This is a genomic window from Stenotrophomonas sp. YJH_SMC_16 (genome assembly GCF_059367875.1).
Genome location: NZ_JCAFRH010000001.1, coordinates 736,325 through 793,170 on the forward strand (window position 1 = coordinate 736,325; position 56,846 = coordinate 793,170).

Below are 56,846 nucleotides of genomic sequence, written 5' to 3' on the forward strand. Positions count from 1 at the left end.
AGATCTGCAGCAGCTTGCGCTGGTGGGTTTCCGGATCGGCATCGATGAGGATCTTGTTCTTCGCCAGGCGCGGCACGTCTTCACCGTGGTTCGGCACGCGCTGGTCGATCACATCGAAGTAGGTCTCCGGCGTGTCGAGGAAATCCACGCCCTGCGCGCGCATCGCTTCGACGGTCTCGTAGATGTTCTCGGTGAAGCAGGCGATGTGCTGGATGCCTTCGCCCTTGTACGCGTCCAGGTACTCGTTGATCTGGCTCTTCGGGTCGGACGATTCGTTCAGCGGAATGCGCACGATGCCGTCCGGCGCGGTCATCGCCTTGGACACCAGGCCGGTCTTCAGGCCCTTGATGTCGAAGTAGCGGATCTCGCGGAAGTTGAACAGGCGCTCGTAGTAGTCCGACCACTGCTGCATGTTGCCGAAGTACAGGTTGTGGGTCAGGTGGTCGATGAAGGTCAGGCCGAAGCCCACCGGGTGCAGGTCGGCACCGGCGATCGGCTCGTAGTCGCCGTCGTAGATGCTGCCGGCCGCGCCGTAGCGGTCGACCAGATACAGCATGCAATCGCCGATGCCCTTGATGACCGGGGCGCTGACCGCCTTGCTGTCCGGCTTGAAGGCAATGGCTTCGGCACCGTTGCCCAGTGCGGTCAGGTAGACCTCCTGACCAGGTTTCTTGAAGCGGATGGCGAAGCCGCAGGCGCACGGACCGTGCTTCTCGGCGAAGTCGGCGGCGAACGAATCGGGGTCTTCATTGACCAGGAAGTTGACGTCGCCCTGGCGATAGACGGTAATCGGACGCTGCTTGTGCTTGAGCACCGCGCTGAAGCCCATCTTCCGGAAGTACTCGTGCAGCTCCTGGCCACGGCCGGCCGGGGCGGCGAATTCGACGAACTCGAAGCCGTCGATGCCCATCGGGTTCTCGAAGGTGGTGACCTGCATGCCGGGGTTGGGGTGCGAGGCGGTCGGGACTGCGGTATTCATGGCGTGGCTCCGAATCGGTACCGCATCGGTACAAACCAGGTGCGGGCAGGTAGGGACCCGGCGAGAATGCAGGGTCTGGACCTACCCCTTATAGTTACACTTGAAACCACCAGCAAGGTGCACCGCAACATGAGCCCCGCCGATCCCGCCTCGACCCGCCTGCGTGCCTCGCACGTCCTGCTCGACCTGGAACAGTTCCTGCCGTACCGGCTGAGCGTGCTGTCCAACCGGGTCAGCGGCAACATCGCCAAGCTATACGGCGATCGTTACGGTCTGGCGATTCCCGAATGGCGGGTCATCACCATCCTGGCGTTGTACCCGGGCTCCTCGGCCAGCGAGGTCTCCGACCGCACGGCGATGGACAAGGTGGCGGTCAGCCGCGCTGTGGCCCGCCTGCTGGAACGCGGCTTCATCAAGCGCGAGACCCACGGCGACGACCGCCGCCGCTCGGTGCTGGCGCTGTCGGCAGCCGGCTTCGAGGTCTACGAGACCATCGCGCCGATGGTGATCGAGATCACCCGCAAGCTGATGTCGGTGCTGAGCGAGGAGGAGGAGCAGGTGCTGGAAAAGCTGATCCTTCGCCTGGCCGGTGACGGCCTGGAGCGGATGGGCGAAGGGGTCTGAAAGAAAAAGGGGACGGTGGGGATCAAGCCGTTTTGGGCCCCAAGTCGCGGGAGCCGACCCTGGCCGGTAGCGGAACAGCGGCTGGGCGATTGTCGTCCGCCACCTTTGATCTGACGGGACCCGCTCTTTGGCGGGCTGTGGGCCGGCCACAAACAAGGCCATCGGACACATTCACTTCCCGCAGAACCCGTCCTGAAGTGTCGCCCTCGCCCGGCGGCATTTCCGCATTGGCCTGATACGGCCCGTTTCCGCGAGGCTGGTGTATCGAAACGGGCTGTTCCAGTGAGTTCTCCTATTGGACTGTCCGTGTGTACGGCCTGACGGTAAGCGTTCAACGGGTATCAGCCCGGCCATGGATCCACATCGGACGGGCTCCCTCATGGATGACTCGCGTTCAACGCTGCCGCATGGCCAGGAATTGCTGGCCGATCTCAGAGAGCTGATCTGCGCGGCGCGCAGCAGGATGCACAGGACCATCAACACCGAGCTCACTCTGTTGTACTGGCGAATCGGGCGTCGCATCCATGTGGACCAGATGGCTGGGCGACGTGCGCGCTACGGAGAGGTCCTCTTCCCCCGGATAGCCAAGGCGCTGTCCGCCGAGTTCGGTACCTCCTTCGGTGAGAAAAGCTTGCGCAGGATGGTGCAGTTCTCCACTGCATTTGCAGATGAGCAGATTGTCGTATCGCTGATACGACAATTGAGCTGGACCCACTTCATCGCGCTGATCCCACTGGCGGATCCGCTCAAGCGCGACTTCTATGCGCAGATGGCCGCCACCGAGGGCTGGAGCGTGCGCACATTGCGCCAGCGCATCGATTCGATGCTGTACGAGCGCACGGCGCTTTCCAGTCAACCCGAGCAGACCATCGCCGAAGAGTTGGCAGCACTGCGCGGCAACCAGCAGCTGTCTCCAGGGCTGGTACTGCGTGATCCCTACGTACTGGATTTTCTTGGCCTGAAGGACAGCTGGGATGAGCAGGACCTTGAAAGCGCGATCCTTCGCGAGATGCAGGGCTTCCTGCTCGAACTTGGCACGGGTTTCAGTTTCGTCGCCCGCCAGAAACGCATCCAGATCGACGGTGATGACTTCCACCTGGACCTGCTGTTCTACAACCGCCGCCTGCGCAGGCTGATCGCCATCGAACTGAAGATCGGCGAGTTCAAGCCCGCCTACAAAGGGCAGATGGAACTCTATCTGCGATGGCTGGACCGCTACGAACGTGAGGACGGCGAGCAGGCGCCGTTGGGCATCATCCTCTGCACAGGGAAGAAGGCCGGCCAGATCGAATTGCTGGAGCTGGACCGCTCAGGCATCCATGTTGCGGAATACCTGACCACCTTGCCCTCTCGTGAGGTCCTCAAGCAAAGATTGCAGACCGCCATGGAGCGGGCCAGGCAACAGCTGCAGACCGCGGCACCCAGCTCCCTGTAGATCCACGCCGTGCGTGGATGGCGCCCACGCCTCAGCTCAGATGCTTGCGGCGCGCATGGATCCACGGCACCGCCAGCGCGGCAATGGCACCACCGGCGAAGCCGAGCGAGGCGGAAACCGTGGCCGCTTCGACTGCCCCCGGCAACGCCAGCGCGGCAGCTACGAGCAACAGCGACGGCAGGCCGACGAAGGTGCCCAGGAAGAAATGCCAGCGCGGCGACCAGGTGTTGAGCTGCAGCAGGCTGACCGGCTGCCAAGCATCGGATGCGGCATCTTCGGCGATCTTCGCCACCGCCTTGGCCAGGTCCACTTCCGGCAGCGCGCGCCCCTGCCGTGCGATCGCCAGCAGCTCGGCCACGGCCTCCACCGGCGGGAAACTGGACGGCCACGCAACCGGCGCCGGCACGCCGTAGGCGGTCAGCACCGGCACGCTCAGCCACGGCGCTACCAACGGACGCATGCGACGGCGACCGTGCACGCACCAGATCTGCGACTGGCCGTGCGCGGTGACGCTGTACAGCGCCAGTTCGTTGGCCGGCGGATAGCCGAGCATGGTCACACGTGCCGCCAGGCTGTCCTGGCCCATCGCGCGCAGGAAACCGGGGCGGCTGCGCCCTTCCTGCATCCACGCCAGGCCGAGTGCACCCACCAGATAGGCCTCGGCCACGTCCTTGCTGCCGGCGGCGGCGCGTTCGTCGCTGGCCAGGTACCAGGCCAGCGATTTCGGTTCGGACACATCGTCCAGGCCCCAACGGCTGTCGTCCCCCAGCACATGGCGCACTGGCAGGCGCGCGGGCGCGGTTTCGCCACGCTCGCCTGGCTGCAGGAACGGCAGCACGCCCTGGATGAAGGTGGACAGTTCGATCGCACGCACGCCATGGCCCTGCCATTCCGGCGGCAGCAACCCGGCCAGCTGGCCGTCGGCGGCCAATGCATCGAGCCGTGATTTCTGCTCGACCAGTTTCTGCACCGCCCCCTTCAGCACCACGTTGTCGGGCAGCGCGATCTGCGGCAGGCGATGGCGCGGCGGGGCCAGTTCAATACTGTCCTCGCCGGTACCGGCGTCATCCAGCAGCGCCTCCTGCGGCGGCAGGGTCACACCCTCGCCTGCTTCGCCTTCGGCCAGAGTACTGGCAGGTTCGGGCAGTCGTTCGGCGTGGTCGCTGTGCATGGGCGTTCCGGTAGGTTGCATCGACGGGGCGTCGACTGAGGTCCTTGCCGGTAACGGCGAGGGCGTTGCGATATTGAGATGCCGATTTCGGGAATGTGACCGCAACCACAGTAGATCCACGCCATGCGTGGATGCGACCCGACATCAGTGCCGGCCAACGGTCGGCACCTGCCGAGCATGCCGGCCAGCAACCGGCACTACCCTATTCCGGTTTGTCGGGTGCCCACTGCTTGAGGAACGCGGTCACGCGCGCGGGCTGGAAGGCTTCGCCCTTGCGCAGCTCGCCGGTGGCCTGCGACACCAGCAGTCCGCCATCGGCATCGAGCACCAGCAGGTACGGGTAGTCGCGCTCCATCATCGGGAACTGGGCGAAGAAAGCGGTATTGGGTTGTTCGTCGCTGGCGTTGACCTTTACCCACACGTAGTGGGCATCGCGGAAGCGGCGCAGATCACCGTTGCCTTCCACCAGCTCGTCCAGCGCCCGGCAGCGATCGCAGGCGGCATTGCCGACCTCGAGCAGGATGCGCTTCTTGCCGCGCTGGGCTTCCACCTTGGCGGTGGCCAGATCGTCGGCGGGGTTGCGGGCCGGGTCGAACTGCGCGCCGAGCCCGGCGATGGCGGCAATATCCGCCGCCACCGGGGTGTTGCCCGAGGCCACCGGTTCGCTGGGGTCAGCGACCGGTGGCTCGGTGGGTCGGGTATCCAGCGGCTGCGTAGGCTCGGCGGCGGCAGGCGGTTGCGGTTGGGAACAGGCGCCGATCAGCGCCGCACAGACCACCACTACCGCAGTACCGAGCTTGCTACGCATGCCTTCTACCCTCTCATCGTTACTTGACGCCGTGCATCAGCTTGTTGATCAGCGGGGCGATCAGGAACAGCACCACGCCGGAGCCGATCAGGGCCCAGAACCCGAAGGTATACCCCTTCAGGGCCGACTCGACCGTCATGCCGCCTTCACCACTGACCACGCCGGCGAAGATGCCGGACAGGTTGTTGCCGATGCCGGTGGACAGGAACCAGCCACCCATGCCGAAGCCGACCAGGCGCACCGGGGCCAGCTTGGTCACCATCGACAGGCCGATTGGTGACAGGCACAGCTCACCCACGGACTGGATGACGTAGACCATGAACAGGGTCCAGAACGGGATCTTGCCGTCCACGACCATCTGCGACAGCGCGTACATCAGCAGGGCGAAGGCGGCGCCATTGAACAGCAGGCCCAGGCCGAACTTGCGCGGGATGGACGGATTGGCGCGGCCCATGGCCACCCAGATCCAGGCGATGATCGGGGCCAGGGTGATGATGGCCACCGAGTTGACCGACTGGAACCATGCGGTCGGGAAGGTCCAGTCGCCCATCTGGCGGTTGACGATGTTCTCGGCCAGGAAGGTGAAGGAGCTGCCGGCCTGTTCGAAGAACATCCAGAACATGACGTTGAAGGCGAAGATGATCAGCATGGCGATCACGCGGTCGCGCTGCACCTTGCCCTCGCGGATGCCCTCGACCAGCAGCAGGATGGCCAGCGCGGTGAACATCGCACCCAGGATCCAGGCCAGCGCGGTGGCGCCGGTGGCCAGCAGGAAGTACGCGACCGGGATGGCGACCACGGCACCGGCCAGCACCATGATGATGCGGCCGAAGCCTTCAGCGCCGGCCGGCGGTGCACCGATGCCCTTCAGGCCGGCGCGACCGATGTAGAACCACACCAGCGAGATCAGCATGCCCACGCCCGAAGCGATGAACACGACCTTGTAGGACGGCATGGCATCGGTACCGAAGACCTTGCGGGCCAGGTACTCGGTCAGCACCGGGGCGATCATCGCGCCAATGTTGATGCCCATGTAGAAGATGGTGAAGCCCGAATCGCGGCGCTCGTCCTTCAGGCCGTACAGCTTGCCGACCATGGTCGAGATGTTCGGCTTGAACAGGCCATTGCCGACGATGATCGTGGCCAGGCCGAGCTTGAAGATGTGCTCCTGCGGCAGCGAGATCATGAACAGGCCGGCGGCCATGATGATCGCGCCGGTCAGGATCGATCGCTGATAGCCCAGTACCCGGTCAGCCACGTAGCCACCGAAGATGGCTGCGGCATACACCAGGGCCAGGTAGGCGCCGTAGATGCGGCTGGCGTCGCCTTCACCGGCAGCGCTGCCGTTGTAGAACTGGGCAACGATGTACAGCACCAAGGCCCAGCGGATGCCATAGAACGCAAAGCGCTCCCAGAACTCGGTCATGAACAGCATCCACAACGGGCGCGGGTGGCCCAGCGTGGTCTTGAAGTCCGGCAGCGCCGGCTCTGGGGTGTTCGCAGTGGCGTTTACGCTCATGCGGGTTTCCTGGTTCGGTGGATGACGAGCACGTCCGCTGTGCAGTTGGAGCAACGCGCGAGGATCACCGACTTCTGGCGTTCACGTCAAATACACGCCGTTTGAGGCAGGTGCCAGCCTGCTCGCTGAACTTGCATCTGAAACGATCCAGCCAGTGGCCGGGATCCAAGCTGAATACGGATCAGCCCTGCGCTGACGGGGGCCCGGCCTGCAGGCTGGTACGCACCTGGAACAGCTCGGGGAAGAAGGTCAGTTCCAGCGCCTTGGCCAGGAAGCCCACCCCGGACGAGCCGCCGGTGCCGCGCTTGAAGCCGATCACCCGCATCACGGTGCGCATGTGTCGGAATCGCCATAGCTGGAAGGCGGTCTCCAGGTCCACCAGGTCCTCGCACAGCGCGTACTCGCGCCAGTAGCGGTCGGTGTCCTGGTAGATGCGTTCGAAGACCGGCTGCAGTGCGTCGTCGGCCACATGCGGCTGGGTCCAGTCGTGGTTTTCATACACGGCCGGTACGGCGTGGCCGAAGCGGGCCAGGTACTTCAGGAACTCCTCGTACAGGCTGGGCGCCTCCAACACGGTGCGCAGCTGCGCCTGTCCGGCCGCATCGTGCTCGAACACCTGCAGCATCTGCGCGTTCTTGTTGCCCAGCAGGAACTCGATGTAGCGGTACTGCAGCGACTGGAAACCCGAGGACGGGCCCAGCACGTCGCGGAAGCCCATGTACTCGGACGGAGTGAGCGTTTCCAGCACCGACCACTGCTCGGTCAGCTGGCGCAGCACCTGCTTGCTGCGCGCCAGTACCTTGCGGCACTGCCAGACTTCATCGCGCTGCAGGAAGCCGATTGCGGCGCGCAGCTCATGGCCCAGCAGCTTCAGCCACAGCTCCGAGGTCTGGTGCTGGATGATGAAGAGCATCTCGTCATGGTGCGGCGGGTTGGACAGCGGCTGCTGCGCGCTGAGCAGCTGGTCCAGCCGCAGGTAGCCGCCGTAGGTCAGGCGCCCCTGCAGGTCGGTGTGGATGCCGGCTTCGAGATCGCGTTGGTTGTTGTCGACGGACATGGGTGCGGCCAGATCGGGGGCGGCAAGGGTAGCGCGTTGCCAGCCGCGCGGGCAGCCGCGCCGTCCATACCGGGGCGTGCGGTGCCCCGTGGAGCATTGGCCGATGCGGGGCCTGCGCGTGGAACCGATCGGGTCGTTGCGCCAGCAGTCAGCCAGAGGCGTATTCTGATGCTTTGCAGCAACGACTGAATACGTTGTTGTTATTGGCCCCCCACCCGCCGGCAGGGGTAAAACAGGGCGTTGCCGTGTTGCGGCGCAGGAAGGCTATTCCGTACGCGTTCCTTAACATGGCGATTCATATCATTTGTAACTTCTCTGTCGAAGGTGCAGTACGCAATGACGGTTGCCGCTGAATTCAAGATCGAATACCTGCAGTACCTGGACGCGGACGGCAAGCTCGTCCGCGATGACCTGCCCGCGTCGCTGCGCGACCCCAAGGTCCTGGTACCGCTGTTCAAGCAGATGCTGTTCGTACGTACGTTCGACAGCAAATCCATCGCGCTGCAGCGCACCGGCAAGCTGGGCACCTATGCCGCCTGCCTGGGCCACGAAGCGGCGCACGTGGGCATCGGCGCAGCGATGCAGAAGGACGACGTATTCGCGCCTTCGTACCGCGAGTATGGCGCGATGTTCATGCGTGGCGTGCGCCCGCACGACGTGCTGATGTACTGGGGCGGCGACGAACGCGGCAACGATTACGGCGGCAACGCGGCCAAGGACTTCCCGTTCTGCGTGCCGATCTCCACCCAGTGCCTGCATGCCGCGGGCGCCGCGCTGAAGTTCAAGCTCAACAAGGAACCGCAGATCGCGGTGGCCGTGTGCGGCGACGGCGGCAGCTCCAAGACCGACTTCTACGCGGCACTGAATTCGGCCGGCGCCTACAAGCTGCCGCTGATCCTGTGCATCGTCAACAACGGCTGGGCCATCTCGGTCCCGCGCTCGGCCCAGACCGGTGCCGAAACGCTGGCGCAGAAGGGCCTGGCCGGCGGCCTGCACTGCCTGCAGGTGGACGGCAACGACCTGATCGCCGTGCTGGCGGCGATGGAGCAGGCACGCGAGCGTGCGCTGGCCGGCGACGGTGGCACCGTGCTGGAACTGATGACCTACCGCCTGTCCGACCACACCACCGCCGATGACGCGCGCCGCTACCGTGACGACGCCGAGGTGAAGGATGCCTGGCAGCGCGAGCCGATGCTGCGCCTGCGCAAGTACCTGATCAACGCCGGTGTGTGGAGCGAAGAAGAGGAAACCGCCTGGGTTGCCGAGTGCGGCACGCGCGTGGACGAGGAAGTGAACCTGTACCTCAACACGCCGGTGCAGCCGGTCGAGGCGATGTTCGACTTCCTGTATGCCGATCCGCCGCCGGACCTGCTGGCCCAGCGTGCCCAGGCGATCGCCCTGGAGAAGCGCCATGGATGAGATCAAGAACGGCGCGCCCGGCGCGCACACCAACGCCGCCGACAGCGCTGCTGTCGCGCGCGGAGAAGAGAGCATGACCACCACGCCGATCACCCTCATCGAAGCCATCACTCAGGCGCTGGCCTGGGAGCTGGAGCACGACCCGTCGGTGCTGGTGCTGGGCGAGGACGTGGGCGTCAACGGCGGCGTGTTCCGCGCCACCGCCGGCCTGCAGCAGCGCTTCGGTTCCGAACGCATCCTCGACACCCCGCTGGATGAAACCACCATCGCCGGCCTGACCATTGGCCTGGCCGCGCAGGGCATGAAGCCGGTGGCCGAAGCCCAGTTCGACGGCTTCATGTATCCGATGGTCGACCACATCGTCTGTCACGCTGCACGCCTGCGTTACCGCACCCGTGGTCGCCTGCACTGCCCGATGGTGCTGCGCGTGCCGTGGGGCGGTGGCATCCGCGCGCCGGAACACCACAGCGAAGCCAACGAGGCGATCTTCACCAACGTGCCGGGCCTGCGCGTGGTGCTGCCGTCGTCGCCGCAGCGTGCGTACGGCCTGCTGCTGGCCGCGATCCGCGAACCGGATCCGGTGATCTACATGGAGCCCAAGCGCATCTACCGCCAGTACAAGGAAGTGGTCGTCAACGACGGCGAAGCCTTGCCGCTGGACGTCTGCTTCGTGCTGCGCGATGGCACCGACGTGACCCTGGTGACCTGGGGCGCGCAGGTGAAGGAAGCACTGGAAGCGGCTGACAAGCTGGCCGGCGAAGGCATCAGTGCCGAAGTCATCGACGTGGCCACGCTGCGCCCGCTGGACTTCGCCACCATCGCCGAATCGGTGGCCAAGACCGGCCGCTGCGTGATCGTGCAGGAGGCCCCGAAGACCGCGGGCTTCGGCGCCGAGATCGCCGCGCGCCTTGCCGAGGAATCGATCTACGACCTGCTGGCGCCGGTCGAACGCGTCACTGGCTACGACACCCACATTCCGCTGTTCCGCCTGGAAATGAAGTACCTGCCGAGCGTTGAGCGGATCGTGGCTGCAGCCAAGCGCGCGGTGGCGGCCGGCTGACGTGCGGGCCCGCCTTCTGGGGGCTTACCGCAGCCAGTATCCCAACCCGCTCCGGTTCCACACCGGCCAGATCGTCGAAGTAGGTGTCCGTGACGAGGAATGGCCGGCGTTTGCCTGGGTACGCACCAACGATGGGCGCGCTGGATGGGCGCCCATCGCCTGGTTGCAGCTGCTGGACGAGGGTCGCGCCGAAGCCCTGTGCGACTACGACGCCCGCGAGCTGGATGTGGAAAGTGGCGAGATGGTGAAGCTTCATCACGAACACGGTGGGTGGTGGTGGTCCGAGCGCGCCAATGGCGCGACGGGCTGGCTGCCGGCCCGCGAACTGGAACTGCTGGAAGAGAACTGCAAATGAGCCAGACCAAGAACTTCAACCTGCCCGACCTGGGCGAAGGCCTGCCGGACGCGACCATCGTCGAGTGGTTCGTCAAGGAAGGCGATGTGATCAAGCTGGACGAGCCGCTGGTGTCGATGGAGACCGCCAAGGCCGTGGTGGAAGTGCCCTCGCCGTTCTCCGGCAAGGTGCTGAAGCTGTCCGGCGGCGCCGGCGACATCATCCCGACCGGCTCGGTGCTGGCCAGCTTCGAACTGGACCCGAACCTGCCGCAGCGTGCCGATGGCCAGGACACCGGCCACAGTCATGGTCACGCCGCACCGGCGGCGCCGGCTGCCGCACCGACCCCGCCGCCGCTGCCGGCTGCGCCGGTCGCTGCGGAAGAAGCCAAGCCCGCCGCGGCCGAGCGTGATGACGCCGGTACCGTGGTCGGCGCGATGCAGAGCTCCAACACCGTGCATGCCGAACAGGCGCTGGCCGTCGGTGGCGTCAAGGCCGTGCCGGCCGTGCGTGCGATGGCGCGCAAGCTGGGCGTGGACCTGAGCCGCGTGCCGGCCACCGGCACCGATGGCGCGGTGACGATGGCCGACGTCAAGCAGGCCGCCGCCAACGGCACCGCCAAACTCGGCGCCGCCCCGGCACCGGTTGCCGCCGCGTATGCCGCGCCGGCCCCGGCGCAGATACCTGCCCCGGTGCAGAGCGAAGCCCGCACTCCGCTGTCCGCCGCCGGCAAGCCGATGCGCACCCAGCCGCCGGGCGTGGTCGCCAAGGGCCAGCCGGAACCGCTGAAGGGCGTGCGCCGCAACATGGCCCGCGTGATGGCCGACGCGCACAGCAAGGTCGTGCCGACCACGCTGAACGACGACGCCGACATCCACGCCTGGCTGCCGGGCAACGACGTCACCGCCCGCCTGGTTCGCGCCATCGTCGTTGCCGCACAGAAGGTGCCGGCGATGAACGCCTGGTTCGACGGTGAAGCGCTGACCCGCACCCTGCACGCGCAGGTCGACATCGGCATCGCCGTGGACACCGACGACGGCCTGTTCGTGCCGGCCCTGCGCAATGCCGACATGCTCGATGCGCGCGGCATTCGCGAAGGCGTCAACCGCCTGCGCGAGCAGGTGGAATCGCGTTCGATCGCCGCCTCGGAACTGAGCGGCTACACCATCTCGCTGTCCAACTTCGGCATGTTCGCCGGCCGCTACGCGACCCCGGTCGTGGTGCCGCCGTGCGTGGCCATCGTCGGTGCCGGCCGCGCCCGCCACCAGATGACCCCGGTGATGGGCGGCGTGGAAGCACACAAGGTGATCCCGTTGTCTGTCACCTTCGACCACCGCGCGGCCACGGGGGGTGAAGCCGCCCGCTTCCTGCGCGCGATGATGGACGACCTGGCGCTGGCCAGCTGATCCAGCTGATCGGTGGGTGCCAACCTTGGTTGGCACATGAACGGGAAAAACGCCGGGCACTGCCCGGCGTTTTTTTGTGCCCGCATCCACGCATGGCGTGGATCCACAAAATGCCCGCGATCAATCGCGAGCGACCATACCCTCGGCGCGGCTGTAGACACGCAGGCGGTGCCCGTCAGGATCCGCTCCGACGAAGGTGTGGCCGAACTCCAGCGTCACCGGCGCCTGCAGGATCTCCACACCGAGCGCGCGCCACGCATCGTGCGTCTGCTGCACGGCGACGGGGTTGGCGACCACCATCGCCAGTTCCGCCGCGCCGGCCTGCGCCGACACCGGCGGTTGCACATCGTCGCGCTGCCACAGGCCCAGTGCGGCGCCATCGCCGAGCAGGAACAGCGCAAACCCGGGCGACTGTTCGACCGGCGGCTTGCCGAGGATGCCGCTGTAGAAGGTGGCGCTGGTGGCGACGTCGCGCACGTACTGCAGCAGGGTGCTGGGCGTGAACATGGGGAGGCTCCGTTGTGGGGAGCGATCATGGTGGAACACGTCTGCTGACAGATTCTGTCAGTAGATCAAGCAGATGAAGTCGACCGGGTAGAGTCGATCGTCGTTCGAACATCTCGCGTATTGCGGGCATTTCCGCCATCGGATGGAAAAACAGGCGACCCACTGTGATCTCGCGACATATCGCAAAGCCAAGTCATGATGGGAGCTGTCGTCGGCGATGAACCTTCGCTCTTTTTGAGCCCCCCGGACCAATCAAAGGGAGACGCAGTTACCAGTTGCAACAGACAGAAGTGATTTAGAGTCAAATGCAGACGGAACGCAATTTCACATAATACACATGAAAAGGAAAGTTCATGACCACAATACGCAGATATCTCCCGTTATTGGCAGCCATCATCACCGCTTCTCCCGCCTTTGCGGACGACGCCCCCAAGGATGTGGCAATACAGCACTACGCGGAAACCATGCACATAGGCACGTTCGAAGCCGCGCAACGAATGGATGCGGAACGGGCCGCCGGTAAACTCAGCGCACGGCTTCAGAGGGAGAAGCCTGAGACGTTCGCCGGCCTTTACATCGAGCACTCCCCTGAATTCAGGATCGTCGTGAAGTTCACTGGCGATGCCTCGGGCCAGCTATCTGCCTATACCAAAGATCGCCTCTACGTCGCGGAAAATTCGCCACGCTCTCTCGAGCTTCTCCGCGCCACCCAGGCGGAAGTGTCCGAGCAGCTCGTCAAGGCGGGCATCGAATTTGCGGCCACGGTAGACATAAAGAATTCCATCGTCGAGGTATATGTACGCGATCCCGATGCCGTACGCGCCAGACTTTCCAATCTTCTCTCCGTCGTCGACTTCATCCGCGTAAAAGAGACCACAGGTTTCATAGAGCCAACAAACACTGTGGCGGGCGGGCGGCGACTGGAGGGCTACCAGCAGCAACTCTGCACAGCAGGCTTCAACGTGGTCGAAACTGCAACTCGCGAACTAGGCTTGGCCACTGCCGGTCACTGTGACAACGACAATTATCAACGCAACCCAACCGCTCGCATTCTGTTCAAGAGTGAACGCAACAAAGGATCTTACGACGTTCAGTGGGGTGCACAGCAGCGTGGCGGCGTCATCTTCTCCCAGTCGAACGAAATCATTGTCGATGGGGAAAAGCTGGCGATAACCGATGAGGCATCACTTGCCGACATGACACCAGGCACAACGGTCTGCAAGTTCGGCGTAACGACCGGTCGCACATGCGGATCCATCAAAGACGCAGAGTTCGCAGCCAACTGGAAGGGGGAAGCCGGCACCTACGTCCAAGTCGTCAGCCTTGATGGAACCGTGATGAACAAAGGCGGCGATAGTGGTGGTCCCGTCTATGCCGGCAACTCCGCCTACGGCCTTGTTCATGGCAGGGGAAACGATGGCTCTCCTTGGGAGAATGACCTTTTCTTCATGCCCATAGAGAGAATGTCCACCCTGGGCGTCGCTACCCTGACGAAGCCATTTCAGCTGGACAGCGTTCCAAACGTGTCTGGAACAGGCGCCAGCGTTACTGCCACGATGAACTTCAGTGGGTATCCGAGGTTTCCGGTATACATCAACCTCGAGGTCGTGACGTGTCCCGCCGGATGGATCTGCATCGGGGGGCGCGCCAAAGTCGACAAGAACATTCCATCTCCCATCACCTTCACCTGGGGTTGTACACCCAGTAAACCTGGTGAACCCCAAGTTTCGAGAGTCAGGACATTCTTGGAAGATGCGTCGGGCCTCGTAACCCAGGCCATAGAGTCGACGATTACCTGTACCACCCCGACCTCCCCGGCACATAGCCAACCAGCTGTGTAAGCCCACCACGTTGATGCACAGCGCCATTCCTCATTGTGGCTACGAACGATCCAGCCAGTCCGGTGCGATGCCCTGTGCTTTCTGCCAGCGCCGCAGCAGGGTGGCGCGTGGCACGCGGTAGTGATCCTCCAGCACACGCACCTGGCGGATGCGATCCAGCCGGAAATGACGGAAATCCTCGCGGCGCTCGCACCACGCCGCCAGCATCGGCACTTCATCGAAGTAGCCCAGCGCGAACGGCCAGACGGTGCGCTCGGTACGCTGGCCCTGCGCGTCCTCGTAGCCGAACTTCAATCGCTGCTGCGAACCCACAGCTTCACGCACGGCCTGCAGGCGCGCGGGGGGAACCTTGCTCCCAGCGCGCGAAGGGCCCACGCGCAGGCCACTGTCACGCAAGGCTTCCCGGCGCGCGGCTGGCAGCACATGCGCGATACGCGCCAGGGCGTCACGTGCTGCCTCGGCCAGCGCAGGCTCGGTGCGGGCCGCGACCCAGCGCAGGCCCAGCACCAGCGCATCGATCTCGGCCGGTGGCAGGGTCATCGGCGGCAGGGTATCGCTCGGCGCCAGCTGGTAGCCGACGCCGGCCTCGCCACGCAGGTCGGCGCCCTGCTCGCGCAGGGTCTCGATATCGCGGTACAGCGTGCGCAGGCTGATACCCAGCGCATCGGCCAGCACCTGCCCCGCGACCGGCCGTCGATGGCGGCGCAGCAGCTGCAGCAGCTGGGTCAGGCGCAGCGCACGCGACATCAGCCGACCAGCGCGCGCGATGCCACCACGTGCTCGCCCGGTTGCGGGGCCAGCGCGGCCTCGACCAGTGCCTTGGCGATCTCGCTGGCCGGGTTGATCCGCCACGCACGCGGCAACACCGGCCCCAAAGCACCCAGCACCGTCAGCGCCAGGCGCTCGCCACGACGCACCTCGTTGCGCTCGCCCCCGATCAGGCCGGGACGGACCAGGGTCAACGAGTTGAAGCCCAGCGCGCGCAGGTCACGCTCCAGCTCGCCCTTCACCCGGCTGTAGAAGATCGACGACTGCGGGTTGGCGCCGGCCGCGGAATTCAGCACATAGGTACTGGCCCCCTGTGCCTGTGCGAGCCGTGCGAACGCCAGCGGATAGTCGTGGTCGATGCGATGGAAGGCCTCGCGGCTGCCGGCCTGGGCAATGGTGCTGCCCAGCGCGCAGATGACCGCGTCTACGCGCGCCCATTCGGGCGAGGTGGGCAACGCGTCGAAGGCCAGCACCGGGTTCTCCAGCTTCCCGTGGGTTACGCCCAACGGGCGGCGGGTGGGCGCCACCACGGCGCTGCAGCGCGGGTCGTCCAGCAGCCTGGGAAGGGTCAGCCCGCCGACCAGGCCGGTCGCCCCCAGCAACATCACGCGCATCACCACCTCCACTGCGGCATCCTGTCGCCCATCCTAGCCGTTCAAGCCGTCGGCGGCCGCGCCGATATGCTGGAACCAGTCCCTGCCAGCCCCCCAGGATTCGCTCCATGACGGACCAGCCCGACCACCGCCCTGCCCCCGGCACCGCCCTTGGGCCGCCGGCACGCGTGCGCGCGGTGGTGGACGATGGGCTGGGTGACCGCGTGGTGCTGCAGGGCGGCGGTGGCGTGGCCCTGCAGCAGCTGTTCGCAGGCGCCGACGCGCCGGAACCGCTGCTGGCGGCGTTCGCCAACGGCATGGCCACCCTGCCGGGCGAGCTGGGCGACATGGGCGACCGCCTGCAGTCGGCGCAGGCCAGCGCCGATTGGCCGCGCTACGGCCGCGCGATGCGGCAGCTGATCGACAAGTACATCCGCACCATCGAGCAGCATTCGCCGGACGGGCAGCCGGAAAGCCTGCGCTTGTCCGAGCAGCTGCGGTTGCTGCTGGGCGGTGCGGTGGTGGCCCTGCTGCAGCACGACCCGGACCTGCGCGAGCAAGCGCAGGCCCTGGCCACGCGCCTCCGCCAGTGGCAACCGGGTACCGCACTGGAGCCGATCGAACAGGGCGTGCGCGAACTCGGCCACCAGGTCGGCGTGCGCGCCGAGAGCTGGCAGGAGCAACAGGCGCTGCTGCTGGAGCTGTTCGCCCTGTTGCTGGAGAACGTGAGCGAGCTGCTGGATGACCGCAGCTGGCTGCAGGGCCAGATCGCGGCGGTGCGCCAGCTGCTGGATGGTCCGCTGGAAGCCGAAGCAGTCGAGCGCACCCGCGCCGAACTGCGCGAAGTGATCTACAAGCAGGGACTGCTGCGCCAGGGCATCGACGATTCAAAAGCGGCGATGCGCGGATTGATGGGCGAGTTCATCGAGCGCATGGATGGCATGGCCACCAGCACCGGTGAGTACCATGACCGCATCGGCAGCTACGCGCTGCAGCTGCGTGAGGCGCGCAGCATCGCCGACCTCAACCAGCTGCTGCAGGAGGTGATGCGCGATACCGGCAAGGTGCAGCAGCAGGCTGCGCAGGCCCGCGATCACCTGGCCAGCGCGCGGCAGGAAGTGGAACGCGCAGAGCAGCGCATTGCCGAGCTGGAGCAGGAACTGCGTGCTGCTGGTGACCTGGCGCGTATCGATCCGCTGACCCAGGCACTGAACCGCCGCGGCCTGGACGAACTGCTGCAGCGTGAGCTGGCGCGTGCCATGCGCAACAACTCGCCGCTGGGCGTGGCGGTGATCGATCTGGATGATTTCCACCTGACCAACGAGGCGCACGGTCACGCGGGTGGCGATGCTTTGCTGCAGCACCTGGTGGCCGTGTGCAAGCTGCTGCTGCGCGCCACCGACGGCATCGCACGGTTGGGCGGCGACGAGTTCGTTCTGATACTGCCGGAAACCCAGGGCGCCGACAGCATGGCCACCGTGCAGCGCCTGCAACGTTCACTGGCGCACCGCGTGCTGACCGTGCAGGACCGGCGCGTGCCGGTGCATTTCAGCGCCGGGCTGGCGCAATGGCAGCCCGGTGACGATACCGAGACCCTACTGCGCCGCGCCGATGACGCGCTGTATGCGGCCAAGCGGCAAGGCAAGAACCGGGTGCAGGCGGGCTGATGATCCAGCGTGCAGACGCTGTAGCGCCCGAGCCCATGCTCGGGCGGCGGCGCGCAGCGCCGTAGAGCAGCCGAGCGTGGGCTCGGCTCTACAGATCATTTCCCGCGCAGCTTCTGGAACCCGGTCACCGCCGCCAGCACGATGGCGCCGGCGATGATGCCGACCACCATGTTGGCCGCAGCACTGATCAGCCAGCCCCACTGCCCTTCACCGCCCAGCGCCTGCACCGCGTGGTGCAGCGCCGGCACGTTGTGCACCAGGATGCCGCCGCCGACCAGGAACATGGCGATGGTGCCAGCCACCGACAGGAACTTCATCAGCCACGGCGCCGACGCCACCAGACCGCGACCGAAAGCGGCAATGGCGCCGCCCTTGCGCGACAGGTACAGGCCGACGTCATCAAGCTTCACGATGCCCGCGACCAGCCCATAGACGAACACCGTCATCGCCAATGCAACCACGGCCAGCGTGACCACCTGGTTGGTGAACGGCGCAGTGGCCACCACGCCCAGGGTCAGCACGATGATCTCGGCCGAGAGGATGAAGTCGGTGCGGATCGCGCCCTTCACCTTGTCCTTCTCCCACGCCACCATGTCCACCTGCGTATCGGCCAGCGCCTTGCGCCGTTCGGCCTGATGCTCGGCGTCGTCCTCGGCTGAGTGCAGGAAGCGGTGCGCCAGCTTCTCCACGCCTTCGAAACAGAGGAAGGCACCACCGATCATCATCAGCGGCACGATCAGCGGCACGTTCCAGCCGCGGCTGTGCAGCCAGGCCTCCAGGGCGCTGACCGCCAGTGCTGCCGGTACCAGGATCACCTTGTTGACCAGCGAGCCCTTGGCCACCGCCCACACCACCGGCAGCTCGCGGTTGGCGTTGACCCCGGTCACCTGCTGCGCGTTCAGCGCCAGGTCGTCGCCCAGCACACCGGCGGTTTTCTTCGCCGCGACCTTGGTCAGGACCGAGACATCGTCGAGGAGGGTGGCGATATCGTCGAGCAGGGCGAACAGGCTGGCACCGGCCATGGGAAGTCCAGAGAGGGAATGAGCGGATTCTGACCGATACCGGGGCGGCTGCGGAAGCGGTCGGATTCACCGCGTGCCTACCGCCCCCCGGCGACACTGCGGAATCCGGACATTGCTGGCCAGCGGCCGGCACGACCGTCTTTGCCGCATGGGAGTTCCGCTTGAGCAATCCGCCCACCGCCAATGGCAATCCCCCGCTGGTCAAAGGCATGAACCGGCGCAGCCAGATCCTGCGCCTGTTGATGCGCTACCGCCATTCAGGCGTATTTTCCGGCATGAACCTGGATGCCGCGGGCAATCCGGCCGACGTACCGGCAGATGGCAACCCGGAACAGTTCGTCAGTGACCTGGAAGCCTTGGGGCCCACCTTCGTCAAGCTGGGCCAGATGCTCTCTACCCGCCCGGACATGGTGCCGGTGGAGTTCGCCACGGCGCTGGAGCGCATGCAGGAGAAGGTGGCCGAGATTCCGGTCGAGCGCATCCATGCCATCGTCGAGCAGGAGCTGGGCGCCCCGGTGAACAAGCTGTTCGCTGCGTTCGATCCCGAGCCACTGGGCTGCGCGTCGATCGCGCAGGTGCACCGCGCGGTGCTGCACGATGGCCGCCAGGTAGCAGTGAAGGTGCAGAAGCCTGAAGTCGCCGCGCAGCTGCGTTCGGACCTGGAGGCGCTGCGCAGCTTCGCGCTGGCCGCCGACCACCTGACCCAGGTCGGCCGCCGCGTGCGCCTGCGCGACTGGCTCAACGAGTTCGCCAAGACCCTGATGCAGGAGCTGGACTACCACGCCGAGGCCGAGAACCTGGCCCGTTTCGGCCGGCACCTGAAGCCGTTCCGCCGCCTGTGGATACCGCAGCCGCTGTGGGACTACAGCAGCCAGCGCGTGCTGACCATGGAACTGGCCACCGGCGTGCGCGTGGATGCGATTCCCGATGTGCGCCGCACCGAGCAATCGATGGATCCACTGGCCGCCGCGCTGATCCGCGGCTACCTGGACCAGATCTTCGTGCATGGCGAGATCCACGCCGATCCGCATCCGGGAAACCTGCGGGTGATGCCCGATGGCCGGCTGGCGATCTTCGACCTGGGCATGGTCGCGCACATGCCGCCGCGCCTGCGCGAGCGCCTGCTGAAGATCCTGTTCGCAGCGGTCGATGGCCGTGGCGAGGAAGTGGCCGACGACCTGATCAACATCAGCACGCGGCTGGAGGCGTTCGACGAGGAACGTTATCTGCGCGAGACCGGCCAGTTGATCGCGCGTTACGCCGCCAGCGGCACGTTCTCCGAAGGCCGCGTGGTGCTGGACATGGTGCGCATCGCCACCGCCTGCGGGCTGCGCACGCCGCCGGAACTGAGCCTGCTGGGCAAGGCACTGCTCAACCTGGAAACCGTGTGCCGGCTGCTGGCACCAGAGCTGGAAACACGTCGCATCGTCGAGCGCCAGCTGCAGCACGTGATGCGCGCACGCCTGAAGAAATCGCTGTCTGCCGCCAACCTCGCCAGCGAGGCGATGGAGCTGCAGCAGCTGCTGCGCGATGGGCCGCGCAAGCTGTCGGACATCATGGCCCTGCTGGCCGAAAACCGCCTGCAGATGAAGGTGACCGGCCTGGAAGAATCGCGGTTGATGGAGAACCTGCAGAAGATCGCCAACCGCGTCGCGGCCGGCATCATCAGCGCCGCGTTGATCATGGCCGCCGCGATGATGATGAAGATCGACACCGGCTGGCATCTGTTCGGCTACCCGCTGATTGCGCTGATTCTGTTGTTCATCGGCGTGGTGCTCGGCCTTGGCATCGTGACCAGTGCATTGCTGTTCGACCGTCGCGCACGGGCACGCGAAGAACGCGGGCATCGCTAGCACATCAACGAAAACGCCGTATTCATGCGGTTTTTAATGCAATCCAACGTAGCCTTTCACGCTCGTTTTACCTTCTGAGCGCGATTTCGCGCGCGTCATTCCAACAAACATTTCAGTCAGGTTCGTGCATGCACTATCGGGTCATCGGCCTGTCATGTGCATGTGCTTGCGACAGCGCCGGTCGGATGGACACGCGTCGGTACGACGTCCATCAACATCCCGTCACTGCCGAAGCTGCCTATGCTCTGGATACTGTTGTTGTCGTTGTTGCTGCTGTGCTGGCTGTTCCTCGCGTCCGACAAGTGGGTGTGGTGGAAGGCCAGCGCATTCTCGCTGCTGCTGCTCATGCTCAGCGCATGGTGGCTGATCGACAAGCTGTCCGGTGATGGATTCAACGCTGCAACCCTGTACCACCTCGGCGCCGACATGGAAGGCGCCGGTGTCTCCGACTTCAAGGGCTACATCGCCGGCTTCATCGTGCTGGCGCTGGTCTCGCTGCTGCCGCTGTTCGCCACGCGGGTGAAGCGCTGGCGCCGGCCCGGCCACGGTGGCGCGTTGTTCGCCGGTTTCGCGGCCGTGTGGGTGGCCACGATCATGATCAGCCCACTGGCCCGCGACGGCCAGCGCCTCTACCAGCAGCTGCGCCCGGTCGACTTCGCGCGCATCGCCCCCGAGTACCAGGTGCCGACGCAGCCGCTGCAGCGCCCGCGCAACATCGTCTGGATCTACGGCGAAAGCCTGGAGCGCACCTACCTGGATGAGAACGTGTTCCCGGGCCTGATGCCCAATCTCAACCGGCTGGCCACAAAGTCGCTGGACGTGCGCGGGCTGGCCTCGGCCGAAGGCAGCGGCTGGACCATCGCCGGCCTGGTGTCGTCGATGTGCGGCGTGCCGTTGACCACCTCGCAGGGCGATGAGAACAGCATGGACCGCATGGGCAGCTTCCTGCCCAAGGCGGTATGCCTGGGCGACTACCTGAAGCAGCAGGGCTACACCAACCACTATCTGGGCGGTGCCAACGGCCAGTTCGCCGGCAAGGGCCAGTTCCTGGCCAGCCACGGTTTCGATGAAGTGCATGACCTGGCCTGGTTCAAGCAGCAGAAGAAGATCGGCCGCATCCACTACTCGGCCTGGGGCGTGCACGACGACGTGCTGCTGGACACCGCCTACCAGCGCTTCGAGCAGCTCTCGCGCGCCGGCTCGCCGTTCATGCTGACCACGCTGACCATGGATACCCATCACCCAGCCGGCCATCTGCCGGTGTCGTGCAAGGGCGAGCGCTACCAGAGCCAGTACGGCAACATCAACATGCTCAACGCGCTCAAGTGCAGTGACCGGCTGATCTCGCAGCTGGTGCAGCGCATCCAGGCCAGCCCCTACGGCAAGGACACGTTGATCGTGATCGCCTCCGATCACCTGGCGATGCCCAACGATCTGACCCACATTCTGACCCGGCAGAAACGCGAGAACCTGCTGCTGTTTCTGGGCGATGGCATTGCCCCGCAGCAGCTCAGCGCCGACGCCGGCACCACCCTGGATTCGGGTGCGACCCTGCTCAGCCTGCTGGACCCGAACCTGAAGACGATGGGCTTTGGCCGTTCGCTGATCGATACCCAGCGCGCGCCGAGCGCCAGCGTCGCCGCACGCCGCGACGGTGGCCGCGACTACCCGCAGTATCTGGCCTTCGCCCGTTCACTGTGGCTGGGTGAACCGACCCGCGAGCTGAAGATCGACGGCGACGACCAGGTGGTGGTCGGCCTGCAGCACGTGCAGCCACCGGTGCTGCTCGAGTACGACAAGGACTGGGGTTTGAAGTCCGTGTATCTGGAAAACACCTCGCGCCAGTTCGATGATGCCAACCCGGACAACACCCTGGCCTATGTCGACCGTTGCACCGCGTTCGAGGACGGCTCGGCCGACGGTGACTGGTGCGCCCTGCTGGTCAACCGCGACAACGGCATCAAGCTGTACCGCGACAACGACCTGCGTGGCGGCATTGCCGTGGATGCGCCGCTGGACGCCTTCCAGGGCCCACGCCCGAGCGTGCGCCAGGCACACATGATCACCCAGAAGGGCCGCCGTACCCGCGCCGGCCAGTACATGCTGCAGCTGGTGGCGAGTACGCGCCCGGATCGTGGTTTCTGGATCGAAGCGGTGTCGTCGCAGCGCAAGGTGGTGCTGGCCCAGCAGTGGGTGCAGCCCGATGCTGACGGCAAGATCAACGTGTCGTTCGGGCTGGATCACGAAGTGGACGATCTGGAGATCCGCGCGTGGTTGAACCACGCCGAGAAGCTGGCGGTGGATACGTTCGCACTGGTGCCCTCGCGCAGCCGACCGCGGGGGTAGGGTTCTTTGCAGGGCTGCGCCCTGCACCCGCTACAAGCCGGGGCAACAGCAACGGCAACAGCGTGCATTCCGTGGGATGGCGGGACGGTGTGGGTTGGCAGGACACGCCGTAAACCCGTCCCTGGGGGCTCGATGGCGCCATCCATGGCGCCAACGGTCCTGCCAACCCACACCGCCCCACCTCTGACAGATTCCGTGTGCTGTTGGTGGGTGTCGACCTTGGTCGACACAATCTGTCAGATATCGAAAATCAAAATGGGGTCAGATCCGTTTTCCGGAGGAAAACGGATCTGACCCCAATAGTATTTCCAACAGATCGCGGAAAACTGTCGAAGGCGGGGTGGGTCCGGTTGCGGGAGTGTCCGCGGCATGGATGCCGCGGCCAAGCCCCCATGGATGGGTTTACGGCGTCTCCCGCAACCGGACCCACCTCGCCATCCCACGGAATGCACGCTGTTGCCGTTGCTGTTGCTTCGGCTGTTGCTTCGGCCGTTGCTTCGGCGGGTGCAGGGCGCAGCCCTGCAGAACACCCCCTACTCCTGCGGATCGCGGGTGATGTGGATATCGGTCGGGGTCGACAGCGGAATGTTCCGCTCTGCCAGGATCTGCAGCAGGCTGAAGTACAGATCGCTGCGGGTCGCATACACCTGCCGCGGGCTGGCTACGTACGCGAAGCTGTTGATGGTGATCTGGCCACCGGCAATGCTGTCGATGTAGACCGTCGGTGCCGGCTGATTCAGCACGTTGGTGTGCGCGGTGTACGCATCCAGCAGCGCCTGCCGCAGGTTGCCGACATCGGTGCTGGGCGGCACCGCGAACTGGATCTGGATGCGGCCCTGGTTGTTGCCCATCGTCATGTTGCGCACGGTCTTGGTGACCAGCTCGGAGTTGGGCACGATCAGGGTCGATTTGTCCCCCACCTGGATCTCGGTCGAACGCAGGCTGATGCGGCGGATGTCGCCTTCCTGATCACCCAGCTTCACCCAGTCACCGATCTTCACCGGGCGCTCGGCCAGCAGGATCAGGCCGGAGACGAAGTTCTGGGTGATCACCTGCAGGCCGAAACCAATACCCACCGACAGCGCGCTGACCAGCAGTGCCAGCTTGCTCAGCTGCAGTCCCATCGCGCTCAGGGCCCAGATCACCGCGATGATGATGCCGACGTAACGGGCGACGGTGCTGACCGAATTGCGTGCGCCCAGATCCAGTTCGGTCTTGGGCAGGTAGGTGTCGGTCAGCCAGCGCTGCACCAGCTGGGTGATCGCCAGGCCGGCCAGCAGCGCCAGTACCGCCATCACGATCCCTGCCGGTGCCAGCCTGGTACCACCGATATCGAAGCCGGTCGTGAACAGAGAAGTGAATCGGTCCACTACTGCGCCGATGTTGCCGAACGGCGCCACCAGGGCAAGCAGCGTGAGCAGCACAACCACGGTACGCAGCGCCGCCGACAGCAGCACGCCGGCCTGCTCCAGGCGCGACACGCTCAGGCCGGTGCTGAGCAGGATGGTCTGGCCCACCTTGCTGTCCGCGTTGAGCATCCACGTGCTCAGGTCATCAACGAACTTGAACAGCAGGGTCGCTGCCAGCACCACGATGCTGCCGCCGATCAGCTGCTGGTTCACGAACTTGGCGAAGTTCAGGTAGCCCAGCAACGTCGCGACGATGGCGGCCACCACCGCGACGTTGCCCGCCACGCGTGCCAATACCAGCCAGCTGCTGCGGCGCACCGGCGTGGCCGCGCCCACGCCATCGGCCTGTGCCTCCAGCTTGGCCTCGGCCTCGGCGGTCTGCCGGCGATGCAGGCGTGCCAGGGTCACCAGCATGGCCATGATCAGGCCCAGGTAGGTCAGGGCAATCAGGCCATCCAGCGCCACCGTGGTGACATCGCTGGTGCGCGTGGCCTGGTCGAGGGCCATCAGCACCGTGCTCAGCCAGGCCAGCGCCGCCGCGCCCCACGCGTACTTGCGCAGCTTCAGCGCGGCGGTGTCGTCCAGGTTCAACAGCCGCCATGACGGGCGCTTGGGCACCAGCATGCAGGCGCTGAGTGCAGCGATGAAGGCGGCGCGGAAGGTGGCCGTCTCCAGGCCGTCGGCCACCACCTGCAGGCGCGGCGCGATGGCATCGATGGCGTCCAGCGCCGCCATCAGCACCACCACGGCATAGCCGGGCAGCAACGTGCCGACCAGCAACAACCACATGGCCAGGCCGGAACGGCGCAGGCGTCCATCAGGCGCACGATCGGACGCGGCGAACTGCCGCCCCAAGCGGCGCAGCCACAGCCGCAGCGGGAACATCATCACCAGCGCGGCGATCAGGCCCAGCAACGGCGTGCCCCAGCCATTGGCCCGGACGCCGGCAACGAACGTATCGCGCCCCTGCTCGGCCAACGGCGCGACGCGTGCGATATCGATGGGCAGGCGCTCGGCCACCTTGCTCCACAGTGCCGGAGACAACGGCGAGGCGACCTTCTTCCCCATGTCTTCGGCGCGCTGCGCAGTGCGCTGCTGGTCGATGTCGGCTGCCAGCTGCTGGGCACGCACGGCACTGGTCTTGGCCTGCGCCACCGATGCGGCCAGGCCGTCGCGCTGCTTGTTGATCGTGCGCCGTTGCGCCGCCAGTTCGGGCGGCTCGGTGGTGCCCTCGGCAGGCGTGCCCAGCTGCGCTAGCTGTTCGTCGAGACGGTCCAGCTGCGGCTGCAGCGACTTCTCCAGCGCCTCGGCGTCACGCCGGGCCTTCGAAGCGTCCTCGGACAGCATGGCCAATGTTTCGATGGCCGCGGCATCACCACGCTTGCGGTCGACTTCCTTCAGCTTCGCATCGATATCCGCCAGCTGCTGCTTCGGCGTGGGGTCTTCATCCTGTGCCAGCACCGGCGCGGACAGCAGGAGGGCGGTGCACAGCATCAGGACCCACCAGGGGCCCCGTGCACGGATCGATCGCAGGAAAGAAGACACGCCAGCCACACCGGTTCGCGCGGACCACCGCGCCTGCGCGCGACTATACGGCACAGGCGGTAAAGGGCGGATGGGCGACGCGCAGCAATATCAGTACTTCAGGCGCAGCTCTTCCACGGTCGGCTGCTGCAGCGCGTACCAGTCCTGGAACTCTTCCTCGGTGATCTCATCGGGCGCGTACACCGCCACCGGATGCCAGTCGTGGTCGGTCGGCAGCGGCTGGCGCGGCCCGGCACGCAGGCTGTAGGACACGCCTTCGTAGTCGACCAGATCATCGACCTGCGGCCACTGTTCGCGTGCGAACGCGGATTCACTCTTCAACAGGATCACCTGGTACATCGGCACCTCCACTTCGGTTGGATCAGGAAAACACGGCGCTGGCGGCAGCATACCGCCGCACCGGTGACAACGGGCACGCCGCAGCAGCGACGGAACGTTCTGGACACGGCCATCGCCCCGGCTTCACCCGCCCATGGCAAGGCCATCGGCATCGTGGAGGCCCCCCCCCTGCCACGACCGCCGATGACCGAGCACCCGCCGCTGAAGACCGTTGCCGACCTCAAGCTGCCCCGCTACCTGGGCACCTGGTACGAGATCGCACGCCTGCCAATGCGCCATGAACCGGAAGGCTGCACCGACGTGTCGGCGCACTACACCCTGCTCGACAACGGCAACGTCGGTGTCACCAACCGCTGCCGCATGGACGGCGAGATCGAAGAGGCCACCGGCGAGGCCTGCGCGATCGACAACGACAGCGCGCGCCTGGAGGTCAGTTTCCTGCCCAAGGGCCTGCGCTGGCTGCCGTTCGCCAAGGGCGACTACTGGGTGATCCAGGTCGCCCCGGACTACAGCGTCGCGCTGGTCGGCAGCCCGGACCGCAAGTACCTGTGGCTGCTGGCCCGCGAACCGCAGCTGGACGCCACCGTGCAGGACCATTATCTGGCGTCCGCGCGCCTGCAGGGCTTCGATCTGTCCGAACTGATCCAGACCCCGCATACCGGCCAGCCCACGGCCTGATCTACGGGCAATGGTGGACGCCAACCGACTCCGCCCATGACGTTATCCCCCATCGCGACATTCATCAGCAGCAGGCAAACTTCTGGTTTAACCAGTCCCCGAGAGACATGGAAGAGCAGTCATGGAATATCACCTGACAGAGGGACAGCTCAATGGCCCGGCTGAAATGTCGGCCATTGCTGATCTGTCAGCCCGCGTGGGAGTGGCACTTCCCGAGAGTTACCTTGAATTCCTTAGGGCGCACAACGGTGGCGAAGGATTTATTGGCGACAACTACATTGTCTTCTGGAAAGCGGAAGAGGTGGTCGACTTCAATCGTGAGTATGAAGTTGAATCATACGCGCCGGGCATATTCCTGTTCGCGTCGGACGGCGGCGGGGAGGGATTTGGATTCGACACACTGGACGCAGCAATGCCGGTAGTGCGGATTCCATTCATTGGCATGGAACGTCAGTACGCCCTCCCGGTAGCGCGCGACCTCCCCGACCTGTTTGCTCGACTGCTTGCAGATCAGCCTGAGGACGAGCATGAAATCAATCCGGCAGGCTGACCCATGGACCTGAAGAGTGGCTACCCGTGGTGGGCGGTTCGCAATGGCCTGATCCACGCCTTCCCGCCGCTGCAGCAGGACCTGCGCTGCGACGTGCTGGTGGTCGGCGGCGGCATCACCGGCGCGCTGATTGCCGACGAACTGTCCCGGCATGGCCACGACGTGGCGGTGATCGAGCAGCGCGACATCGGCTGGGGCAGCACGGCCGCGAGCACCGCGCTGCTGCAGTACGAGATCGATACCCATCTGCTGGAACTGGCCCAGCGCTACGGCCAGGACGCCGCCGCGCTTGCCTACCGTGCGTGTGCCGAGGCCATTCCGGCCCTGGGCGACGTGGCGCGCGGGTTGAAGGATGTGGATTTCCAGCGCATGGACAGCCTGTACCTGGCCAGCCGCCATCGCGACGTGCCGCGCCTGATGGCCGAGGGCGATGCCCGTCGCGGCATCGGCCTGGATGCCCGCTGGCTGGGCCCGGAGGCACTGCGGGAACGTTTCGACGTTGAGGCCGGCGGCGCCCTGCTGACCCGGCAGGCGGCCCGGGTTGATCCGTATCGGCTGACCTATGCGCTACTGCAGCGCCTGCGTCGGCGCGGCGGCCATGTGCATGACCGCACCGTACTGCACAGCCTCGATGCTACCGCGCGCGGGGTGGCCGCCCGTACCGAAGCCGGTGCCACCATCCGCGCACGCCACGTGGTGCTGGCCATGGGCTATGCCAACCAACGCTGGCTCAAGCAACGGGTCGCACGCAACCGCAGCAGCTACGCCTTCATCACCGATCCCATCGATGCGGACGTGCTCGGCCGGCTGCGCACCACGATGGTCTGGGAGAGCGCCCGCCCCTACCTGTACCTGCGCGCCACCGGCGACTGTCGCCTGCTGGTCGGCGGGCTGGACGACGCCATCGACATCCCCGCCCGCCGCGACCGGCGCGTTCAGAGCAAGGCCGACCAGCTGATGAAGCAGCTGCTGCGCTGGTTCCCACGGCTGGACCCGGTGCCGGCGTTCTCCTGGGGCGGCACCTTCGCCGAGACCGCTGATGGCCTGCCGTTCTTCGGCCCGCACGAACAATGGGGCCCGCGGGTGCACTTCGCCATGGCCTACGGTGGCAACGGCATCACCTATTCGATGATCGGCGCGCAGCTGCTGCGGGCCCGGATCGAGCGGCGCACGCATGCGCTGGAGGGGCTGTTCGGGTTCGGCCGGTTGTAGCCTGCAGCCAGGCATGGCCTGGCTCTACCGTAAGCGGGCGCCGACAGGCATCATTCAAGCAACCCCTGCTAGCGTCGGCCTGTACCGCCGCGTGTTGCGTGGCCACCTGTCCGCTGGAGCGCCGTCATGATCCGCCCCCTGACCCTGCTGCTGTGCCTGGCCCTGCCGGGAACCGTGCTGGCCCAGTCCGCCGCAGGCGCCACCGCGCCGCAGGCGGCCGGCCTGGACCTGACGCTGCCGCAGGCGCCGATGCGCTACCTCAACGACCCGGCCCTGCAGCAGGACCCCCCGGGCACGTACTACGGCGACAAGAGCGGCCCGCGCGTGCACGACGACGCGAAGATCGCCGACGTCACCGACGACAAGGTCAAGGTATCCGGCAGCTTCACCACCGGCATCGGCTATTCCAAGAACGGTGGCAACAGCCACTACAACGCCGCCACGCTGAACCTGAGCAAGAACTACACCACCGATGAGGGCAAGACCCACGGGGTCAACGTCAACATCCACGTGAGCGAAGGCAAGGGACCGGGCTTCTTCGGTCCGTATGGCGGGTATTACGGCCGCGGGCCGGGCTATTGGGATTACCCGCCGCCGTTTGGCTGGTAAGCCCCGACCCATCGATTAGGACATCCCTCGGCTGGTAGGTGTCGAACTTGGTCGACACGCTCTGTGTTGCACGCAATCCAGGCCGTCATCACCCGCACCTGTGAATCTAAATGCGCAGTGAGCGATAAGGGCAAGGCAGACCACCAACGCCATTAATTTGACGGCGATGGATTTGCTCTGGGTTGTATTGCAAATCTGCGCGGCTCAGGTCATCGTCACCATCAGGGGCTCGCCAGAAACTGGGCGAGGTTGGACGAAGTACCGTACAAGGAAGCACGGCTCAATGAGCATTGGACTCGGCATCGCGAGGCCGCATGTCACACGCTGGTTGTTGCGTCAGCGGCAGAAGAGCCATTCGCGCAAGAAGCATTGTCGCTTTTCGACCGGCACCGCCCCCCTCGATTTCCAGTTTGGCCGACCGCCGTCTGCGGCGTCTTCGCTGACACGATCAATACAAGCCTTCGAATGGCGGGCGATTTCCCCGCCGAAGCAGCCCGGCGTCGCACCGGCTTCTGTGGCGTGCGACAGGTTGTGTCGCATTCATCGATCAAGCTCAAGGCAACGGCGTCGCTGAACGTCGCACTATCGCCATGAGCGTCGATCAGAAAATGAGCTCCCGCAAGAAGAAGGACCCAACACGACGCAACGTCGTGCTGCTACGTCTGATTCCCCGTTACCCCGCAAGCATCTCGACGGTGCAGCTGCGTGATGCGCTGCTTCAGGAGGATCCTGACTTCGATATCAGCCCACGCTCATTGCAGCGCGACCTGGAAGGAATGCTCAATGGCCGTTTCAACCTCATGTGTTCGAAGGACCACGAGGACGCAGCCATCAGGCGGAAAAGGCCCTATCGCTGGTCATACGAGCCGCATGCGCGGGCAGGAGCTCCAGTAATGAGCTCGGCTGAAGCACTGGCCCTTTGCCTGTCCGAGAATCACCTGCGGCACGTTCTTCCCCCTGATGTCATGGCCCTTCTCGGGCCGCACTTCTCGGATGCACACTCTCGTATCAATGGCCAGATATCGGGTGGTCACGGTCGCTGGGCCCAGCGAGTACGCAGCATACCCAATGGCAAGTCGCTGCTGCCCGCGGTGGTGGATGGAACCGTCTGGAACACGGTAGCCGAGGCACTGCTGCATCAACGCCAGCTACAAGTAGATTATCTCAGTCGCACAAAAGGCGAGAGCAAACGCATGACCCTTCATCCCAAGGGTCTCGTTTCGCGCGGACCAGCAAGCTATCTGATAGCAAGCGTGTCCGGCTACCAGGATGTACGCCACTTTGCACTGCATCGCATCGCTCAGGCGTCGCTTCTGGATATTCGCTCCGATGATGATGGGTTCGAGATGGACCACTATCTGCCTGGTGCGGCGTTCACACCGCGGCAAGGCTCGGGAAACATCGAACTGATTGCCGACATCCATCCTCAGCTTGCTTGGACGCTCCGGGAAACACCACTGTGCGAAGACCAGCATCTTGAAGCGCTGGAGGCTACGGACTGGGTTCGTCTCCACGCGCACCTGCCAGACGACCAGGAGAATTTCTGGTGGCTGTACAGCCTGGGGGACAACATCCGGGTCCTTCAGCCCAGTGGGCTTCGCGAAGCCATTCTTGACCGTAACCAACGCGTCATTTCCCTTTACTGATCATTGTGCGATCCCGCACAGAGCATGCTGATTACCAAGAGAAATTCCATGGAAGATCAAACCAGAAAAGCAGTCCCGGCCGCTGTCAGCGTCTGTCCAATCTGGACGGGAGCCGCTGCCGAGAAGGTCGGCCAGATGATCCACCAGATCGATCAGAGCACCACGCTCATGCAACGAATTGCTTCGACTGCCCAGAATAAAGCGATCAAAGGCGGATTTGCGGCCGAAGCGTGGCATGCCGAAACTTTCAATCTTGATGCGATCCTGAAAGACAAGGATGTCCGTGCGTTCACCGACACGTTCAGCAACAGCCCACTGCCACGCAATCACACGACCCACGATATCGTTGTGATGAAAGGGGATGAGCAGCTGCTGGGTGCGCAGCTCAAGTACTTCAAAGATGCTGATGCAACCCAGAAAGCCTTCCGCTCAAGCAAGGACGGCATTCATCGTTACCAGGACAGCGATCTGTTCGTCGGGCCATCCGACCAGATAGAGGGTATCCGTCAGTCTGCCCAGCGCGACGTGTTGAAGAACCAGCAGACGCGTCCCGCCGTGTCCGAGGCTGCGGCCAAGGTCCGCGACAAAACTGCAGGCAGTATGGAGGTCGATGGAGCCGCCTCAACTCCACTCAGCAAACGCGATGCCGAACAGCTCGGCACCGGTAGCGCAGAGGGGAAAGCTGCTCACAAACAGATGCAGGATGGCTACCTGAACAAGGCGACGCTGCAGCAGAGCATGCGTGCCGCCGGCTCCGCCGCACTGGTTACCACGGTGATCGCCGGCAGCATCAACACCTTCCAGCACCTGCAGCACGTCCGCGACGGAAAGATCACTACCGAACAAGCCGTACACCGGATCCTGCAGAACACCGTCATCGCCGCTGGCGATGCGGCGCTCAAAGCCGGCACGGCGACCGCAAGCGTTGCACTGGCCACCCGCGCCATGCCGGCCCTGTTTGCAGGCGCAGGCTTCAACAGCGTCCTTGCCCGCGGTGGTGTCGCCGGCGCGGCAGTGTGCGCCGTCGACTTGGTCCAGTGCCTGGTGATGGTCGGGGTTGGTCGCATGACGTTTGCAGAGCTGGAGACACGGACCGGCACCAACATCCTGCAGACCAGCGCGGGCGTCCTGGGCTCCTCCATCGGCGCGACGCTGGGCATGGTGGGCGGGCCACCGGGTGCCCTTGTCGGCGGCATCATCGGCGGCATCATTGCCTCGATGGCAATGACCATCGCCGTGGACAACCACGTCGAAAAAGCATTCCGCTTGACGCTGGAAGGAACCCGCGAGGTCGTTGAGAACGGGCTGTCAATGCAGCAATCCCTTGAGCTGCTGCAGGAATCCCAACTGTTCTATGCCGATTTCCACAAGGGGCTGGTGCTCTCTGAAAAGCACTTTGCAGGGCAGATAACGACCCTGCAAGCCCAAAGTCGTCAACTTCGCGAAAAACTCAACCGTCTGTAAGGCCAGCCATGAACAGCATCATCGAAGACACATCCATGGACGTTTTCCATTCGTCGCTCGACGCGGATGAACAGCGAGCAGTCGCAGATCTTGTTGAACGTCACCGCGGCAATGCGGCCATGACCCAGCGATTGGCGCTCGACGCGTCCCGACTGCTGACCAGCAGCCAGGACCGGCTGCAGAAGCAGGCCGGGGCCGGCTTCTGCAAACGTCTGCTCGGCGCCATCAGCGGCTCGACCCGCAACAATGCGCTTGCCAACCAACATGACACGCTGAAGATCCAGAAGATTGCCTGGTATTATCTCCAACAGCTTCAGCAGCAGAACCTGATCAACGCTCAGGCCATCGCCGTCATCCGCAACAATCTCGGGACGATGAATGAGTTCATCATCGAAACCCGCTGTTTCCTCGACGAGGCAATCGACAGGATTGGCAACCGGCTTCGCCCCCTTGAAAACAATGTCCGGCTCAACAAGTGGTCGCTGAACATCGAGGCAAACAAGCGGCGCTATCGCTCACTCCCGCGCTCGCTTCTTGTAGTACAGCTCGCTTATGACTTCATGCTCAAGCACCAGGATATCGAGCTGACGCTGGAGGACATCAATCACCTGGTGGTGACGCTTGAGAATCTTGGCGTCAACTGTGATGACGAGGCCCGCCTGCTTGACTTCATCATCGACCTCATCGACCAGATGGATGTTACTGGCATCGATCTTTACCGACGCAACATCCAAATCGTCACCGAAGACATTGAGATCGAGTCCGCGTTCATCCAGTCCAATGTTTCCGGCACCGGATTCAATGCGCTCTACTATCTGTCCGACCAGCACAGCAGGATCATGGCGCTGATCAGCGACGATGAGCTGTGCAATTCAGATGCCGCGCGTGAGAAAATCATCTCCCGCATCTTTGGTGACGAGTTCGACGGCTTGGCAACGACGTACACGTTGCGTGACCTGGTCGCGGAGATCGTGGGTGGGGGCCTGCTGGCCATCGCCATTTACCGCGACATCAATGGGCTTGACGTCCAGGCCGACGTATTTCCGCCCCCTGAAGAGCAGCAAGAGCAGATCTCGCTGGTTTCCCGGCTACCGGACATCAAGCAGCACAGCTTCCTTGATGCAGCCGAGGACGCAGACCAGCGGCGCACCTACATCGAGTTGCTGTCGCTCTGCCTGCCGGATGCTTCGGAGTGCGGACCACTCGGCCGCGACTTCATCAACCACCTGGCCGCCAAGGCTGATACGCCTACGGCAGTGTCGCGCTTCCTCTCGAGGGACACCCGCGGCCACATGCAGGCTGAACAGCTGGAAGAGCTGCGCGTGCTGCTGACCGATGACAATCGCGTGTACTGCTGGCTGCTGGATGCATTCTTCCTGCTCTCCATTGAAGGACGAAAAATTGAGAGTCCGCAGGTAATGCGCATCCTCGGAGTGCTCAGGCCAGCACAGTTCAAGGAGCAGCTTGCAGCCATCCAGTCGGTACTCGCGGATGAGGATCACGAACGTGTGCTGCAGGCAGGCGCGCGCCTGTCGCGGCTGACTGCTGGCTGGTCCAACGTTCTGCGCTATCGTGAATTCAGCCTCGTTGACACCTTCACTGATGCTAGGCGAGAGCTCCACGCAGCAAGCCTGGCGGCCATCAACCTCTCCGGTGACCTGAGCAAGGCCGGCATGAAGGCCATCGATTACAGCTACTTCCTTGGCGCCTCTCCCTTTGATGAGGGGATTTTCAGCAAATTCACCAAGGCGGTGGGATCTACGGCCTTCTCAGTGGGTCGAAAGTCCTGTGCCAGTACGCTGAACCAGATGCGCGGCAAGGTGGTTGATCTGCTCGCCAACCACGCCGGTGCCTTGTCTTCAGCCAATGCGCTGGTAAGTCGGTTCGGACTACCCAGATTCGACTTCGAGAACGATTCCGGATACGCGGACTTTGATCTCGACAACTCTGCAGAAAATGAGCAGTGGAGCGATCAATTCGAGCACTATCAGCGGCGTTTGGAGAAAACACTGGATAGTTTCTCGAGCGCCTGCGACGATGCCGACTGCCAGCTAGGACTGTTCGCAGAAGGAGACTTCTCCACACCTGTACTCGAACGGCGCTTGCGTGAACGGGAGCTTGCACTCCAGAAGCAGCGCGAGAAGAACCTGGCCAGCCGTTCGGCTGCGGTGGAGAAGGACGGTCAGGTGCTGCTTGTCAGCATCGATTGGGAAGATATCACCTCCCCACCCTGCGACCCGGAGCAGATCCGGGATATGAAGACCAACGGTGACCGCTGGCTGGTTGCCACGCAAGAAGGCCGCTACTACCTCAGTTGTGACCGCGTGCAGTGGGAGGAGGTGCACCCCTTTGGCGTGGAAACCACTTCGACCAAGAACATCCTCGTGGTCAGCGGCACTTGGATTCTCACCGGTTACAGCGAAGGCTTTGCATACTCGTCCGACGGCCGTCACTGGAATCGAACGTCGTATCCCGTCAACGAAGGGGATTATTCCTGTTCGCCTACAGATGACATCGTACAGTTCGAAGGCATCTGGATCTGGCGATTCCTCCGCGACTGTAGTTACAAGTACACCAAAAAGGGATTGGTGTTCGATTCAGAGGAGACCGGCAGCTATCGCGAGACGGTGCTGTTTGCCACTCAGTCATTGGACAGCCCTTGGTCCCACTGGGAAGGCACACCCAACTTGCCGGAGGGTATGGAGGTTGACGCCCTGCGTGCACTTCCAGGCCATCATTCATTGCTGATCTTCTGCACCTACAATTGGATCTACGGCAATGACAAGAAGAAGACTGAACTCGAGCCCGCTGTAAAGTACTTCGTGCCCGGCAAAGGATGGCGCAATTGCACGTGGGAGGGACGGATGAACCAGGGTTCCGGTGTATTGGTCACGCGGATGGCCGATCATCTGCTGTGCTTTGGATCCAACGAGTTGTTCCGTGCTACCAAAGCCTACGAATGGAGCCGGGACAAGGACAGTATTTCCGTACGAGACGCCTTCCACCTGGAGAACATGAGCGTCTTCTGGCACACAAGCCACAGCAAGCTCCTGCTCAGCCAGGATGGCCGGACGTTCGCGGATCTGACCCTTGAAGACGGCTGTTGGAACTACCTGTGCGCCAACGACCAGGGACTTCTGAGCGTGTACTCACCCAATTCGCATGAGACCTGGCTGCGTACTGGACGCTGGCGCGTCCAGCCGCAGCACTGACCGACCATAAGACAAGACGCTGGCCTTCCGGCCAGCGTCAACGTCCGGACCACGTATGGGTTCCGAACGAGCGACAGGATGTGTCGCAGCGCCCCAGCAAGCTTGGTTTGTCGCTGCAATCCCGCAGCTTGGTAAGGAAACTACGTGGAAGTCCTCTCGCCGCTGTTGATCGCCTTCAATCTGCTCATCCTGCTGCCGTTGGAAGTGTATGCCCTTATCCGGGGCATCAATGTCCAGCGCTACAATCTCGGTATAGCAAAGGGCCGCCGCTACGCCGATGGATTCTGGTGGCGTCAGGCCACCGCTCTGGCCAGATCGCGCGCAGCCAAGGGTGGCAACTTCCTTGCCACGGTCATTCTCGCGTCGATGGGCTTGGCGATCTCACTGTTTTCGGGAGCCTGGCTGGACACTGCCATCTGCAGCTACGTGCTCATCAATGCGCTTGTAGCAGCGAACTTCTTTGCGGCTCAACTGCCAATCATCGAGGCTGAACGTACGGAGGCCGGTGGCTGAAGAGGCTTGGGCCGGATATCCCTTTTCCGCCGACCAAGATTGGCATCTTCCAACGCACGCCATCCGGCCGGTAGGTGTCGACCTTGGTCGACACGCTTTGCGCTTCGCGCCGACCAAGGTCGGCGCCTACCATAGCCAACGTCAATCCAGCCAACCATCGCGCTCGCTGTGCAGGATGCGGCCGTCATAACCGCTCAGGCGCACGTCCACCTTCTGGTTGCGTGCATTGCGGGCTTCCAGCGACCAGGTCGCGCCATCGCGTTCCAGCGAATGGATCTCGCGCAGGCCATGCGCCTGTGCTCGTGCCAGCACCTGCTCGGTGGTCAACAGCGCGCGGCTGCTGTGCTCGTCGAAGATCTCGCCGGTCTTCGGGTCCACGTAGACCTCGCTGAAGCGGCCATCGGCGCGGCTCACGTCGGCCTCCCACAGGCCATCATCGCGCTCGATCTCGTGGATCTGGGTGTAGCCGGCCTTGCGCAGGGTCTGTTCAACCTGGGCCATGCCCAGCGGCGCGGCCTGTACGGCCGGCGCGACGGTCAGCAGGGCAACAGTGGCGAGGGTGAGCGACTTCAACATGGGGGTTCTCCTGTTCGTGTTCGTGGCCGGACCATCCCGGCAACGCCACAATGCACCCCGTGGTTAACAGCGCCTTAGCCGGCACTGTTAGCCAGCTGTTAGTCACCCCCGGCACACTCACGCCTGTTCCTACAGCCCTCCCTGCGCCCCGATGCTCTCCACCCTGCCCCTGCTGCTGGCCCTGGCCAGCGCCCCGACCGCCGCCGCGCCCGCTCAGGACCCGGCGCAGCAGGTCGCGCGCCGCGCGGTGCAGCAGGGCCGCTACGTGCCATTGGAAAGCGTGGTGCGCGATGCGCTCAAGCGCTTTCCGGGGCAACTGCTGGAAGTGGAGCTGGACGATGGCGTCTACGAAGTGGAGATCCTGCGCGGCGACGGCGTAGTGGTAGAGCTGGACTATGATGCGCGCAGCGGAAAGCTGCTGAAGACGGAGCTCGACGACTGATGCGCATCCTGTTGGCCGAAGATGATGCCGCACTGGCACAGCGCCTGGTGCCCCTGCTGGAACAGGCCGGCTACGTGGTGCACGTGGTTGCCGATGGCCGCCAGGCCGAGGAAATCGGCCAGATCGAGGACCTGCAGGCGGCCATCGTTGACCTGGGCCTGCCCGGGCTTGACGGATTGAGCGTGATCGAGCGCTGGCGCGGCAACGGCCGCGGCTTCCCGGTGCTGGTGCTGACCGCGCGCGGGCGCTGGCACGACAAGCTGGCCGGCTTCGATGCCGGTGCCGACGACTACCTGACCAAACCGTTCCAGGCCGACGAACTGGTGCTGCGCATGCGCGCCCTGATCCGCCGCAGCCATGGCCATGCCAGCCCGCGCCTGCACTGCGGGCCGCTGCAGCTGGACGTCAACGCCGGCCGCTTCGAACTGGACGGACAGCCGCTGGCGCTGAGCCCGCAGGAGTTCCGCCTGCTCAGTTACTTCATCCACCACAGCGGCCAGGTGATCGGCCGTGATCGTCTGGGCGAGCAGGTGTTCGAAGGCGGCCACGACCCGGACTCCAACGCGCTGGACATGCTGCTGGGTCGGGTCCGCCGCAAGCTCGGCATCGATCTGATCCAGACCGTGCGCGGCCAGGGCTGGCGGCTGGCCGCGCCGTGAGCCGGCAATCCTCGCTGCGGCGGCGCCTGCTGCTGGCTGGCGGCGTCGGCCTGCTGCTGGTTTCGCTGCTGGCCAGCGCACTACTGGGCGAACTGTTCAAGCGCAGCGCGCGTGATCGGCTGGACCACGAACTGCAGCAGGACATGCTGACCCTGCTGGCGCAGGCCGAAGTGAACCCGGAAGGACAGCTGCGCCTGCGCCAGCAACCGAATGACGCGCGCTTCCAGCGGGTGTTCTCCGGTTCCTACTGGCAGATCGCCGGTGCCGATGGCCGCGTGCTGCTGCAGTCACGCTCGTTGTGGGATGAAACGCTTCCCACCACCGTCACTGGCCCGGCCACGCGCAACCTGGCCGGGCCGCTGCAGCAATCCTTGCGCGCACGTGTGCAGCAGGTGCGCCTGCCACGTGCCAGTGAACCGTTCGTGGCCGTGGTCGCCACCGACCGCAGCGCGCTGGATGCCGATGTTGCCGCGTTTCAGCAGCGCACCGCCATCGCGTTGGGTGTGCTGGTCGCAGCGTGGCTGGCGGTGCTGGCCAGCCAGGTGCACTTCGGCCTGCGTCCGCTGCACCGCCTCGGTGCACAGCTGGAACGGGTGCGGCGCGGCGACGCGCAACGCATCGACACGCAGGGACTGGGGGCAGAGGTCGCACCACTGGGCGAAGAACTCAACGCGCTGCTGGAGCACCAGCAACGCATGGTCGCGCGCGCGCGCACCAGTGCACAGGACCTGGCGCATGCATTGAAAACCCCATTGAGCGTGCTGGCCACCGAGGCTGACGGCGACGGCGCGGACTGGCGGACCACCGTGCGCGAGCAGAGCGCACGCATGCAGGCCAGTGTTGACCGTTACCTGGCGGCAGGGTTGGCCGCAGACCATCGCCAGCGCAGCGACGTTGCGACTGTCGCGCAGGCGCTATGCCGGTTGATGGCACGCGTGCATGGCGAACGTGGCATCACGTTCACGGCGGCAGGCATCGATCCGGCGCTGCAGTTCGCCGGCGCCAGTGCGGATCTGGAAGAGATGCTGGGCAACCTGCTGGACAACGCCGGGCGCTGGGCGCGACAGCAGGTGGACATCACCGCAGACATCAGCGACGGACAGCTACGCATCGAAGTACGCGACGACGGCCCGGGCTTGGCCGCGGAGTCACTGTCACAGGTCACCCAGCGCGGTGTGCGGCTGGATGAGCGCGAGGGCAGCAGCGGGCTGGGCCTGGCAATCGTGGGCGATATCGCCGCCAGTTATGGCGGGCGCGTGGCGCTGGAGAATGCGCAGCCGGGCCTGCGCGCGACGTTGTGGTTGCCGCTGGGGTGACTCGTTAACGCGGGAACGCCATGCGGGTAGAGTCGACTGTTAGTCGACTTTCGCACGCAGCGCGAGATTTCCCAGCACCGCAGCCAAGAGCAGTCGACTAACAGTCGACTCTACCGCCTTCGCCGGGCATTTCAGTTCCCCATCAATGGTGATGCATCCACCAGCAATCAATCGCGTCCAGCACGATGTGGATGATCAAACCGATGCCGAACAACCTGGTCTTCTTCGGCACGCACAGCCCCGCGTAGGCGGCGATGGCCGGTGCAGTGTGCAGCGGGTGGAAACCGATGCTGCAGCGGTTCGGTGCGTAGATCGGATCGGCCAGCAGGTGATCCAGATCGATGATCCAGCCCAGCAGCATCAGCAGCCACGCCGAGGCAAAGCGCTTACGCCAGAACAGCCATGCCAGCAACGCTGGCACGGCCGCATGCAGGAACAGGTGGAAGATCGCGCGTGCGCTCATCGGCAACGGTGGCGCCGGGCAAGCCCGGCGCCGTCCATCAGACCAGCGGTTCGTCGGACAGGTAGGTGTAGCCGGTCAGGCCGGCTTCCAGCGCCTCCGACAGCTCCTGCGCGCGTTCCGGCGACAGCTGGGCCTCGGCCACGCGCTGCGCGTAGGTCGCGCGCAGCTCATCCAGGCGGTAGCCCACGTAGTCCAGCATCACGTCGGTGGTGTCGCCGCGGCGCTGCTGGGTGATGGCGTAGCCATCGGCGTCGGCCAGCACTTCCACCGCGTCGGTATCGCCGAACAGGTTATGGATGTCACCCAGGATTTCCTGGTAGGCGCCCACCATGAAGAAGCCGATGCGGTAGCTCTCGCCCGGCTTCATCTTGTGCAGCGGCAGCGAGCTGTCCAGGCTCTCGTTCTCGACATAGGTTTCCACCATGCCATCCGAGTCGCAGGTCATGTCGGCGATGATGCCGCGGCGGTCCGGGGTCTCGTCCAGGCGCTCGATCGGCACGATCGGGAACACCTGGTCAATCGCCCACACGTCCGGGATCGATTCGAACACGCTGAAGTTGACGAAGTACTTGTCGACCAGGCGCTCGTTCAGTTCGTCCAGCACCGGGCGGTGGCTCTTCTCGTCGTAGCTCAGGCGCGCACGCACGCCATGGGCGATGGCGTAGAACAGGTCGTCGATGCGCGCACGCTGCGGCAGGTCGATCTGGCCCAGCGCGTAGCTGGCCAGGCCTTCGGCATGGAAATGCTGCGCTTCCTGGAACAGCTCCACCGCCGGGCGCACGTCCAGTTCGTCGTGGATCTCGCGCAGGTGGCGGATCGCCGCCGGCTCGTCGTCGTGCTGGTCCGGCACGCGGCCTTCCTGCGCCTCTTCCACTTCCGAGACGTTGGCGATTAGCACCGCGTGGTGCGCGGTCATCGCGCGGCCGCATTCGGTCACGATGCGCGGCGGGGTCAGGCCGAACTCTTCGCAGGCATTGGCCAGCGGCTGCACGATGTTGCTGGCGTAGGAATGCAGGCCGTAGTTGATCGAGCAGAAGCTGCGCGAACGGGTGCCTTCATAGTCCACACCCAGGCCACCGCCCACGTCGACGTGGGTGATCTTCGCGCCCAGGCGCGACAGCTCCACGAAGTAGCGGGTGGCTTCGCGCATGCCGTTGGCGATGTCGCGCACGTTGGAGATCTGCGAGCCCATATGGAAGTGCAGCAGGTTCAGGCAGTCGGCGTACTCGGTGTCACGCAGCGACTTCCACAGGTCCAGCAGCTGGCGCGGCGACAGGCCGAACTTGGCCTTGTCGCCACCGCTGTTCTGCCACTTGCCGGCGCCCAGCGAGGCCAGGCGCATGCGCACGCCCAGGCCCGGCTTCACGTCCAGCGCCTTGGACTCTTCCAGCACCAGCTTCAGCTCGGACGGCTTCTCGATGACGATGAAGGTCTGCAGGCCCAGCTTGCGGCCGATCAGGGCCAGGCGGATGTACTCGCGGTCCTTGTAACCGTTGCAGACGATCAGGCCACCCGGGCGCGACAGCGCCAGCACGGCCATCAGCTCCGGCTTGCTGCCCGCTTCCAGGCCGAAGCCTTCGCCGTGGTGGCTGGCCAGGGTACCGGCCACGCCGCGGGTCTGGTTGACCTTGATCGGGTACACGGCGGTGTAGCCGCCGCTGTATTCCCAGTCCTGCTGGGCCTGGCCGAAGGCCGCCTGCAGCTTGCCCAGGCGCTGGCCGAGGATGTCCGGGAAGCGCACCAGCAGCGGCAGCTTGGCGCCCGCCGCGCGCGCAGCGTCGACCACCTTGGGCAGCGACACCACCGGGCCGTCCGCCCCGGTCGGTCTCACCACCATGTGCCCGGCCTGATCCACGTCGAAATAACCGTCCGCCCAATGCGGGATCGAGTAGGTCTTGCGGGCTTGGTCGAGGGACCAATCGGTCATTTCAGTCGGCCTTGTTGGCAATAAAAGGGGGGGCATGATAACGCCTATATGCCCACAGGTTCGTTATCATGCGCGCCCGCGCCCGTGACAGGTTTCAACCTGAACGGGCCGATCCGTCCGGATGTGGCATCTGTGCCACGCGGCCCCGCCCGCCAGCCCGGCTCCACCCCTCCGAACAGGACTGTTTTCCAATGACTGACAGCAACAACTGGTACATCGAACACTTCGAGCGCACCGGCTCGGCCATCGGCTACCGCATCACCGGCAAGCTGGACGAGGTGCAGTCGCCGTTCCAGAAGATCGAGATCTTCCAGACCACCGACTGGGGCAACCTGATGACCATCGACGGGGCCATCATGCTGACCAGCAAGGACAACTTCTTCTACCACGAGATGATCAGCCACCCGGTGCTGTTCACCCACGCCGCGCCCAAGCGCGTGGTGATCATCGGCGGCGGCGACTGCGGCACCCTGCGCGAAGTGCTCAAGCACAAGGGCGTGGAGAGCGTGACCCAGTGCGATATCGACGAGCAGGTCACCGTGATGGCGCGCAAGCACTTCCCGGAACTGTGCGACTCCAACGATGACGCCCGCGCCGAGCTGCTGTTCGACGACGGCGTGGCCTACATGGCCAATTGCCCGGCCGGCAGCGTGGACGTGGTGATCGTCGACTCGACCGACCCGGTCGGCCCGGGTGAAGGCCTGTTCAACAAGGCCTTCTACGAGAGCTGCTTCAAGGCCCTGAAGGACGACGGCATCCTGGTGCAGCAGTCCGAGTCGCCCCTGATGCAGCTGGATCTGATCAACGAAATGCGCGCCGAGATGGGCAAGGCTGGTTTCGGCTCGTTCAAGACCCTGCCGTTCCCGCAGCCGTGCTACCCCACCGGCTGGTGGAGCGTGACCATGGCGCGCAAGGGCGACAGCAGCTTCGACTTCCGCCAGGCCGACTCGGCCGCCAAGACCTTCAACACCCTGTACTACACCGCCGCGCTGCACACCGGCGTGCTGGTGACCCCGCCCTTCGTGCAGGCGGCACTGAAGTAGGGCGTGCCGACCAACGGTCGGCACCCACCCAATGAAAAACCCGCGCTGGCGACAGCGCGGGTTTTTGCTTTCTGTAGAGCCGAGCCCATGCTCGGCTGCATTTCGCGCAGAAGCAGCCGAGCATGGGCTCGGCTCTACAACATGCCCCGCGGAATCCGGTAGCGCCGGGCCAAGTCCGGCGGCGGTTCGCTCAGAGCGCCCAGATACCGGCAATCACCGCCACCACCAGGCCCCACTTGATCACCTGGTAGGCCACCACGCTGCGCTCGCGCAGCGCTTTGGCCTTCAGGCGCACCTTGTAGACGCTGCCGAACGCCTTGTTGACGCCACCGGTCGGGTCACCCGGCAGGTTCGGCGAGGCACCACCGGCCAGCAGCGTGGCCGCCACCGCACGGTTGAACAGGCCCGGCAGGCCGAAGCGCAGCGGGCGGGCGATGTCGCAGAACAGGATCACCCGGTCATCGGGCGTCTCGTTGTGCGCATGGTGGATGTAGGTCTCGTCGAACATCATCCACTCGCCATCGCGCCAGCTCTTCTTGATGCCGTCCACTTCGATGTAGCAGCCGTCGTTGTTCGGCGTGGCCAGGCCCAGGTGCAGGCGCAGCGAACCGGCGAACGGATCGCGGTGCGGACGCAGTTCGCTGCCCGACGGCAGCTGCGCGAACATCGCCGCGCGCACGTCCGGCAGCGACTCCAGCAACGCCGTGGTCTTCGGGCACATCGCCTTCGCCGACGGGTGCGACGGGCCATACCACTTCAGGTAGAAGCGCTTCCAGCCACGGCGGAAGAACGAATTGAAGCCGGCATCGTTGAACGTGCTGGAGGCCGCGATCTTCTGTGCATCGCGCAGCGCCAGCGCCTCGTCGCGGATCATCTGCCAGTTCTGGCGCAGCGGCTCCAGCTGCGGGAACTCCTTGGCCGGGTCCAGGAACGGCGTAGTCGGCACCTTCGAGAACATGTACATGACCACGTTGATCGGGGCCATGAAACTGGAGTGGTCCAGCAGCTGGCGCGACCAGCGCGCGCGAACCTTGCCACGGAAGTGGATGTACAGCACGCAGGCGACGAACAGCGCTGCAATGACGATTTTGATGATCAAAACACTTTCCTCCAGCCGCAGCCGGAACGGGAAACAGGGCGATGCACGGCCAAGCGGCCAGCACCGGTGGGGACCGCGGCAGGGAACGGGGACGTGCCAGGAAGGGGCGGCCGCCGATGTCGCGAATTAACAGCTTATGGTCGGCAGGCCGTGCGTCGGGGTCAAGCCGGACGTGCGTGACGTTCAGCGGGCCGCGGATGAACGAAGCGACGCGACGCCCAACCTATTGATTTTTAAAGAACCAAAGACGAAGTGAGACGGAATTGTCCGATCGGGTGCGACGAACTGTTCCAGCCACGACCCCGACATTTCTCCGACAAATCGTGGAATAGCGAACTGGCGAGTACTAAAATTAACGAAAACTTAGTAACTCCCTGTAACACCGGTTCGCTTGACGCTTTGCGCCACCCACCGGGTCGACCGAGACCCCGACATGCATCTCCCTGCCCTGCCCCCCTCCTCCTGCGGCGAAGACGCCGCCACCCCGCTGCTGCTCAAGCGCGGCGAACGCTTCCTGGCCCCCGACGTCTATCGCACCTGCCTGGACGGGCGCGAGGCGGTCATCAAGGACTACTCCCGCTACCGCGGCACCCCCGTTTCACTGATCGCGCGGCTGATGGTGCGCCGTGAGGCCCGCATGCTGCAGCGCCTGGGCGGCTGGAAGCATGCCCCCGCGCTGCTTGGCACCCTGGGTGGCCTGGCACTGGGCATGGAGTTCATTCCCGGCCAGACCCTGAGCACCGCGCAGGCCGTGGGCAATGAAGTGTTCGAGCAGCTGCAGCACGCGCTCAGCCGTTTGCATGCCGCCGGCATCACCCACAACGACCTGCATGGCACCAACGTGGTGGTCAGCGGCGGCGTGCCGGTGCTGCTGGACTTCACCTCCGCCTGGCGCGCCCCGCGCTGGCTGCGCCGCAACCCGCTCAGCCGGCAGATGCGCCGCAGCGACATGAAGAACCTGCTGAAGATCCGCCAGCGCATGACCGGCCAGGCCCCGAGTGCCGCGCAGGCCGCACTGGTGGCCGACCCCGGCTGGGTCGCCGCCGTGCGCCGGGGCTGGAAGCGGTTCTACAAGTGGGCCAAGCGCCGGTAGGGGTCGAGCTCGCTCGACCGCTTTACCGCTCTTTGTAGAGCCGAGCCCGCGCTCGGCTGCTGTTCCTGCATCGCGCGAAATGCAGCCGAGCATAGGCTCGGCTCTACAACATCCCGCCGAACGGGTTACAACGCGTCCGCGTCCAACTCACCGGTACGGATACGCACCACGCTGCCCAGGTCGTACACGAACACCTTGCCGTCGCCAATCTTGCCGGTGCCGGCGGCCTTAACTATGGCCTCAACCACGGCCTCCACCTGGTCATCGGTCACCGCCACTTCCAGCTTCACCTTTGGCAGGAAATCGACCACATACTCGGCACCGCGGTACAGCTCGGTATGGCCCTTCTGGCGACCAAAGCCCTTCACTTCCGTCACCGTGATCCCGGTAACCCCGCGCTCGGCCAGCGCTTCGCGCACGTCGTCGAGCTTGAACGGCTTGATCACCGCCATGACCATCTTCATCGTCTATCTCCTGTCTTCCGGCGTGGAGGATAGCGCCTGAACGCGCCCGGTGCGAAACAGCCCACGCCTGTGCGGGCGACCGGCCCAGCAGTATCCTTGTGGCCTGCACGGCCCGCCCGCACCACGGAGTACCCCCATGATCGACCTGAACCAACTGGATGACCTTGCCCGTCGCTTGAGCGACCTGGTGCCGCCGGGCCTGCGCGAATCGCGCGAGGAACTGCAGGCCACCTTCAAGAGCGCGTTGCAGGCGGGTCTGGCCAAGCTGGACCTGGTCACCCGCGAGGAGTTCGAAGTGCAGCGTGCCGTGCTGCTGAAGACCCGCGAAAAGCTGGATGCGCTGGAAACCGCCGTGCGCGAGCTGGAAGGGCGCGGCACCGCAGAATGAAAAAAGAGGCGCAGTGCGCCTCCCACTACAGAGTATTTCCCGGATGGGGCCTTGCAGCAAGGCCCACCGGGCGCCCTAGACTCGCCGGCCTGTCGATCCGGCAGCACAGAGAGGGGCAGCAGCGATGGCGCAGGACACCGAATGGACACCCGTTTCGCATGACACCTGCTACCAGGTTGCCGGGCCGTTCTATCACGGCACCCGCGCCGATCTGGCGGTGGGCGAGTTGCTGAGTGCGGGTTTCCGCTCCAACTATCGCGACAGTGTGGTAATGAACCACATCTACTTCACCACGATTGCCAAGGGCGCCGGGCTGGCTGCGGAGATGGCCAAGGGTGAGGGGCGGCCGCGTGTGTATGTGGTGGAGCCGACCGGGCCGTTTGAAGACGACCCGAACGTGACCAACAAGAAGTTTCCCGGGAACCCGACGCGGTCGTATCGGAGTACGCAGCCGTTGCGGATTGTGGGGGAGATTGTGGAGTGGGAGCTGTATGACGCGGAGTTCGTCCGGCAGTTGAAGGCGTTTGTTGCTTCGGGGAGTGGGGAGATCATCAATTGAGGGAAGGAGAGACACGTGCTTTGGCCGACGGAGGATCAACGCAGCAGGTCGTCGAACGATGTCCGCTCCCGGCCAGAAGCGGAAGTTGATCCCCACTAGATAGCGGTCTCTTGGCCGGCCAAGTTAAAGCGGTCGCTACGTCTGTTGCGGTATATTCTGCATGAATTAGGATTTGGCGATATCGGGCGCAGATAGTTATGAGCGAAAAGGAACGAAAAGAGGCTGCCGCATCCTTGTTGAGGGGCATGGAAGCAATTGCCGCCCGCATGCGCGAGCTGATCGTCGCCATGCCTCCGCATGATTTGCTCGGCTATATCTACGCCCAGCGCATGATGAAGTCGATAGCAGACCAAAGCATTACCCAAGAGCAAAATGAAGCCGTGCGTCCGGATGATCTGATCAACGAAAATCAGTTCCTGCTGGAGTACGTGCACGCGGTTCTCGCGGCAGATGCCGCTCCTACGGACGTGACATTCGACGAGGCCAAGTGCGCAGAGCTGTTTGAGCTTGGCCGAAAACTGCGGGATCAGGCCATGTTTTTCGCCATGGCCTCTTCCGCCGATACCAAAGATGGTGTCTTCGGTCCCAATACGGCCGACATAGAATTCCACGCGAAATCCACTTGGGTCATGCTGCGCGGGAACCGCTACCAAGTCTTGGAGGGTGAGTTTTACCGCTACGTCCTGGCACCACACAATGATGTCCTGCAAGAAACGTACGGCGTCGATGCCACCGATATCGCGGAAGGCTTTCAGGCGATGGCTGACGCAACGCGCTCCGGGCAAGCCGACGCAATAATGGAGATGATGGCGCAATTTAAAGCGGCTCAAGCTTTCGCTAAGGCACAGAACAAGCCTCTGGAGGACGTTATGGAGGCATGGGTGGCGGAGAATGCGGACCAATCGAAAGCCGCCGGCCGGGCGATGGATGACATGTTTCGGGGCGGCATCGCCAACGTGAGCCGCCACACCAAGCTGCCGCCGACGCTATTGGCGGACTTGGCATATCGGCGCGGAGAAGAGATCGAATTCTTCGCGGCGGGCGATTTTGCGGGAACACCCTACCGGACACTACCTGCCCGGAAGAAACCCCTAATCCAGCTTGGATCGGACTACTACGCCATCGACCCGTGCTTCACCCGCGATGCGGGATATCGTGCGCTTCTTTTCAATCTCCTTCAGCGAAGGCCGGACTACAAGAGGACTTTTGAAGAGCGGCAAAAGACGATGAGCGAAGCTGCCTTCGCCGAAATTCTTGCGGCCCAGCTTCCCGGCGCCACAGTGTTCCAGGAGGTCTACTACAAGGATCCTGTAAGCAAACAGTGGTCCGAAAACGACACCCTCATCTTAGTTGATGATGTTCTTTTCCTCGTTGAAGCCAAGGCCGGTGCAGCCGCCACCATCGCATCGCCGGCGCTTGATTTCGCCCGGCACGCCCAGTCTGTACAGGATTTAGTACTCAAGGCATACAAGCAATGCGAGCGCTTCTTCAACTACCTAGATTCAGCGGATGAAGTGCCCCTCTACCATCTGGTGGACGGCAAATACGAAGAGTGCGGCCGTGTCCGCCACGCCGACTACCGCGTGATGGTGCCAATCGGCCTGACAGTAGAGACGTTCTCGCCGTTTTCCACATACTGCAAGGAACTACCGCAGGTTGGGCCGCTGCTTGGAAAACATGCGTTCGTTTCACTGTCCATCGACGAACTGTTTGTTCTCAAACGTTTCCTTCCCACGGCTGGCCAGTTCGCGCACTACATGGAAGTGCGGCAGGCAGTGGCAGGGATGCGGCGCGCCCACCTATTCGATGAGTTCGATCATCTGGGCGCGTACCTGAAGAAGAACCGTTTTGATCAGGATATTGCCGATCAGTTGAAGGGTGACAAGGTGGACATGCTCGTCTGGGACGGCATGAGCGATATCATCGACAAGAGCTTCGAAGGCGAGGACTGGGAAAGCGGGTCGTTTCCAACGCAGGACTTCCCACAGGAGGTGCTGAAGTTGCTTGGGGCGCTCGACACCACCCGAGCAAGAGGATGGCTTTCTGCGGAGAGCCATATTCGTGATCTTGGAGAGGAAGGCCGAAATGATCTGGCCAAGATGCTGTCCGATCTTCGTCAGACCCTGAACAAACACCCCGCTCGCTACTTTATTTTGTGCGGGGAGGGCAAGCCGCTCTTCGTTTGGCTTCAACAACACGGCCACCAAGTTGACTGGGCGAGCGTGAACGACAAGGCCAGCGCAGCTGCGTTGGCCGTCAAGGCTTCTAACGCCATCGGCGTCGTGGCAGAGGTCAGTGCTGATGGAACCTATCAACGTGCGCAGTACTTCGCGGTCCACATACCGTCGGTGCGAACGGAAGAAAACGACCACATTTACAAAGACGCCGCGCGAATGGATCATCCCAAGCGGGTGGTGAATCTTAACCAGTCAAAGGTGGCCGCCCCTCCTTTTAAGGCCAAAAAGCCGGGGCGGAATGAACTGTGTCCGTGCGGCAGTGGAGCAAAATTTAAAAGGTGTCATGGCCGTTAAGACCAATTCAGGATTTTCTGTTATTTCGGCGGCGCTGAGCGTCAGCATTCGACGGATTAACTGAAGTTCGAAGTTTGGGATCGAAGGGCAGGTTTGGGACGGAAGTCGCTTTTCCCTACCCTCGATAAACATCCCTAATACTAAAATTGGATAGCAGCTCCCCTGCCCTACCCGCTGGGAAAGTCCGCTCTCGGCCAGAAGCGGACATTTTCGGTCAAGCCAGGGTCTGATCGCGCAGCCTCGATGTTTCCTTTCGATCCGTAGCCTGTGCCGCTCCCCTCGCAATCACACAAGCAATCTGGACCAGCGGTCTCCGAACAGAGAGATGGCAAGACCCGTCAACATGACCAGCGCACCTGCAAGCTTGATGATGGAAACAGGTCGATGGGCAGCACCCAGCAACGCAAAGTGATCGATGACCAGTGAGGACAGCAGCTGTCCAGCGATGACGAGCCCCACCAAGGCGGCCATGCCGATACGCGGCACCAGGATGACGTTGCTGAGCAAAGCGAATGCCCCCATCACGCCCCCAAGCAACACCCAGGCCGGCTGCGCCGGGATGCCTGCAAGCAGACCGAGGGTGTTGCCCCGGACGAGACCGACGAGGGTGAGCGACAACAGCCCGACCATGAAGGAGAAGATGGCGGCTGCAACGGGATCACCACCCAGGCCCTTTGCCAACTGACCATTGAACGTGGTCTGCAATGTGACGGCCATTCCCGCAACCATTGCCAACGGAAAGGCCCAGGCACCGAAGCTGTTCATGTTCACTCTCAGTGATTGGATAGAACCGGGAAGGAAGTGCCGAACACGTCCGGCGTGTAGCCGGCTGCCGAGAACAGGTGCGCGCAGGATTCGTCCACCGCAGCGCGCAACTTGCCCATGTCCAGACCGCACATTTCGCCGCCGCGCTTCAGCACCCGGCCGCCGACCATCACGGTGTCGATGTTGCTGCGCTCCGCTGCATGCACGACCGTTCCGAATGCATTGTTGGACGGATACAGGTTGATGTCGCCGGTGCGGAACAGCACGATGTCGGCCTGCTTGCCCGGCGTCAGGCTGCCAATCCTGTCCTGCAGCCCTGCGCAGGCCGCGCCATCAAGCGTGGCAGCCTCAAGCAGGCGGTGGGAATTGAGCGGATCCTGCTGGGTGCCGGCATTGCGTGGGGGGCGTGCATTGACGCGCAGCACGCGCTCCAGGTAATAGGCCACGCGCATTTCCATGAACATGTCGCCGCTGTAGGACGTCTCGTTGTCGACGCTGAAGCCGGGGCGCAGGCCGTGCCGGATCGCCGCATCCCAGGCGAACATGCCATCTTCGATGCCATAGTGGGCGTCGGAGCGCGGGCAGACATTGATGTGCACACCGGCATCGCGAAGAATCTCCCAACCCTCGTCCTTCAGGCAGGTGCAGTGGTTGAAGATGTTATCCGGACCCAGCAGGCCTTGCGCATGCAACTGAGGCAGCTGGGCGCCCATCTGTTCACCGAAGAACTCAGTGACGATCGGGATGCCCAGGCGGCGCGCTTCGGCCCAGAGCTCCGGCTCGATGTTGGCCATGGTCGCCAATGTGACCAGGTCGTTGGCCGGGTCCTTGAAGTACTTTTCCTGCAAGCGGGCAAGGTTTCCCGGCCAGTGCGCGCGGTCCCAAGTGCCGGACACGGGAGCGCCTGATGCATGCAGCGCACGGATACCGGCATCGAGCAGGGCTTCAACCGACGCATCGGAGTGCGCGGCTGTGCGGCTATTGTGGGAGTTGTCGATGACCGTAGTGATGCCTGCATCAATTGCGCCCAGCGCCGACAGCAAGGTGCCGACATACATGTCCTGCGGCCGGTAATGCTTGGCGAACGAGAAATGCGTGGCGTTGGAGTAGTGCTCCAGCGTCTCGGCGTTTGAGTTGATCCGACGCAGCTGACCCTCCCAGGCGTGGCGGTGGGAGTCCACCATGCCCGGGATGGCGATCATGTCCTTGGCATCGATGACGAGCGCGTCCTCGGCGCTCAGGCTCTCGCCAACGGCAGTGATGGTGCGACCCGTGACAAGGATGTCGCCCTTCATGAGGTTGCCCACAGCCGGGTCCATGCTGATGATGGTTGCGCCGCGGATGAGCGTCTTTTCGGCCGCTGCGATTGTCGGTTGCTGAAGAATGTCTCGCGGGAGGGTGCTCATTGGGGCAAGCTCAATTTCAGGAGTGGCGTGAACTCTATGGCCCGCTGACCCTGCGAAAAAGTCATGCTCTTCGTTTTTATTATTCGTAAAACGCGCATAATCACGATCGAGCTGACCGTCAACCATAGGGTGGAAGCGAAATGGATCGGATTCTGGCGATGCAGGCGTACGTGCGGGTGGTAGAAGCGAAGAGCTTTGTGCGTGCCGCCGAGGCCCTCTCCATCCCCCCCTCCACCGTCACGGGCTTGATCAAGGGCTTGGAGAAGCACCTGCGCGTCCGCCTGCTCAATCGGACCACGCGCAGCGTCAGCCCCACTTCGGAAGGCGAGCGCTACTACCTGCAGTGCCGCGAGATCCTCAACCAGATCGAACAGGCGGAAACCGGCCTGAAGTCGTCTCCACAGGACCTGCGGGGGCGGTTGAGGATCGATATGCCAGGCGGCCTCGCGCACTCGATACTCCTCCCTAACCTGGACAGCTTTCGCCGTCAGTATCCCGGGGTCCATCTGATGATCGGCGTTGGTGACCGGCCGGTCGACCTCGTCCAGGAGGGTGTGGACTGCGTGATCCGGACCGGGCCGCTGGAAGACTCCAGCCTCGTAGCCCGGCCGCTGGGGAACTTCCGCTGGATCACCTGCGCCGCGCCAAGCTATCTGGAGGCGTATGGCGTCCCGCGATCACTTGAAGACCTCGCCGGACACCGCGCGGTGCACCACTTTTCCTCTGGTTCGAGGGGCGGTGGCAGCCTGCTCTTCTCAGCTGATGGGAAGAGACAAGTATTACCTGTGGAGGGCTCGGTCGCCGTCAATGAGACCGAGCTCTACATCAAGCTGTGCATGAAAGGATACGGCCTGGCACAGTTGCAAGGCGTACTGGTCGAGAAGCAGTTGCAGGATGGCACCCTGGTTGAGGTGCTTCAGCGGTGGCGTCCGCCGTCGGTGCCGGTCTCGATCCTGTACCCGCACCACCGTTATGGATCGCCCATCGTCCAAGCATTCATAGCCTGGGCTACAGAGCTTTTCTCCGCCAAGAGCGAGAAAGCATAGATCGCGAAGTCAGCCATGGCGTCCAGAGATTTCGAGGCAGTGTCGAGCATCTATCTCTCCGGTGGACTGCTAGAGACAGCGTTTCTCTAAGACAGATGCCTCCCGGAAGCCGCCGGGCAAGGCGTCCGCTTCCGGTCGCATCACGCCTTGCTTCTAGGCTCGGGCGAAGCCTGACCAACCCCTTCAGCAGGAGTAGGTCATGGCAATTATTCACACACACCAGCCCCACGAGCCCTGGAACAAGGGAAAGCTGATCGGCCAGAAGGCGCCGCTCAAGCTGAAAGATATCTGGGCCATCCGGATCAGACTTCAGCTTGGCCACAAGGTTCGAGATCTAGCCCTATTCAATCTTGCAATTGACTCCAAGCTCCGCGCCTGCGACTTGGTGAAACTCCGAGTGTCCGATGTATCTCACGGCAGGCAGATGGCTTCGCGAGGTATGGTGATGCAACAGAAGACCGGTCGCCCTGTCCAGTTCGAAATTACCCAGTCGACTCGCGAGGCTGTACAGGCTTGGATCACTCATGCTGACCTGAAGGCCTCGGACTTCCTGTTCGCGACACGCGGGCCGGACTCGCCCCACCTTTCGACGAGACAGTACGCCAGGATTGTCCACCGCTGGGTTGAGGAAGCTGGTCTCGAGTCGGGTTCCTATGGCACGCACACGATGCGCAGGACAAAAGCTTCGTTGATCTACCGCAGGACGCGAAACCTCAGGGCTGTCCAGCTATTGCTTGGGCACACGAAGCTCGAGAGCACCGTGCGTTACCTAGGCATCGAGGTCGATGATGCCTTAGAGATTGCCGAGCAGACTGATGTCTGAGTCCATAAGAGTCGCTCCTTGCCCATCGAAGGTCGAGAGAGGACATCAACCAACGCCTTGTTCAAACTGACCCGGAAAGCGGGTTCGGCTCGAATTAGCCGTCAGGGGACTATTGCAGCGCGATCTCTGCGTTGCTCACTCTCGAATCCAGATCACTTGCCGCTGAGTCGACTCTGTAGGCTGCAGCCTGGATGTCTGGCACAACATCCTGCCAGTTATCGAAGCCGAAGCGGCTAGTGATCGACAATAGCTCGGACGATGCTGATTGGACCTCGCGAGACCGTAGAGCTACATCCGCGAATGCTGATTGGCTTGCCTCAATTGTGTCCCGGGCGTCCTGTAGCTCATCCTCCAACCGCGCCACTTTACCGTGGGAGTCAGAAAGCTCCGCTTGAAGGTCTGCAACTTGACTCTCAAGATCGTCGACGCGAGCTTGATTACAGCCAACCAGTGACAGAAGGAGAGCAGGCGCAAGAATGAGCCGACGCATAGTTCTATTAATCCTGACCAGTTAATAGTGGGATCCCTGGTTTCGCTTATACCATCCAGAACGCACCCTATGGCGGCCAGAGAGCTTTGATCACACCGTCCTGACCGCTCAGAGCTCGTGAGTCGCATTAGCCACCGATTGGCTCACCAGCGTCTGCTTTCGGCCAAGAGCGGACTCTCGCAGTACCTTGAACAGACCCAACCACGAATTTGCCTGGCCTGGAACGAAGTATCGGGCCGGCACTACTTGAACATCTCCAACAGATCCTTGTCTTCATGCCGCTGCTCCCACGTGGAGAGAAAACAGAAGCTCACACCACTTCGCATGGCAGCCTTCTGGAACCCGGCCAGTTCTTCCTTCGTGACCGGGTACTCAACCGGATCAAAGTGCAGAATCCCCCACGGCTTGACGAGAGAGAACCAAGGCAGGAGTTCCGAGAAGATCGCCTTGAGCAGGGGCCGGATACTCGAAAAGTCCTTGATCGGGCCCGCGCGATTGCCAAGGGCATGACACTGACGACGGATGGTCCTGTCTCCACCCACCACGCGCGCAATGAAGTGGTCCTGGTGCACTCGAACGTAGATCAGCTGACGGCGAAAAATCCTCATCCCCTTCTCAGCCCCACACACTCAATGGTCGTCCATGTGCCTGCACGCCCGCCCATCAATACGTCGGCTCCGCCTTCAGCACGCTTGAACCCCTTCGCAGCAGATACAGCGCAACCAGGAATGGCCACAGCGAGTTGATCGACGAGAACACGCGCTGGGTCAGCCCCCTGAACCCTTCCGGGTCCGCGCCCACCACGTTCAACCAGAGATAGACGACGCCCCCGATGCTCACCACAGCGGTCACGGCGTATGCCCTTCGGTTGGCAGACCACGCGCTCAGTTCGATGTGCGACATCGCCGGTGCAATGATGTTTGCGATACCGATGGTGTAGAAGCCGTGCATCGGATGGCCCATGGGCCAGAGCCCGTTGGTCAGCATGGAGATGCCAAAGATCATCCAGCAGATCGCGCCGACGGCAATCCGGCGGCCGGATTCCCGCCATACCCCGATGGCAAACGCCACGAAGCCCACTCCGCAGCCGATGGGGGCAATCCTGGCGCAGATGCTTGCAAGCGTCGGCGCCTGCAGCAGCTCGCTGGCGTGCTGTGCAAGCGGGTTGTAGCCCGGCGCAAACACGGCGGCAACGCTGGTCCAGAACAGGAACCATGGAAGCGGGACCAGACCCGCGGACAGAAGAAGTCGATTGCGGCGTAACACGTACAGTGATCCTTGTTTTGGCCTGCGTCTGTGGGTGGAATCCATTCGAACGCTGCAGAACCTTGCTGCTGCGAGCAGGACGGCCTTGATTGACTACAGCGGTAGTCAGATTGCGCGCGGCACTCGGTAGGTTCAATAGGCAGGAAGTCATTTAAACCATCCAGCCGGTGTCGCAGCGGTTCGGTTGCATGAGCGATCACACATGCCCGATGGGCGGGTGCTGTCGCATTTGCCGCGCCTTACATCTCTGGCAGAAGGTTCTGACGACTCCGTTCCAGAAGCGCCGCTGCGCCAAGCACGCCAAGGCTCTCGCCGCTTTCCTCGCTATGCGACAATGCCAAAAGCGTCTCGGGTTTTGGCGGCATTGCCCCCTCCCCCTTGGCATTCCCAACTACGTCAGGCAACTCTGGTATCGCCACCGAAAACGGGTGGCCGGGCCTCGAAAACCCGAGCTATTAGGATGTTGTTTGCACTTGCCAGCCGGCATCACCTTGCGTGGTGTCGGCTGGCATTCCGTCTGCCAGCTATGGCGGGCGGGGCGTGGGGGCCTTGTGCCCGCCGGTTTCTTCCTAATAGCCCGGTTTTCGAGCCACGCTCTGCCCGCCACCTTTATCGGTGGCGGCGTCCGCCTGCTTGCACGGAGCCCGCCATGACCACACCGCACTCCCCTCCTCCACGCCCCATCCAGGAAGCACCGTCACCCGCGCCTGCGCTGGACCCCAACAGCCTCATCGCCATCCTGCACGCCATCGGTGCGGGCGCTGCGGCCGACGGCCAGCCCTGGCCCGAGCGGCACCACCTGCGCAGCCGGCAGATGGCGTTGTCCGACGCCGACTGCGCGCTCACCGGCCAGCGCATCGTGCAGGAGATCCTGCTGGCGGCCGAGCGCACGCGCCAGAACAGCGAGCCGGAGCAGTACGTGGGCGACCGGGTGATGGAGGGGCTGGTGATGGCCGATCTGGCGCTGACCGCCTTCATCCACGAGCGGATGCGCCCCAAGGACTGAGCGCGCTTATGGCGCGGACCTTTCTGCCTGTGTGCGGGGTGACGAATGAAGATGCACGGCCTTGCCGCTGCGGTGGTGTGCATCGCGGTGATCGGCGCGATGCGGGTGGAGTGGCCCGAGCCCGCGGGCGATCAGGTGTGGGCCTACCAGAAGCTGCAGCCGGCCGATTACCGCCTGCTGCACAGTGGTGCGCTGGGCTTCGTCACTGCGAAGGCGCAGGAAGGCTTTGAACTGCACACGCGCTATGCCGGGGTGACGTCCTTCGAAATCCGCTGCAAGGGCGTTCTGGTGCTGGACGTGGAGAACGCGCCCTCCCGCGTGCTGATCCGCATGCCTGCCGATGCCCGCTGGCGGGCGCCGGACATCGAGCGCCTGCGCATCAGCTTCGAGCGTTGGCTGGATCTACACCAGAGCCGGGGAAGGTTGCTGGTGGAAAGTGCGGGGCCTTCGTGGGTTGAGGCGCGGTTTGGGCGCCTTGACAGGTCGGTGCCTGATGACCAGCGCTGCTTGAACGACGTCGTGCGCATGACAGGGACACAGTTTCTCAGGGACACCATCTGATCGAACGGATTCTGTTCGAACAAAGCCAGCTGCGGAAGTCGCGTGCCAGTCAATTTTCCCGGGCGTTGCCCCGCGCTCCCGCGATGCTCATTGCCTGGACTGCCACGGTACTACCGATCTGTTCTGCGAGGTCATACACCACCAATGCCTCGTCTCCAGTTCCGGCGCTGCACCTGAGCGCACCATTGTTGTCCCAGGCTGCAGACCCTCCCGTCATCTCGAATCCATCGGCATTGCCCACGCCATTGCATGCCAACACGATCATCCCAAGCTCCCGCGCGACTGTTGCGTAGTGGCGGTGAGCGCGCTCCATACCAATCATGTTCTTTGCAACACTGGCAACGTAGACCGTTGCTCCCACGTCCTTGGCCCGCAATGCACTTTCCATCTGTAGCGATTCGAAGCAGATGGCGGGGACCAGAATTTCGTCTCCAAGGGTTACTGACAGGGGCGTGGTTCCTGCCTTGAAATAAGGCAGTTCGTCGGCGTGCAGCATCTGCTTGGTGTAGACAGCCAGTGCCTGACCGCTGCGGAAGACGTACATGCCGATCTCCGGACCATCTTTGCCGCGATATGGCCCGCCGACTGCGACCAGAATCTGGTGCCGATCGCTCAGAGACTGGAACACCTTCAGGCGTGCATCATCTGCCGTCATTGCCAGCTGTTCGGCCAACCGCGGCTCATAGCCGGTGAGCGACATCTCTGGAAAGAAGACCGCTGCACCGCCACATGAGGCGGCCCGTTCAATGAAGTGCACGTGCCGTTCGATATTGCCATCGATGTCGCCAGGAGCTGATTGCATCTGTGCTGCAACTATCTTCATTCCCATCCTCTCTGCTCAGACGCAAGCCGAAGCAAGAACCGCCTCGTACGCTGATTATGCAGCCGCCTGCTGGGTGCATCCAGCAGGCTCCATTGATCCAATATCCGGTTGCTCCGCGGGGCAGTCAGCGTGATCGAGGGAAAAGGATCTCCCCTGACCAGAGTCCCCTTAGCCGTTTCACCCGCAATGACCGATGGCGCCCTGCGGAACGCCTGCCGGAGCAGTCCTCGAAGTGGTTGCCTGCTCATCGCGCATCGGCAGATCCAACATGAACCGGCTCCAGTCGCTGATCTGCCTCATCTGCGAGAGGGTTGCTTCGCCCTGGCTGGCGTCGAGATCCAGCGCGGAAGTCATACTCAGCAGATGCTCGATGGTCAGCTTCCTCTTCCGTTCGTCCATGTTCGCGATGCCCTTGGGAGCGAAGACGGGCATCGAGGACTGGTGCAGCTCCAATTCGTGCCTGCCGATGGCGATGCCGGCGAGCGTGGAGGTGACACTACTGGTCACTGACGCA

Annotated in this window: 53 protein-coding genes (2 of these 53 running past the window's edge); 30 read left to right on the top strand and 23 right to left on the bottom strand. The window is 63.8% G+C overall.

Annotation, left to right across the window (positions count from 1 at the left end; genetic code table 11):
* Positions 1-979 carry the 5' portion of a 4-hydroxyphenylpyruvate dioxygenase gene (gene hppD / locus AC5P6E_RS03320; RefSeq protein ID WP_019338590.1) on the bottom strand. The gene continues 134 nt to the left of window position 1, outside the view, so only the first 979 of its 1,113 coding nucleotides appear in the window; its start codon is at positions 977-979; the stop codon falls past the left edge of the window.
* 129 nt (positions 980-1,108) lie between these two features.
* Between hppD and AC5P6E_RS03325 the strand changes: the two genes are divergently transcribed.
* Both AC5P6E_RS03325 and AC5P6E_RS03330 read left to right on the top strand, forming a co-directional pair.
* The gene (locus AC5P6E_RS03325; RefSeq protein WP_050815698.1) at positions 1,109-1,603 is read left to right on the top strand and encodes a MarR family winged helix-turn-helix transcriptional regulator; all 495 of its coding nucleotides are present in this window, start codon (positions 1,109-1,111) and stop codon (positions 1,601-1,603) included.
* Between the two features lie 379 nt (positions 1,604-1,982).
* Positions 1,983-3,038 carry a PDDEXK nuclease domain-containing protein gene (locus AC5P6E_RS03330; RefSeq protein ID WP_019338592.1) on the top strand — a complete coding sequence of 352 codons (1,056 nt, stop codon included), beginning with the start codon at positions 1,983-1,985 and terminating at the stop codon, positions 3,036-3,038.
* Between the two features lie 31 nt (positions 3,039-3,069).
* Here AC5P6E_RS03330 and AC5P6E_RS03335 read toward each other — a convergent pair whose 3' ends face one another.
* The 4 genes from AC5P6E_RS03335 to AC5P6E_RS03350 form a co-directional block, all read right to left on the bottom strand.
* The gene (locus AC5P6E_RS03335; protein ID WP_019338593.1) at positions 3,070-4,209 is read right to left on the bottom strand and encodes a hypothetical protein; all 1,140 of its coding nucleotides are present in this window, start codon (positions 4,207-4,209) and stop codon (positions 3,070-3,072) included.
* 202 nt (positions 4,210-4,411) lie between these two features.
* Positions 4,412-5,017, bottom strand: a complete 606-nt coding sequence (locus AC5P6E_RS03340) for a thioredoxin family protein (protein WP_019338594.1) — start codon at positions 5,015-5,017, stop codon at positions 4,412-4,414.
* A 19-nt stretch (positions 5,018-5,036) separates the two neighbouring features.
* The gene (locus AC5P6E_RS03345) at positions 5,037-6,536 is read right to left on the bottom strand and encodes a peptide MFS transporter (protein WP_019338595.1); all 1,500 of its coding nucleotides are present in this window, start codon (positions 6,534-6,536) and stop codon (positions 5,037-5,039) included.
* A gap of 181 nt (positions 6,537-6,717) precedes the next feature.
* A complete protein-coding gene (locus AC5P6E_RS03350; protein WP_019338596.1) occupies positions 6,718-7,593 on the bottom strand; it encodes a tryptophan 2,3-dioxygenase in 876 nt (291 codons plus the stop codon).
* A 336-nt stretch (positions 7,594-7,929) separates the two neighbouring features.
* Between AC5P6E_RS03350 and pdhA the strand changes: the two genes are divergently transcribed.
* The 4 genes from pdhA to AC5P6E_RS03370 are packed head-to-tail and all read left to right on the top strand — an operon-like array spanning position 7,930 to position 11,812.
* Positions 7,930-9,012, top strand: a complete 1,083-nt coding sequence (pdhA, locus tag AC5P6E_RS03355) for a pyruvate dehydrogenase (acetyl-transferring) E1 component subunit alpha (RefSeq protein WP_019338597.1) — start codon at positions 7,930-7,932, stop codon at positions 9,010-9,012.
* Positions 9,005-10,072: an alpha-ketoacid dehydrogenase subunit beta gene (locus AC5P6E_RS03360; protein ID WP_019338598.1), complete on the top strand. Its 1,068-nt coding sequence runs from the start codon at positions 9,005-9,007 to the stop codon at positions 10,070-10,072. Before pdhA ends, AC5P6E_RS03360 begins: the two co-directional genes overlap by 8 nt.
* A 1-nt stretch (position 10,073) precedes the next feature.
* Entirely contained in the window at positions 10,074-10,427 is a 354-nt protein-coding gene (locus AC5P6E_RS03365; RefSeq protein ID WP_005411349.1) for an SH3 domain-containing protein, read from the top strand.
* On the top strand, positions 10,424-11,812 hold the full coding sequence (locus AC5P6E_RS03370) for a dihydrolipoamide acetyltransferase family protein (protein ID WP_495230693.1): 1,389 nt from the start codon (positions 10,424-10,426) through the stop codon (positions 11,810-11,812). Before AC5P6E_RS03365 ends, AC5P6E_RS03370 begins: the two co-directional genes overlap by 4 nt.
* 120 nt (positions 11,813-11,932) lie before the next feature.
* Here the strand turns inward: AC5P6E_RS03370 and AC5P6E_RS03375 are convergent, their stop codons facing one another.
* Positions 11,933-12,319, bottom strand: a complete 387-nt coding sequence (locus AC5P6E_RS03375; RefSeq protein WP_019336706.1) for a VOC family protein — start codon at positions 12,317-12,319, stop codon at positions 11,933-11,935.
* Positions 12,320-12,672: 353 nt separating this feature from the next.
* Between AC5P6E_RS03375 and AC5P6E_RS03380 the strand changes: the two genes are divergently transcribed.
* Positions 12,673-14,160 (top strand): S1 family peptidase, encoded by a 1,488-nt coding sequence (locus AC5P6E_RS03380; protein WP_191863376.1) that lies wholly within the window; start codon positions 12,673-12,675, stop codon positions 14,158-14,160.
* A gap of 39 nt (positions 14,161-14,199) precedes the next feature.
* Here AC5P6E_RS03380 and AC5P6E_RS03385 read toward each other — a convergent pair whose 3' ends face one another.
* A complete protein-coding gene (locus AC5P6E_RS03385) occupies positions 14,200-14,907 on the bottom strand; it encodes a WYL domain-containing protein (protein ID WP_019336704.1) in 708 nt (235 codons plus the stop codon).
* A complete protein-coding gene (locus tag AC5P6E_RS03390) occupies positions 14,907-15,542 on the bottom strand; it encodes a Rossmann-fold NAD(P)-binding domain-containing protein (protein ID WP_134959477.1) in 636 nt (211 codons plus the stop codon). The genes AC5P6E_RS03385 and AC5P6E_RS03390 overlap by 1 nt, the downstream gene beginning before the upstream one ends.
* 107 nt (positions 15,543-15,649) lie before the next feature.
* Between AC5P6E_RS03390 and AC5P6E_RS03395 the strand changes: the two genes are divergently transcribed.
* Positions 15,650-17,188, top strand: coding sequence for a GGDEF domain-containing protein (locus tag AC5P6E_RS03395; RefSeq protein WP_495230694.1), 1,539 nt, complete (start codon positions 15,650-15,652; stop codon positions 17,186-17,188).
* Between the two features lie 95 nt (positions 17,189-17,283).
* On the opposite strand, the gene AC5P6E_RS03400 is transcribed toward AC5P6E_RS03395, so the two are convergent.
* Entirely contained in the window at positions 17,284-18,210 is a 927-nt protein-coding gene (locus AC5P6E_RS03400; protein ID WP_019338541.1) for a DUF808 family protein, read from the bottom strand.
* A 209-nt stretch (positions 18,211-18,419) separates the two neighbouring features.
* Between AC5P6E_RS03400 and AC5P6E_RS03405 the strand changes: the two genes are divergently transcribed.
* Both AC5P6E_RS03405 and AC5P6E_RS03410 read left to right on the top strand, forming a co-directional pair.
* Positions 18,420-20,063, top strand: coding sequence for an ABC1 kinase family protein (locus AC5P6E_RS03405; RefSeq protein WP_237707049.1), 1,644 nt, complete (start codon positions 18,420-18,422; stop codon positions 20,061-20,063).
* 240 nt (positions 20,064-20,303) lie between these two features.
* The gene (locus tag AC5P6E_RS03410) at positions 20,304-22,409 is read left to right on the top strand and encodes a phosphoglycerol transferase I (RefSeq protein WP_019338539.1); all 2,106 of its coding nucleotides are present in this window, start codon (positions 20,304-20,306) and stop codon (positions 22,407-22,409) included.
* 533 nt (positions 22,410-22,942) lie between these two features.
* Here AC5P6E_RS03410 and AC5P6E_RS03415 read toward each other — a convergent pair.
* Together AC5P6E_RS03415 and AC5P6E_RS03420 are read right to left on the bottom strand one after the other, a co-directional pair.
* Positions 22,943-25,312 carry a DUF3772 domain-containing protein gene (locus tag AC5P6E_RS03415; RefSeq protein WP_050815671.1) on the bottom strand — a complete coding sequence of 790 codons (2,370 nt, stop codon included), beginning with the start codon at positions 25,310-25,312 and terminating at the stop codon, positions 22,943-22,945.
* A gap of 141 nt (positions 25,313-25,453) precedes the next feature.
* Positions 25,454-25,702 carry a hypothetical protein gene (locus AC5P6E_RS03420; RefSeq protein WP_006474562.1) on the bottom strand — a complete coding sequence of 83 codons (249 nt, stop codon included), beginning with the start codon at positions 25,700-25,702 and terminating at the stop codon, positions 25,454-25,456.
* Between the two features lie 183 nt (positions 25,703-25,885).
* Between AC5P6E_RS03420 and AC5P6E_RS03425 the strand changes: the two genes are divergently transcribed.
* From AC5P6E_RS03425 to AC5P6E_RS03460, 8 genes are all read left to right on the top strand, one after another.
* Positions 25,886-26,380: a lipocalin family protein gene (locus tag AC5P6E_RS03425; protein WP_019336294.1), complete on the top strand. Its 495-nt coding sequence runs from the start codon at positions 25,886-25,888 to the stop codon at positions 26,378-26,380.
* Positions 26,381-26,501: 121 nt separating this feature from the next.
* On the top strand, positions 26,502-26,930 hold the full coding sequence (locus AC5P6E_RS03430) for an SMI1/KNR4 family protein (protein ID WP_019336293.1): 429 nt from the start codon (positions 26,502-26,504) through the stop codon (positions 26,928-26,930).
* A 3-nt stretch (positions 26,931-26,933) separates the two neighbouring features.
* Complete coding sequence (locus AC5P6E_RS03435) at positions 26,934-28,142, top strand: NAD(P)/FAD-dependent oxidoreductase (protein ID WP_019336292.1); 1,209 nt, start codon at positions 26,934-26,936, stop codon at positions 28,140-28,142.
* A gap of 126 nt (positions 28,143-28,268) precedes the next feature.
* On the top strand, positions 28,269-28,751 hold the full coding sequence (locus tag AC5P6E_RS03440; protein ID WP_005411364.1) for a hypothetical protein: 483 nt from the start codon (positions 28,269-28,271) through the stop codon (positions 28,749-28,751).
* 590 nt (positions 28,752-29,341) lie between these two features.
* Entirely contained in the window at positions 29,342-30,397 is a 1,056-nt protein-coding gene (locus tag AC5P6E_RS03445; protein ID WP_088027679.1) for a helix-turn-helix transcriptional regulator, read from the top strand.
* Between the two features lie 48 nt (positions 30,398-30,445).
* Positions 30,446-31,861, top strand: a complete 1,416-nt coding sequence (locus AC5P6E_RS03450) for a hypothetical protein (protein ID WP_029550633.1) — start codon at positions 30,446-30,448, stop codon at positions 31,859-31,861.
* 8 nt (positions 31,862-31,869) lie between these two features.
* Positions 31,870-35,073: a hypothetical protein gene (locus tag AC5P6E_RS03455; protein ID WP_019336288.1), complete on the top strand. Its 3,204-nt coding sequence runs from the start codon at positions 31,870-31,872 to the stop codon at positions 35,071-35,073.
* 144 nt (positions 35,074-35,217) lie between these two features.
* Complete coding sequence (locus AC5P6E_RS03460) at positions 35,218-35,586, top strand: hypothetical protein (RefSeq protein ID WP_019336287.1); 369 nt, start codon at positions 35,218-35,220, stop codon at positions 35,584-35,586.
* Positions 35,587-35,727: 141 nt separating this feature from the next.
* On the opposite strand, the gene AC5P6E_RS03465 is transcribed toward AC5P6E_RS03460, so the two are convergent.
* Complete coding sequence (locus AC5P6E_RS03465; RefSeq protein ID WP_019336300.1) at positions 35,728-36,162, bottom strand: PepSY domain-containing protein; 435 nt, start codon at positions 36,160-36,162, stop codon at positions 35,728-35,730.
* Positions 36,163-36,313: 151 nt separating this feature from the next.
* Between AC5P6E_RS03465 and AC5P6E_RS03470 the strand changes: the two genes are divergently transcribed.
* Genes AC5P6E_RS03470 through AC5P6E_RS03480 form a run of 3 tightly spaced genes read left to right on the top strand, consistent with a single transcriptional unit; the run spans position 36,314 to position 38,579 of the window.
* Positions 36,314-36,604 (top strand): PepSY domain-containing protein, encoded by a 291-nt coding sequence (locus tag AC5P6E_RS03470; protein ID WP_005411366.1) that lies wholly within the window; start codon positions 36,314-36,316, stop codon positions 36,602-36,604.
* A complete protein-coding gene (locus AC5P6E_RS03475; RefSeq protein WP_019336299.1) occupies positions 36,604-37,263 on the top strand; it encodes a response regulator transcription factor in 660 nt (219 codons plus the stop codon). Before AC5P6E_RS03470 ends, AC5P6E_RS03475 begins: the two co-directional genes overlap by 1 nt.
* Positions 37,260-38,579, top strand: a complete 1,320-nt coding sequence (locus AC5P6E_RS03480) for a sensor histidine kinase (RefSeq protein WP_495230697.1) — start codon at positions 37,260-37,262, stop codon at positions 38,577-38,579. The genes AC5P6E_RS03475 and AC5P6E_RS03480 overlap by 4 nt, the downstream gene beginning before the upstream one ends.
* Before the next feature lie 142 nt (positions 38,580-38,721).
* Here the strand turns inward: AC5P6E_RS03480 and AC5P6E_RS03485 are convergent, their stop codons facing one another.
* Both AC5P6E_RS03485 and speA read right to left on the bottom strand, forming a co-directional pair.
* Positions 38,722-39,042: a DUF6122 family protein gene (locus tag AC5P6E_RS03485; protein WP_019336297.1), complete on the bottom strand. Its 321-nt coding sequence runs from the start codon at positions 39,040-39,042 to the stop codon at positions 38,722-38,724.
* Between the two features lie 37 nt (positions 39,043-39,079).
* The gene (speA, locus tag AC5P6E_RS03490; protein ID WP_012512349.1) at positions 39,080-40,969 is read right to left on the bottom strand and encodes an arginine decarboxylase; all 1,890 of its coding nucleotides are present in this window, start codon (positions 40,967-40,969) and stop codon (positions 39,080-39,082) included.
* 191 nt (positions 40,970-41,160) lie between these two features.
* Here speA and speE point away from each other — a divergent pair, with 191 nt between their 5' ends.
* A complete protein-coding gene (gene speE / locus AC5P6E_RS03495; RefSeq protein ID WP_019336296.1) occupies positions 41,161-42,012 on the top strand; it encodes a polyamine aminopropyltransferase in 852 nt (283 codons plus the stop codon).
* Positions 42,013-42,202: 190 nt separating this feature from the next.
* Here the strand turns inward: speE and AC5P6E_RS03500 are convergent, their stop codons facing one another.
* Positions 42,203-43,108, bottom strand: coding sequence for an aspartyl/asparaginyl beta-hydroxylase domain-containing protein (locus AC5P6E_RS03500; RefSeq protein WP_029550749.1), 906 nt, complete (start codon positions 43,106-43,108; stop codon positions 42,203-42,205).
* Positions 43,109-43,544: 436 nt separating this feature from the next.
* On the opposite strand from AC5P6E_RS03500, the gene AC5P6E_RS03505 reads away from it, so the two are divergent.
* A complete protein-coding gene (locus AC5P6E_RS03505; protein ID WP_019337340.1) occupies positions 43,545-44,204 on the top strand; it encodes an RIO1 family regulatory kinase/ATPase domain-containing protein in 660 nt (219 codons plus the stop codon).
* A 125-nt stretch (positions 44,205-44,329) separates the two neighbouring features.
* On the opposite strand, the gene AC5P6E_RS03510 is transcribed toward AC5P6E_RS03505, so the two are convergent.
* Complete coding sequence (locus AC5P6E_RS03510; protein WP_005411374.1) at positions 44,330-44,668, bottom strand: P-II family nitrogen regulator; 339 nt, start codon at positions 44,666-44,668, stop codon at positions 44,330-44,332.
* Positions 44,669-44,804: 136 nt separating this feature from the next.
* Between AC5P6E_RS03510 and ubiK the strand changes: the two genes are divergently transcribed.
* From ubiK to AC5P6E_RS03525, 3 genes are all read left to right on the top strand, one after another.
* Positions 44,805-45,056, top strand: a complete 252-nt coding sequence (ubiK, locus tag AC5P6E_RS03515) for a ubiquinone biosynthesis accessory factor UbiK (protein ID WP_010482078.1) — start codon at positions 44,805-44,807, stop codon at positions 45,054-45,056.
* Positions 45,057-45,180: 124 nt separating this feature from the next.
* A complete protein-coding gene (gene arr / locus AC5P6E_RS03520) occupies positions 45,181-45,615 on the top strand; it encodes an NAD(+)--rifampin ADP-ribosyltransferase (protein WP_019337339.1) in 435 nt (144 codons plus the stop codon).
* A gap of 197 nt (positions 45,616-45,812) precedes the next feature.
* Positions 45,813-48,146 (top strand): YecA family protein, encoded by a 2,334-nt coding sequence (locus AC5P6E_RS03525; protein WP_495230699.1) that lies wholly within the window; start codon positions 45,813-45,815, stop codon positions 48,144-48,146.
* A 285-nt stretch (positions 48,147-48,431) separates the two neighbouring features.
* Here the strand turns inward: AC5P6E_RS03525 and AC5P6E_RS03530 are convergent, their stop codons facing one another.
* Complete coding sequence (locus tag AC5P6E_RS03530) at positions 48,432-48,911, bottom strand: DMT family transporter (RefSeq protein ID WP_019337337.1); 480 nt, start codon at positions 48,909-48,911, stop codon at positions 48,432-48,434.
* A gap of 8 nt (positions 48,912-48,919) precedes the next feature.
* Positions 48,920-50,317, bottom strand: a complete 1,398-nt coding sequence (locus AC5P6E_RS03535; protein WP_019337336.1) for an amidohydrolase family protein — start codon at positions 50,315-50,317, stop codon at positions 48,920-48,922.
* A 140-nt stretch (positions 50,318-50,457) separates the two neighbouring features.
* Here AC5P6E_RS03535 and AC5P6E_RS03540 point away from each other — a divergent pair, with 140 nt between their 5' ends.
* Both AC5P6E_RS03540 and AC5P6E_RS03545 read left to right on the top strand, forming a co-directional pair.
* The gene (locus AC5P6E_RS03540) at positions 50,458-51,363 is read left to right on the top strand and encodes a LysR substrate-binding domain-containing protein (RefSeq protein WP_019337335.1); all 906 of its coding nucleotides are present in this window, start codon (positions 50,458-50,460) and stop codon (positions 51,361-51,363) included.
* Positions 51,364-51,562: 199 nt separating this feature from the next.
* On the top strand, positions 51,563-52,186 hold the full coding sequence (locus AC5P6E_RS03545) for a tyrosine-type recombinase/integrase (RefSeq protein ID WP_019337334.1): 624 nt from the start codon (positions 51,563-51,565) through the stop codon (positions 52,184-52,186).
* Positions 52,187-52,918: 732 nt separating this feature from the next.
* Here AC5P6E_RS03545 and AC5P6E_RS03550 read toward each other — a convergent pair.
* Together AC5P6E_RS03550 and AC5P6E_RS03555 are read right to left on the bottom strand one after the other, a co-directional pair.
* The gene (locus AC5P6E_RS03550; RefSeq protein WP_019337332.1) at positions 52,919-53,284 is read right to left on the bottom strand and encodes a hypothetical protein; all 366 of its coding nucleotides are present in this window, start codon (positions 53,282-53,284) and stop codon (positions 52,919-52,921) included.
* A 55-nt stretch (positions 53,285-53,339) separates the two neighbouring features.
* Entirely contained in the window at positions 53,340-53,942 is a 603-nt protein-coding gene (locus AC5P6E_RS03555; protein WP_495230732.1) for a DUF998 domain-containing protein, read from the bottom strand.
* Positions 53,943-54,591: 649 nt separating this feature from the next.
* Here AC5P6E_RS03555 and AC5P6E_RS03560 point away from each other — a divergent pair.
* Positions 54,592-54,948, top strand: coding sequence for a hypothetical protein (locus AC5P6E_RS03560; protein ID WP_019337330.1), 357 nt, complete (start codon positions 54,592-54,594; stop codon positions 54,946-54,948).
* A gap of 45 nt (positions 54,949-54,993) precedes the next feature.
* Positions 54,994-55,509 (top strand): cold-shock protein, encoded by a 516-nt coding sequence (locus tag AC5P6E_RS03565; RefSeq protein WP_495230701.1) that lies wholly within the window; start codon positions 54,994-54,996, stop codon positions 55,507-55,509.
* A 49-nt stretch (positions 55,510-55,558) separates the two neighbouring features.
* On the opposite strand, the gene AC5P6E_RS03570 is transcribed toward AC5P6E_RS03565, so the two are convergent.
* The 3 genes from AC5P6E_RS03570 to AC5P6E_RS03580 all read right to left on the bottom strand — a co-directional run.
* Positions 55,559-56,332: a carbon-nitrogen hydrolase family protein gene (locus AC5P6E_RS03570; protein WP_495230702.1), complete on the bottom strand. Its 774-nt coding sequence runs from the start codon at positions 56,330-56,332 to the stop codon at positions 55,559-55,561.
* Between the two features lie 177 nt (positions 56,333-56,509).
* Positions 56,510-56,839, bottom strand: a complete 330-nt coding sequence (locus AC5P6E_RS03575; protein ID WP_019337327.1) for a serine hydrolase domain-containing protein — start codon at positions 56,837-56,839, stop codon at positions 56,510-56,512.
* Positions 56,829-56,846: the end of a hypothetical protein gene (locus AC5P6E_RS03580; RefSeq protein WP_019337326.1), read on the bottom strand. Its footprint extends 129 nt past the window's final position; 18 of the gene's 147 nt are visible here — the last part of the coding sequence; its start codon lies off the right edge, out of view; it ends in the stop codon at positions 56,829-56,831. Before AC5P6E_RS03580 ends, AC5P6E_RS03575 begins: the two co-directional genes overlap by 11 nt.

Coding starts and splice junctions, on each gene's coding strand:
- AC5P6E_RS03325 (WP_050815698.1), top strand. CDS start 1,109: ATGAGCCCCGCCGATCCCGCCTCGACCCGCCTGCGTGCCTCGCACGTC.
- AC5P6E_RS03330 (WP_019338592.1), top strand. CDS start 1,983: ATGGATGACTCGCGTTCAACGCTGCCGCATGGCCAGGAATTGCTGGCC.
- AC5P6E_RS03335 (WP_019338593.1), bottom strand. CDS start 4,209: ATGCACAGCGACCACGCCGAACGACTGCCCGAACCTGCCAGTACTCTG.
- AC5P6E_RS03340 (WP_019338594.1), bottom strand. CDS start 5,017: ATGCGTAGCAAGCTCGGTACTGCGGTAGTGGTGGTCTGTGCGGCGCTG.
- AC5P6E_RS03345 (WP_019338595.1), bottom strand. CDS start 6,536: ATGAGCGTAAACGCCACTGCGAACACCCCAGAGCCGGCGCTGCCGGAC.
- AC5P6E_RS03350 (WP_019338596.1), bottom strand. CDS start 7,593: ATGTCCGTCGACAACAACCAACGCGATCTCGAAGCCGGCATCCACACC.
- pdhA (WP_019338597.1), top strand. CDS start 7,930: ATGACGGTTGCCGCTGAATTCAAGATCGAATACCTGCAGTACCTGGAC.
- AC5P6E_RS03360 (WP_019338598.1), top strand. CDS start 9,005: ATGGATGAGATCAAGAACGGCGCGCCCGGCGCGCACACCAACGCCGCC.
- AC5P6E_RS03370 (WP_495230693.1), top strand. CDS start 10,424: ATGAGCCAGACCAAGAACTTCAACCTGCCCGACCTGGGCGAAGGCCTG.
- AC5P6E_RS03375 (WP_019336706.1), bottom strand. CDS start 12,319: ATGTTCACGCCCAGCACCCTGCTGCAGTACGTGCGCGACGTCGCCACC.
- AC5P6E_RS03380 (WP_191863376.1), top strand. CDS start 12,673: ATGACCACAATACGCAGATATCTCCCGTTATTGGCAGCCATCATCACC.
- AC5P6E_RS03385 (WP_019336704.1), bottom strand. CDS start 14,907: ATGTCGCGTGCGCTGCGCCTGACCCAGCTGCTGCAGCTGCTGCGCCGC.
- AC5P6E_RS03390 (WP_134959477.1), bottom strand. CDS start 15,542: ATGCGCGTGATGTTGCTGGGGGCGACCGGCCTGGTCGGCGGGCTGACC.
- AC5P6E_RS03395 (WP_495230694.1), top strand. CDS start 15,650: ATGACGGACCAGCCCGACCACCGCCCTGCCCCCGGCACCGCCCTTGGG.
- AC5P6E_RS03400 (WP_019338541.1), bottom strand. CDS start 18,210: ATGGCCGGTGCCAGCCTGTTCGCCCTGCTCGACGATATCGCCACCCTC.
- AC5P6E_RS03405 (WP_237707049.1), top strand. CDS start 18,420: ATGAACCGGCGCAGCCAGATCCTGCGCCTGTTGATGCGCTACCGCCAT.
- AC5P6E_RS03410 (WP_019338539.1), top strand. CDS start 20,304: ATGCTCTGGATACTGTTGTTGTCGTTGTTGCTGCTGTGCTGGCTGTTC.
- AC5P6E_RS03415 (WP_050815671.1), bottom strand. CDS start 25,312: ATGCTGTGCACCGCCCTCCTGCTGTCCGCGCCGGTGCTGGCACAGGAT.
- AC5P6E_RS03420 (WP_006474562.1), bottom strand. CDS start 25,702: ATGTACCAGGTGATCCTGTTGAAGAGTGAATCCGCGTTCGCACGCGAA.
- AC5P6E_RS03425 (WP_019336294.1), top strand. CDS start 25,886: ATGACCGAGCACCCGCCGCTGAAGACCGTTGCCGACCTCAAGCTGCCC.
- AC5P6E_RS03430 (WP_019336293.1), top strand. CDS start 26,502: ATGGAATATCACCTGACAGAGGGACAGCTCAATGGCCCGGCTGAAATG.
- AC5P6E_RS03435 (WP_019336292.1), top strand. CDS start 26,934: ATGGACCTGAAGAGTGGCTACCCGTGGTGGGCGGTTCGCAATGGCCTG.
- AC5P6E_RS03440 (WP_005411364.1), top strand. CDS start 28,269: ATGATCCGCCCCCTGACCCTGCTGCTGTGCCTGGCCCTGCCGGGAACC.
- AC5P6E_RS03445 (WP_088027679.1), top strand. CDS start 29,342: ATGAGCGTCGATCAGAAAATGAGCTCCCGCAAGAAGAAGGACCCAACA.
- AC5P6E_RS03450 (WP_029550633.1), top strand. CDS start 30,446: ATGGAAGATCAAACCAGAAAAGCAGTCCCGGCCGCTGTCAGCGTCTGT.
- AC5P6E_RS03455 (WP_019336288.1), top strand. CDS start 31,870: ATGAACAGCATCATCGAAGACACATCCATGGACGTTTTCCATTCGTCG.
- AC5P6E_RS03465 (WP_019336300.1), bottom strand. CDS start 36,162: ATGTTGAAGTCGCTCACCCTCGCCACTGTTGCCCTGCTGACCGTCGCG.
- AC5P6E_RS03470 (WP_005411366.1), top strand. CDS start 36,314: ATGCTCTCCACCCTGCCCCTGCTGCTGGCCCTGGCCAGCGCCCCGACC.
- AC5P6E_RS03475 (WP_019336299.1), top strand. CDS start 36,604: ATGCGCATCCTGTTGGCCGAAGATGATGCCGCACTGGCACAGCGCCTG.
- AC5P6E_RS03485 (WP_019336297.1), bottom strand. CDS start 39,042: ATGAGCGCACGCGCGATCTTCCACCTGTTCCTGCATGCGGCCGTGCCA.
- speA (WP_012512349.1), bottom strand. CDS start 40,969: ATGACCGATTGGTCCCTCGACCAAGCCCGCAAGACCTACTCGATCCCG.
- speE (WP_019336296.1), top strand. CDS start 41,161: ATGACTGACAGCAACAACTGGTACATCGAACACTTCGAGCGCACCGGC.
- AC5P6E_RS03505 (WP_019337340.1), top strand. CDS start 43,545: ATGCATCTCCCTGCCCTGCCCCCCTCCTCCTGCGGCGAAGACGCCGCC.
- AC5P6E_RS03510 (WP_005411374.1), bottom strand. CDS start 44,668: ATGAAGATGGTCATGGCGGTGATCAAGCCGTTCAAGCTCGACGACGTG.
- ubiK (WP_010482078.1), top strand. CDS start 44,805: ATGATCGACCTGAACCAACTGGATGACCTTGCCCGTCGCTTGAGCGAC.
- arr (WP_019337339.1), top strand. CDS start 45,181: ATGGCGCAGGACACCGAATGGACACCCGTTTCGCATGACACCTGCTAC.
- AC5P6E_RS03525 (WP_495230699.1), top strand. CDS start 45,813: ATGAGCGAAAAGGAACGAAAAGAGGCTGCCGCATCCTTGTTGAGGGGC.
- AC5P6E_RS03530 (WP_019337337.1), bottom strand. CDS start 48,911: ATGAACAGCTTCGGTGCCTGGGCCTTTCCGTTGGCAATGGTTGCGGGA.
- AC5P6E_RS03535 (WP_019337336.1), bottom strand. CDS start 50,317: ATGAGCACCCTCCCGCGAGACATTCTTCAGCAACCGACAATCGCAGCG.
- AC5P6E_RS03540 (WP_019337335.1), top strand. CDS start 50,458: ATGGATCGGATTCTGGCGATGCAGGCGTACGTGCGGGTGGTAGAAGCG.
- AC5P6E_RS03545 (WP_019337334.1), top strand. CDS start 51,563: ATGGCAATTATTCACACACACCAGCCCCACGAGCCCTGGAACAAGGGA.
- AC5P6E_RS03550 (WP_019337332.1), bottom strand. CDS start 53,284: ATGAGGATTTTTCGCCGTCAGCTGATCTACGTTCGAGTGCACCAGGAC.
- AC5P6E_RS03560 (WP_019337330.1), top strand. CDS start 54,592: ATGACCACACCGCACTCCCCTCCTCCACGCCCCATCCAGGAAGCACCG.
- AC5P6E_RS03565 (WP_495230701.1), top strand. CDS start 54,994: ATGAAGATGCACGGCCTTGCCGCTGCGGTGGTGTGCATCGCGGTGATC.
- AC5P6E_RS03570 (WP_495230702.1), bottom strand. CDS start 56,332: ATGAAGATAGTTGCAGCACAGATGCAATCAGCTCCTGGCGACATCGAT.